The organism is Stenotrophomonas sp. a6 (assembly GCF_030913325.1).
GTDB classification, from domain to species: domain Bacteria; phylum Pseudomonadota; class Gammaproteobacteria; order Xanthomonadales; family Xanthomonadaceae; genus Stenotrophomonas; species Stenotrophomonas maltophilia.
Genome location: NZ_CP133161.1, coordinates 167,983 through 224,205, shown reverse-complemented (window position 1 = coordinate 224,205; position 56,223 = coordinate 167,983). Strand labels below are relative to the sequence as shown.

Annotated in this window: 48 protein-coding genes (2 of these 48 cut by a window edge); 22 read left to right on the top strand and 26 right to left on the bottom strand. The window is 67.1% G+C overall.

The annotated features are described in order from the left end of the window. The 3 genes from Q9Q79_RS01005 to Q9Q79_RS00995 form a co-directional block, all read right to left on the bottom strand. Positions 1–551: the 5' portion of an IS481-like element ISStma1 family transposase gene (locus tag Q9Q79_RS01005; RefSeq protein ID WP_012478995.1), read on the bottom strand. It extends 394 nt beyond the left edge of the window; only the first 551 of its 945 coding nucleotides appear in the window; it begins with the start codon at positions 549–551; its stop codon lies beyond the left edge, outside the window. Between the two features lie 242 nt (positions 552–793). Continuing rightward, positions 794–1,312: a c-type cytochrome gene (locus Q9Q79_RS01000; protein ID WP_005407662.1), complete on the bottom strand. Its 519-nt coding sequence runs from the start codon at positions 1,310–1,312 to the stop codon at positions 794–796. A 205-nt stretch (positions 1,313–1,517) separates the two neighbouring features. Further along, positions 1,518–2,126, bottom strand: a complete 609-nt coding sequence (locus Q9Q79_RS00995; protein ID WP_005407661.1) for a TetR/AcrR family transcriptional regulator — start codon at positions 2,124–2,126, stop codon at positions 1,518–1,520. Between the two features lie 161 nt (positions 2,127–2,287). Here Q9Q79_RS00995 and Q9Q79_RS00990 point away from each other — a divergent pair, with 161 nt between their 5' ends. Genes Q9Q79_RS00990 through Q9Q79_RS00980 form a run of 3 tightly spaced genes read left to right on the top strand, consistent with a single transcriptional unit; the run spans position 2,288 to position 7,096 of the window. Next, a complete protein-coding gene (locus Q9Q79_RS00990; protein ID WP_005407660.1) occupies positions 2,288–3,451 on the top strand; it encodes an isovaleryl-CoA dehydrogenase in 1,164 nt (387 codons plus the stop codon). A 10-nt stretch (positions 3,452–3,461) separates the two neighbouring features. Next, positions 3,462–5,072 (top strand): carboxyl transferase domain-containing protein, encoded by a 1,611-nt coding sequence (locus Q9Q79_RS00985; RefSeq protein ID WP_005407659.1) that lies wholly within the window; start codon positions 3,462–3,464, stop codon positions 5,070–5,072. 41 nt (positions 5,073–5,113) lie between these two features. After that, positions 5,114–7,096: an acetyl/propionyl/methylcrotonyl-CoA carboxylase subunit alpha gene (locus Q9Q79_RS00980; protein ID WP_076739085.1), complete on the top strand. Its 1,983-nt coding sequence runs from the start codon at positions 5,114–5,116 to the stop codon at positions 7,094–7,096. Between the two features lie 21 nt (positions 7,097–7,117). Here the strand turns inward: Q9Q79_RS00980 and Q9Q79_RS00975 are convergent, their stop codons facing one another. Then, on the bottom strand, positions 7,118–8,287 hold the full coding sequence (locus tag Q9Q79_RS00975; RefSeq protein WP_044569369.1) for a putative peptide maturation dehydrogenase: 1,170 nt from the start codon (positions 8,285–8,287) through the stop codon (positions 7,118–7,120). Between the two features lie 143 nt (positions 8,288–8,430). On the opposite strand from Q9Q79_RS00975, the gene Q9Q79_RS00970 reads away from it, so the two are divergent. Continuing rightward, positions 8,431–8,736, top strand: coding sequence for an NHLP-related RiPP peptide (locus tag Q9Q79_RS00970; protein WP_005407656.1), 306 nt, complete (start codon positions 8,431–8,433; stop codon positions 8,734–8,736). Here Q9Q79_RS00970 and Q9Q79_RS00965 read toward each other — a convergent pair. The 4 genes from Q9Q79_RS00965 to aceB form a co-directional block, all read right to left on the bottom strand. Next, positions 8,709–11,246 carry a putative peptide modification system cyclase gene (locus Q9Q79_RS00965; RefSeq protein WP_201862240.1) on the bottom strand — a complete coding sequence of 846 codons (2,538 nt, stop codon included), beginning with the start codon at positions 11,244–11,246 and terminating at the stop codon, positions 8,709–8,711. The two genes, Q9Q79_RS00970 and Q9Q79_RS00965, sit on opposite strands and share 28 nt — an antisense overlap. 17 nt (positions 11,247–11,263) lie before the next feature. After that, positions 11,264–12,304 carry a GGDEF domain-containing protein gene (locus Q9Q79_RS00960; RefSeq protein WP_024956231.1) on the bottom strand — a complete coding sequence of 347 codons (1,041 nt, stop codon included), beginning with the start codon at positions 12,302–12,304 and terminating at the stop codon, positions 11,264–11,266. A gap of 417 nt (positions 12,305–12,721) precedes the next feature. After that, positions 12,722–14,023, bottom strand: coding sequence for an isocitrate lyase (gene aceA / locus Q9Q79_RS00955; protein ID WP_005407653.1), 1,302 nt, complete (start codon positions 14,021–14,023; stop codon positions 12,722–12,724). A gap of 64 nt (positions 14,024–14,087) precedes the next feature. Beyond that, positions 14,088–15,710 (bottom strand): malate synthase A, encoded by a 1,623-nt coding sequence (gene aceB / locus Q9Q79_RS00950; RefSeq protein WP_033833256.1) that lies wholly within the window; start codon positions 15,708–15,710, stop codon positions 14,088–14,090. A gap of 110 nt (positions 15,711–15,820) precedes the next feature. On the opposite strand from aceB, the gene Q9Q79_RS00945 reads away from it, so the two are divergent. Both Q9Q79_RS00945 and Q9Q79_RS00940 read left to right on the top strand, forming a co-directional pair. Beyond that, positions 15,821–16,789 carry a LysR family transcriptional regulator gene (locus Q9Q79_RS00945; protein ID WP_005407651.1) on the top strand — a complete coding sequence of 323 codons (969 nt, stop codon included), beginning with the start codon at positions 15,821–15,823 and terminating at the stop codon, positions 16,787–16,789. A 329-nt stretch (positions 16,790–17,118) separates the two neighbouring features. Next, positions 17,119–18,036, top strand: a complete 918-nt coding sequence (locus Q9Q79_RS00940; protein WP_005411915.1) for a LysR family transcriptional regulator — start codon at positions 17,119–17,121, stop codon at positions 18,034–18,036. A 129-nt stretch (positions 18,037–18,165) separates the two neighbouring features. Here Q9Q79_RS00940 and Q9Q79_RS00935 read toward each other — a convergent pair whose 3' ends face one another. After that, complete coding sequence (locus tag Q9Q79_RS00935; protein WP_100438971.1) at positions 18,166–19,422, bottom strand: MFS transporter; 1,257 nt, start codon at positions 19,420–19,422, stop codon at positions 18,166–18,168. Between the two features lie 124 nt (positions 19,423–19,546). Next, a complete protein-coding gene (lepB, locus tag Q9Q79_RS00930) occupies positions 19,547–20,173 on the bottom strand; it encodes a signal peptidase I (RefSeq protein WP_005407648.1) in 627 nt (208 codons plus the stop codon). A gap of 175 nt (positions 20,174–20,348) precedes the next feature. Between lepB and Q9Q79_RS00925 the strand changes: the two genes are divergently transcribed. Both Q9Q79_RS00925 and Q9Q79_RS00920 read left to right on the top strand, forming a co-directional pair. Then, positions 20,349–20,750 (top strand): hypothetical protein, encoded by a 402-nt coding sequence (locus Q9Q79_RS00925; protein ID WP_005407647.1) that lies wholly within the window; start codon positions 20,349–20,351, stop codon positions 20,748–20,750. Positions 20,751–20,753: 3 nt separating this feature from the next. Further along, complete coding sequence (locus Q9Q79_RS00920; RefSeq protein ID WP_004153636.1) at positions 20,754–21,200, top strand: 3-dehydroquinate dehydratase; 447 nt, start codon at positions 20,754–20,756, stop codon at positions 21,198–21,200. 380 nt (positions 21,201–21,580) lie between these two features. Here the strand turns inward: Q9Q79_RS00920 and dcp are convergent, their stop codons facing one another. From dcp to arfB, 3 genes are all read right to left on the bottom strand, one after another. Beyond that, on the bottom strand, positions 21,581–23,737 hold the full coding sequence (gene dcp, locus Q9Q79_RS00915; RefSeq protein WP_012478784.1) for a peptidyl-dipeptidase Dcp: 2,157 nt from the start codon (positions 23,735–23,737) through the stop codon (positions 21,581–21,583). A 111-nt stretch (positions 23,738–23,848) separates the two neighbouring features. Beyond that, complete coding sequence (locus Q9Q79_RS00910; protein ID WP_005407645.1) at positions 23,849–24,451, bottom strand: lysophospholipid acyltransferase family protein; 603 nt, start codon at positions 24,449–24,451, stop codon at positions 23,849–23,851. Between the two features lie 4 nt (positions 24,452–24,455). Then, a complete protein-coding gene (gene arfB / locus Q9Q79_RS00905; RefSeq protein ID WP_005407644.1) occupies positions 24,456–24,887 on the bottom strand; it encodes an alternative ribosome rescue aminoacyl-tRNA hydrolase ArfB in 432 nt (143 codons plus the stop codon). A gap of 133 nt (positions 24,888–25,020) precedes the next feature. On the opposite strand from arfB, the gene Q9Q79_RS00900 reads away from it, so the two are divergent. Next, entirely contained in the window at positions 25,021–25,548 is a 528-nt protein-coding gene (locus tag Q9Q79_RS00900) for a DUF2059 domain-containing protein (RefSeq protein ID WP_005407643.1), read from the top strand. A 76-nt stretch (positions 25,549–25,624) separates the two neighbouring features. Here the strand turns inward: Q9Q79_RS00900 and Q9Q79_RS00895 are convergent, their stop codons facing one another. Together Q9Q79_RS00895 and Q9Q79_RS00890 are read right to left on the bottom strand one after the other, a co-directional pair. Then, a complete protein-coding gene (locus Q9Q79_RS00895; protein ID WP_012478780.1) occupies positions 25,625–26,365 on the bottom strand; it encodes a pseudouridine synthase in 741 nt (246 codons plus the stop codon). A gap of 179 nt (positions 26,366–26,544) precedes the next feature. Further along, on the bottom strand, positions 26,545–27,132 hold the full coding sequence (locus Q9Q79_RS00890; RefSeq protein ID WP_201862168.1) for an O-methyltransferase: 588 nt from the start codon (positions 27,130–27,132) through the stop codon (positions 26,545–26,547). Between the two features lie 166 nt (positions 27,133–27,298). Here Q9Q79_RS00890 and Q9Q79_RS00885 point away from each other — a divergent pair, with 166 nt between their 5' ends. Genes Q9Q79_RS00885 through Q9Q79_RS00870 form a run of 4 tightly spaced genes read left to right on the top strand, consistent with a single transcriptional unit; the run spans position 27,299 to position 30,431 of the window. Continuing rightward, positions 27,299–27,910: a PIG-L deacetylase family protein gene (locus tag Q9Q79_RS00885; protein WP_012478778.1), complete on the top strand. Its 612-nt coding sequence runs from the start codon at positions 27,299–27,301 to the stop codon at positions 27,908–27,910. Continuing rightward, the gene (locus tag Q9Q79_RS00880) at positions 27,910–29,049 is read left to right on the top strand and encodes a glycosyltransferase family 2 protein (protein ID WP_049460985.1); all 1,140 of its coding nucleotides are present in this window, start codon (positions 27,910–27,912) and stop codon (positions 29,047–29,049) included. Before Q9Q79_RS00885 ends, Q9Q79_RS00880 begins: the two co-directional genes overlap by 1 nt. Beyond that, positions 29,036–29,641 (top strand): acetyltransferase, encoded by a 606-nt coding sequence (locus Q9Q79_RS00875; RefSeq protein ID WP_044569363.1) that lies wholly within the window; start codon positions 29,036–29,038, stop codon positions 29,639–29,641. Before Q9Q79_RS00880 ends, Q9Q79_RS00875 begins: the two co-directional genes overlap by 14 nt. 4 nt (positions 29,642–29,645) lie before the next feature. Then, complete coding sequence (locus tag Q9Q79_RS00870; RefSeq protein ID WP_060380409.1) at positions 29,646–30,431, top strand: YaiO family outer membrane beta-barrel protein; 786 nt, start codon at positions 29,646–29,648, stop codon at positions 30,429–30,431. Positions 30,432–30,483: 52 nt separating this feature from the next. Here Q9Q79_RS00870 and ubiB read toward each other — a convergent pair whose 3' ends face one another. Together ubiB and Q9Q79_RS00860 are read right to left on the bottom strand one after the other, a co-directional pair. Further along, positions 30,484–32,139 carry a ubiquinone biosynthesis regulatory protein kinase UbiB gene (gene ubiB / locus Q9Q79_RS00865; RefSeq protein ID WP_059034153.1) on the bottom strand — a complete coding sequence of 552 codons (1,656 nt, stop codon included), beginning with the start codon at positions 32,137–32,139 and terminating at the stop codon, positions 30,484–30,486. Further along, positions 32,136–32,771 (bottom strand): SCP2 sterol-binding domain-containing protein, encoded by a 636-nt coding sequence (locus tag Q9Q79_RS00860; protein WP_076739809.1) that lies wholly within the window; start codon positions 32,769–32,771, stop codon positions 32,136–32,138. Before Q9Q79_RS00860 ends, ubiB begins: the two co-directional genes overlap by 4 nt. A 427-nt stretch (positions 32,772–33,198) precedes the next feature. On the opposite strand from Q9Q79_RS00860, the gene ddlA reads away from it, so the two are divergent. Then, positions 33,199–34,293, top strand: a complete 1,095-nt coding sequence (ddlA, locus tag Q9Q79_RS00855) for a D-alanine--D-alanine ligase (RefSeq protein WP_076739815.1) — start codon at positions 33,199–33,201, stop codon at positions 34,291–34,293. Between the two features lie 76 nt (positions 34,294–34,369). On the opposite strand, the gene Q9Q79_RS00850 is transcribed toward ddlA, so the two are convergent. The 3 genes from Q9Q79_RS00850 to oleC all read right to left on the bottom strand — a co-directional run bounded on the left by Q9Q79_RS00850 (position 34,370) and on the right by oleC (position 37,254). Next, on the bottom strand, positions 34,370–34,525 hold the full coding sequence (locus Q9Q79_RS00850) for a DUF1328 domain-containing protein (protein WP_005407633.1): 156 nt from the start codon (positions 34,523–34,525) through the stop codon (positions 34,370–34,372). Between the two features lie 81 nt (positions 34,526–34,606). After that, positions 34,607–35,599 (bottom strand): 2-alkyl-3-oxoalkanoate reductase, encoded by a 993-nt coding sequence (gene oleD / locus Q9Q79_RS00845; protein ID WP_012478771.1) that lies wholly within the window; start codon positions 35,597–35,599, stop codon positions 34,607–34,609. After that, on the bottom strand, positions 35,596–37,254 hold the full coding sequence (gene oleC / locus Q9Q79_RS00840; protein ID WP_024956304.1) for an olefin beta-lactone synthetase: 1,659 nt from the start codon (positions 37,252–37,254) through the stop codon (positions 35,596–35,598). The genes oleD and oleC overlap by 4 nt, the downstream gene beginning before the upstream one ends. Positions 37,255–37,358: 104 nt before the next feature. Between oleC and Q9Q79_RS00835 the strand changes: the two genes are divergently transcribed. Then, a complete protein-coding gene (locus tag Q9Q79_RS00835) occupies positions 37,359–37,790 on the top strand; it encodes a YkgJ family cysteine cluster protein (RefSeq protein ID WP_005407630.1) in 432 nt (143 codons plus the stop codon). A gap of 114 nt (positions 37,791–37,904) precedes the next feature. Here Q9Q79_RS00835 and Q9Q79_RS00830 read toward each other — a convergent pair whose 3' ends face one another. The 4 genes from Q9Q79_RS00830 to Q9Q79_RS00815 all read right to left on the bottom strand — a co-directional run bounded on the left by Q9Q79_RS00830 (position 37,905) and on the right by Q9Q79_RS00815 (position 43,390). Beyond that, positions 37,905–38,795: an alpha/beta fold hydrolase gene (locus Q9Q79_RS00830; RefSeq protein ID WP_043034983.1), complete on the bottom strand. Its 891-nt coding sequence runs from the start codon at positions 38,793–38,795 to the stop codon at positions 37,905–37,907. Between the two features lie 94 nt (positions 38,796–38,889). Continuing rightward, entirely contained in the window at positions 38,890–39,906 is a 1,017-nt protein-coding gene (locus tag Q9Q79_RS00825; RefSeq protein WP_004135358.1) for a 3-oxoacyl-ACP synthase III, read from the bottom strand. 103 nt (positions 39,907–40,009) lie between these two features. Beyond that, entirely contained in the window at positions 40,010–40,327 is a 318-nt protein-coding gene (locus tag Q9Q79_RS00820) for a DUF4156 domain-containing protein (protein ID WP_005407628.1), read from the bottom strand. A 213-nt stretch (positions 40,328–40,540) separates the two neighbouring features. Beyond that, positions 40,541–43,390: a pitrilysin family protein gene (locus Q9Q79_RS00815; RefSeq protein ID WP_032966333.1), complete on the bottom strand. Its 2,850-nt coding sequence runs from the start codon at positions 43,388–43,390 to the stop codon at positions 40,541–40,543. A 415-nt stretch (positions 43,391–43,805) separates the two neighbouring features. On the opposite strand from Q9Q79_RS00815, the gene Q9Q79_RS00810 reads away from it, so the two are divergent. Further along, positions 43,806–44,282 (top strand): hypothetical protein, encoded by a 477-nt coding sequence (locus Q9Q79_RS00810; protein ID WP_012478767.1) that lies wholly within the window; start codon positions 43,806–43,808, stop codon positions 44,280–44,282. Between the two features lie 69 nt (positions 44,283–44,351). After that, positions 44,352–44,831: a tRNA (cytidine(34)-2'-O)-methyltransferase gene (locus Q9Q79_RS00805; protein ID WP_005407625.1), complete on the top strand. Its 480-nt coding sequence runs from the start codon at positions 44,352–44,354 to the stop codon at positions 44,829–44,831. 407 nt (positions 44,832–45,238) lie between these two features. Here Q9Q79_RS00805 and Q9Q79_RS00800 read toward each other — a convergent pair whose 3' ends face one another. Next, positions 45,239–46,402, bottom strand: coding sequence for an acyl-CoA dehydrogenase family protein (locus Q9Q79_RS00800; RefSeq protein WP_032965492.1), 1,164 nt, complete (start codon positions 46,400–46,402; stop codon positions 45,239–45,241). Between the two features lie 257 nt (positions 46,403–46,659). Here Q9Q79_RS00800 and Q9Q79_RS00795 point away from each other — a divergent pair, with 257 nt between their 5' ends. Continuing rightward, a complete protein-coding gene (locus Q9Q79_RS00795) occupies positions 46,660–48,336 on the top strand; it encodes an electron transfer flavoprotein-ubiquinone oxidoreductase (protein WP_164170953.1) in 1,677 nt (558 codons plus the stop codon). Positions 48,337–48,401: 65 nt separating this feature from the next. Beyond that, positions 48,402–48,803 (top strand): c-type cytochrome, encoded by a 402-nt coding sequence (locus tag Q9Q79_RS00790; protein WP_062606358.1) that lies wholly within the window; start codon positions 48,402–48,404, stop codon positions 48,801–48,803. Here Q9Q79_RS00790 and Q9Q79_RS00785 read toward each other — a convergent pair. Then, positions 48,797–52,396, bottom strand: coding sequence for a transporter substrate-binding domain-containing protein (locus tag Q9Q79_RS00785; RefSeq protein WP_111198218.1), 3,600 nt, complete (start codon positions 52,394–52,396; stop codon positions 48,797–48,799). The two genes, Q9Q79_RS00790 and Q9Q79_RS00785, sit on opposite strands and share 7 nt — an antisense overlap. 75 nt (positions 52,397–52,471) lie before the next feature. On the opposite strand from Q9Q79_RS00785, the gene Q9Q79_RS00780 reads away from it, so the two are divergent. The 3 genes from Q9Q79_RS00780 to Q9Q79_RS00770 form a co-directional block, all read left to right on the top strand. Beyond that, complete coding sequence (locus tag Q9Q79_RS00780) at positions 52,472–53,110, top strand: response regulator transcription factor (protein ID WP_005407620.1); 639 nt, start codon at positions 52,472–52,474, stop codon at positions 53,108–53,110. A 378-nt stretch (positions 53,111–53,488) separates the two neighbouring features. Beyond that, positions 53,489–54,259 (top strand): hypothetical protein, encoded by a 771-nt coding sequence (locus tag Q9Q79_RS00775; protein ID WP_111198215.1) that lies wholly within the window; start codon positions 53,489–53,491, stop codon positions 54,257–54,259. Positions 54,260–54,371: 112 nt separating this feature from the next. After that, positions 54,372–56,223 carry the 5' portion of a peptidoglycan-binding protein gene (locus tag Q9Q79_RS00770; protein ID WP_201862202.1) on the top strand. It continues 140 nt past the right edge of the window, so 1,852 of the gene's 1,992 nt are visible here — the first part of the coding sequence; the start codon lies at positions 54,372–54,374; the stop codon falls past the right edge of the window.

Below are 56,223 nucleotides of genomic sequence, written 5' to 3'. Positions count from 1 at the left end.
ACGCTGCTGAAGGCGACCCGGGAGTGATCGTCGATGGCCACGTGGACGTAGCCCCAGCCACCGCCAGCGGCGTTTCCCCGACGTTTGGCATCGGTTCTGTGCCCTGGCCGCTGGAAGTTGCCCAGCTTCTTGATGTCCAGGTGCAGCAGCCCTCCGGGCTGATCGTATTCGTATCGGATGACCTCCTTGGGCGGTTCAAGCCGACACAGCCGATTGAGGCCGTGGGCACGCATCAGCCTTGAAATCGTACTGTGGCCGACCCCCAGCGCCTTGGAGATGGTCAGGTAGGTCTGCCGTTTACGGCGGTGCTCCTTGATTTGCTCGATTACCGGAGCAGGTGTGGCATGCGGCGTCTGGTGAGGCCGTGAGCTGCGGTTTTCCAGCCCCGGTGCCCCGAACTGGCGGAATCGGGCCAGCCATTTGTAGGCCGTACGCACACTTACGCCGCATGCTTGGGCTGCTTCCTCTGGGCGCAGGCCCTCGTGGAGGATGCGGCGAATAAGAAGTGCTCGACTATGGACGGTCAAACGGGCATTTTTATGGTGGTTCATCCGGGCTCTTTGGGGTCTGGAGAGGTGTGGTAACCACCATTTTCCAAAGATGTCCCGGATGAACAACGTACAGAGAGATCACAGTTAGTCGACTATCGCGCGCAGCGCGGGCTTTTTCGGTGGCGTTGGGAAGAGCAGTCGACCAACAGTCGACTCTACTCCCTTCCCGCGGTTCCGCCATCCCGTTTGGCCGTTCCATGTTCCGACGTTTCCGCCGTTTCGCGGTTTGGCCGTCCCGGCGCCTACTTCAGGTTGCCCAGCATCCAGTCCACGGTGGCGTGGATCTGTTCCTCGGTCAGCGCCGGGTTGCCACCCTTGGGCGGCATGATGCCGCCATCCGGGCCGGTGTAGCCCTCGATGGCGTGCTTGTAGAGGGTGTCCTTGCCCTGCGCGATGCGCTTGTCCCAGTGCGAATGGTCCAGCGTCGGCGCCATGCCCACGCCGGTGGTGTGGCAGGCGGTGCACAGATTGTCGAAGATGACCTTGCCATCCTTGGTGCCACCGTAGGCCACCTGCGAGGCGGCCTTGGCCAGCGCGGCGGCCTTGGCCGCTGCCTGCGCGGCGGCGCCGGTGCTGCCGGCATAGACCGCGCCGGTGGGCGAAATGCGCTGTTCGGTGCGCTTGGCCGCCGTCGGCGACACCTCGGGCGGAATCCGGGTGTGGATGTAGGCGGCAAGGAGGATGAGGCCGAGGGTGATGGTCGCCAGCAGCGCGATCACCATGGAGAAGCGTTTCAGGAACTCCAGATCGTAATTCCGCACTCTTCGTTACCCCTGGCTGATAGTCGTTGGACCACGGCTGAGCGACTGCGTGATGGAGCGAGTATAGAACGCGCTTTGCGTGCGACAACAGGCGTCACTGCTGGTGCGGCGCAACATGCCGGCCCGGTAGTGCCGGCCGCTGGCCGGCATCGCCATCCCGCCGGATGGATCGTGCAGAAGCCGGCCAGCGGCCGGCTCTACCACGTTACCGGGCGCCGATCGCGCGCAGGCAGAAGCTGCAGATCGCATCCACCAGCGCGTCTTCGTCGCGGTGCGCTTCGCGGCTGGGTGCGGTCGGGCCGACCATCGCCTCGGTGAAGGCGCCGACCAGGCAGGCGGCGGCCACATGCGCGTCCTGCGCCGGCAGCTCACCGGCGGCCACGCCCTCCTCCACCAGCCGCAGGAACACGTCGCCGAAGGCGCGACGACCACGCATGCGCTCAGCCTCCACGTCCGGATCGACCGGTTCGACGATGAAGGCATGCGCCAGCCCCGGCCCGGCCAGGGCGCGGCGAACGAAGGCGGTGATCGCCAGCCGCAGCCGCTCGCTGGCCACCTCCGGACCACTGGCGATGCGCTCCATGATCGCGACCTCGTGGGCCACCGCGGCGTTGAGCACCTCCACGAACAGCTCGGCCTTGGACGGGAAATGGCGATAGATCAGGCCAGTGGATACCCCCGCCTGGGTTGCCACGGCGGTCACCGGGGCGTTGCGCCAGCCGCCGGTGGCGACCAGCTCACGGGTGGCCAGCAGGATCCGTTCACGGGCCCCAGCCAGGCGTTCTTCCATCAGTGCAGAGCGTTTGTAGGCCATGTTTTGATTCTGGTTTCAATTTTTGAATTTGTATTCACTTCTTATCCGAACCCCGCTACGCTGGGGTCCAATCGCCCGTGCGGGCAGCGGTCCTGCAGACCGCCGCCCGCTCCCCCGCCGGGTGCGTCCATTTCCTGCCATCCCGTCGTGGAGCCACCACAATGCACGTGCCATCCCTGAACTTCGACCTTGGCGAAGACATCGACCTGCTGCGCCAGAGCGTGGCCCATTTTGCCGCCGCCGAGGTCGCACCGCTGGCCGCCGAGGCCGATGCCAGCAACCAGTTCCCGCTGGCCCTGTGGCCGAAGCTGGGCGAACAGGGCCTGCTCGGCCTCACCGTGGAAGAAGCATACGGCGGCACCGGCATGGGTTACCTGGCCCACGTGGTGGCGATGGAAGAAATCTCGCGTGCCTCCGGCGGCATTGGCCTGTCCTATGGCGCGCACTCCAACCTGTGCGTGAACCAGCTGCGCAAGAACGGCAACGAAGAACAGAAGCAGCGCTTCCTGCCGGGCCTGTGCGACGGCAGCCTGGTCGGCGCGCTGGCAATGAGCGAGCCGGGTGCCGGTTCGGACGTGGTGTCGATGAAGCTGCGCGCCGACAAGCGCGGCGACCGCTACGTGCTCAACGGCAACAAGATGTGGATCACCAACGGCCCGGATGCCGACGTGCTGGTGGTCTATGCCAAGACCGACATGGACGCCGGCGCCAAGGGCATCACCGCGTTCCTGGTCGAGAAGGGCATGAAGGGCTTTTCCACCGCGCAGAAGCTGGACAAGCTGGGCATGCGCTCCTCGCCCACCTGCGAGCTGGTGTTCCAGGACTGCGAAGTGCCGGAAGAAAACGTGCTGGGCCAGGTTGGCGGTGGCGTGCGCGTGCTGATGTCCGGCCTGGACTACGAGCGCGTGGTGCTGTCCGGCGGCCCGCTGGGCCTGATGGCCGCGGCGATGGACGTGGTGATGCCGTACGTGCACGAGCGCCACCAGTTCGGTGAGGCGATCGGCAGCTTCCAGCTGATCCAGGCCAAGATCGCCGACATGTACGTCGGCCTGGGCGCCTGCCGCGCCTATGTCTATGCCGTGGCGCGCGCCTGCGACCAGGGCCGCACCACCCGCCAGGACGCCGCCGGTGCCATCCTGTACGCCGCCGAGAAGGCCACCTGGCTGACCGGCCAGGCGATCCAGATTCTGGGCGGCAACGGCTACATCAACGAATACCCGACCGGCCGCTTGTGGCGCGACGCCAAGCTGTATGAAATCGGCGCCGGCACCTCGGAGATCCGCCGCATGCTGATCGGCCGCGAACTGTTCCAGCGCACCCTGTAAGGCCACCGCGATGACCGTCCTGAACAGCCAGCTGCAACCGGGCAGCGATACCTTTGAAGCCAACCGCGCGGCCATGCAGGCCGTGGTTGACGATCTGCATGCCACCCTGGCGCGCACCGCGCTGGGTGGCAGCGAGGCCGCGCGCGCCAAGCACACCGCACGCGGCAAGCTGCTGGTGCGCGACCGCATCGACGCCCTGCTCGACCCCGGCAGCGCCTTCCTCGAAATCGCGCCGCTGGCCGCGCATGGCATGTACGAAGACGCCGTGCCGGCCGCCGGCGTGGTGGCCGGCATCGGCCGGGTGAGCGGCGTGGAGTGCGTGATCGTGGCCAACGATGCCACGGTCAAGGGCGGCACCTACTACCCGATGACGGTGAAGAAGCACCTGCGCGCGCAGGAGATCGCAGAACAGAACCACCTGCCGTGCATCTACCTGGTCGATTCCGGCGGCGCGTTCCTGCCGCTGCAGGACGAAGTCTTCCCCGACCGCGACCATTTCGGCCGCATCTTCTACAACCAGGCCAACCTGTCGGCGCAGGGCATTCCGCAGATCGCCTGCGTGATGGGCAGCTGCACCGCTGGTGGCGCCTACGTGCCGGCGATGAGCGACGAGACGGTGATCGTGCGCGAGCAGGGCACGATCTTCCTCGGCGGCCCGCCGCTGGTGAAGGCGGCCACCGGTGAAGTAGTGACCGCCGAGGAACTGGGCGGCGCCGACGTGCACACCCGCATATCCGGCGTGGCCGACCACATGGCTGACAACGATCTGCAGGCACTGGCACGGGTGCGTGCGATCATCGCGCAGCTGAACTGGCGCAAGCCGGAACCGGCGATGGCGGTGCAGGCCAGCGAAGAACCGCTGCTGCCGGCACACGAACTGTACGGTGTGATCCCGGCCGATACGCGCAAGCCCTACGACGTGCGCGAAGTGATCGCGCGCCTGGTCGATGGCTCGCGCTTCGACGAGTTCAAGCCGCGCTATGGCGCAACGTTGGTCACCGGCTTCGCCCATCTGAACGGCTACCCGATCGGCATCATCGCCAACAACGGCATCCTGTTCTCCGAGTCGGCGCTGAAGGGCGCGCATTTCATCGAACTGTGCACCCAGCGCAACATTCCGCTGGTGTTCCTGCAGAACATCACCGGCTTCATGGTCGGCCGCAAGTACGAACAGGGCGGCATCGCCAAGGACGGGGCCAAGCTGGTGATGGCCGTGGCCTGCGCCAGGGTTCCCAAGTTCACCGTGGTGATCGGCGGTTCGTTCGGCGCCGGCAACTACGGCATGTGCGGCCGCGCGTACTCGCCGAACTTCCTGTGGATGTGGCCGAACGCACGCATCGGCGTGATGGGCGGCGAGCAGGCCGCCAGCGTGCTGGCCACGGTCAAGCGCGATGGCATCGAAGCCAAGGGCGGCCAGTGGCCGGCTGCGGAGGAAGACGCGTTCAAGGCGCCGATCCGCGACCAGTTCGAGCAGCAGGGCCACCCGTACTACGCCAGCGCGCGCCTGTGGGACGACGGCGTGATCGATCCGGCCGACACCCGCCGGGTGCTGGCCCTGGCGCTGTCGGCCAGCCTCAACGCCGCCCCGCAGCAGACGCGCTTCGGCGTGTTCCGCATGTAATCCATGCAATGACCGAGCACGCTCCCATGAAGCCCGTTGCCATGTTCACCAAAGTCCTGATCGCCAACCGTGGCGAAATCGCCTGTCGCGTCATCGCCACCTGCCGCCGCCTCGGCATCGCCACCGTGGCGGTGTATTCCGATGCCGACCGCAACGCGCGCCACGTGCGCCTGGCCGACGAAGCCATCCGCATTGGTTCGGCCGCCGCGCGTGAGAGCTACCTGCGTGGCGATGCGCTGCTCGACGCGGCACGCGCGACCGGCGCGCAGGCCATCCACCCCGGCTACGGCTTCCTGTCCGAGAATGCCGACTTCGCCGATGCCTGCGCCGCCGCCGGCATCACCTTCATCGGGCCGCCGGCCAGCGCCATCCGCGCGATGGGCGACAAGAGCGCGGCCAAGGCGCTGATGGCCAAGGCCGGTGTACCGCTGACCCCGGGCTACCACGGCGACCAGCAGGCACCGGACTTCCTGCGCACGCAGGCCGACGCCATCGGCTACCCGGTACTGATCAAGGCCAGCGCCGGTGGCGGTGGCAAGGGCATGCGCAAGGTCGAGCGCAGCGAGGACTTCGTCGATGCGCTGGCCAGCTGCCAGCGCGAGGCGGCCTCGGCGTTCGGCAACGACCACGTTCTGGTCGAGAAGTATGTCGAGCGCCCGCGCCATATCGAGATCCAGGTTTTTGGCGACAGCCACGGTGACGCGGTGTACCTGTTCGAGCGCGACTGCTCGGTGCAGCGCCGCCACCAGAAGGTGCTGGAAGAAGCGCCGGCCCCGGGCATGAGCGCGGAACGTCGTGCTGCGATGGGCAAGGCGGCGGTCGATGCCGCGCGCGCGGTGGGCTATGAAGGTGCGGGCACGGTGGAGTTCATCGCCGGCCCGGACGGCGATTTCTACTTCATGGAAATGAACACGCGCCTGCAGGTCGAGCACCCGGTCACCGAGTACATCACCGGTACCGACCTGGTGGAATGGCAGCTGCGCGTGGCCTCGGGCCAGCCGCTGCCGCTGCGCCAGGAGCAGCTGGCCATCCACGGCCACGCGATCGAAGCGCGCCTGTATGCCGAAGATGCCGACCGTGGCTTCCTGCCCTCCACCGGCACCCTGCGCCGCCTGCGCCTGCCAATCCCGTCGGCCCATGTGCGCGTGGATACCGGCGTGGAGGAAGGCGACAGCATCACCCCGTACTACGACCCGATGATCGCCAAGCTGATCGTCTGGGACGTGGACCGCGATGCCGCGCTGCGCCGCATGAGCCAGGCGCTGGCCGACTGCCAGGTGGTAGGCGTGACCACCAATGCCGGCTTCCTGCGCCGGCTGGTGAACACCGATTCGTTCGCGCACGCCAGGCTGGATACCGCGCTGATCGAACGCGAACAGGCGGCATTGAGTGCAGTGGGCGAAACGGATGATGCCCTGTGGCAGCTGGCCGCCGTGGCCGCGGTTGCTGGCACTGCCGGTGCCAGCACCGACGCGCGCGACCCGCATTCGCCATGGCAGGCCCAGGATGGCTGGCGCCTCGGCGCATCGGCACCGCGCGTGCTGCCGCTGCAGCAGGGCGAACGCAAGCACACGCTCAAAGTGTGGGCACAGGCCGATGGCTGGCGCGTGCAGCGCGATGACGCCGCGCCGGTTCAGGTGATCGGCACAGCCGATGCGCAGCATCTTACCGTGCAGCTGGGCGAACGCCGCTGGTCGCTGCAGCTGCTGCGCGACGGTGACCAGCTGTACCTGTTCGGCGCCGACGGCCAGCACCGCTTCACCCTGCACGATCCGGTGGGCGAATCGGACCACGCCGTGGCGGATGCCGGCAGCCTGCTGGCGCCGATGCCGGGCAGGATCGTCGCCACGCTGGTCGCCGCCGGTACCGAGGTCAAGCGCGGCACGCCGCTGGTGGTGCTGGAAGCGATGAAGATGGAGCACACCCTGCAGGCACCGGCGGATGGGACGGTGAAGGGCTATCGCGCCAAGGCCGGCGACCAGGTGGGTGATGGCGCGGTACTGGTGGACTTCGAAGCGGCGTGATGCAGCAGAGGCCGCGCGGGGTCAGCCCGCGCGGTCTTCAAGGTTCCAGATCGTGCCTGCAGGGTCCAGCTCGCTGGTCGTCATCCGTGATGCACGCCATCCGAAACCGCAGACCGCGAGTACCCCCTCATTGATCGTGTCCAGGCCCAGGGCACGTTCGATGGGCTTTTCGTTGATCGCTGCAGTAATGAATGCTCCCAGGCCGGCATCCGTGGCCGCCAGGTACAGCGTCTGGGATAGATGTCCCGCCTCCATCGCGACAACCCGATAGCTTTTCCCATGCTGGCGATACTTCCAGTACGTCCTGTTGAAACGCGGGGCCAGGACCACCAGCACGTGCGCATCCGCGAACCAGTGCTGCTGCCCGACCATGGACATCACGAAGTCGCGATCGATGGCCACGGGGCAATCAACCGGCATCAGTCCGTGGCCCTGCGCTCGATAGAGGTACATGCCCGCGGCAAGTCCATCGACATTGCGCACCAGCACGTAGGCTTCGACAGGATGCAGTCCACCGCCCGAAGGGACGTTCTTCTTCAGGAACACCAGATCATCGCCTTCGCGCTGGCAGCTGCTGCTGCCGAATGCCCGTTGCAGCATCTGGCTCAGCAGGGACAGCGGCAGTGATCGGGTGACATCGAAGTTCCGGCAGGTGACGCGCCGCGCCAGCAGTGCGTCGAAATCGTTGGACTGCTGAGGCGGCAGTGGTACCAACCCAGCGTCGGCAGCGGCAGCGTGCGGTGGCGGCGGTCCCAACGTCCTGCGCATCTGCGAGGCCGTTTCGATCTGTGATTCACGCATGTTGCGAACGGCGTCAACATCCTCCCAGCGTGAGAAGGCATGCATGACCGCAGCCAGGGGATGCCAATGCGTTGCACGCAGCCGCTCGTCACGAGCGGCAACATCGTCATCCTGCCCCCGGGTCAACACCAGGCCACTGGCGATCAGCAGGTCCATCGCGGGTGAACAGGCCTCCCCTGCCTCAAGCGTGGTCCATGCACTTGGGCTCAGGCTTCCCAGCAGTGCCTGTGCCGCAGCGTCCAGCACCACCGGTCCATCCAGGTGGGGGGCGAGTGCCTCCCAGGCAAGCGTGCGCACCAGCCCATCACCACCGCGCAGCAGGCCCTCAAACTCGAACCGGATCTGCTCGGTGGGCTGTACCACTACGATCGCGCAGCGCCTGACATCCATCGGATCAGCCCTTCCTTCATCGTGAATCCACGTTATCGAACCGCGACCCGATTCCTTTACATCTCCCGCTCTACCCTCTCAAGAACCGCTTTGCCAAGCCGACATCACCACTGCCCCTCGACACTCCATGGATGCAGGACACAATGCCCACGTTGACGCTCTCGCTGCCGGTCGCAAGGACGCTGGTTCAGCGCCTCGCCACCGATGACACCTTCCGCCAGCTCTTCGCCACCGACACGGCTGCCGCGATACTGCTGGCTGGACACGTTCCATCCAACCCGGCTGACCTTCAGCAGTTCGTCCAGGATTGCTGCAAGAACATCTGCCTGGCGGAGAAAGACGTCATCGCACAGGCCGAAGAGCAGATCATCGCCATGCTGACCAGTGGTACCGGCTACTCCGTGCCGATGCTTGAGGACGGTTACGGCTCGCCGCGCACGCTGCGCTGAGGCATCGAGGCCATGGTGTCGGCAGCCTCGATTGCCGGCGCCGCCATGAGCCTCCGCACATCCACTACGTTAAGCGCCTGCAGGCAGAAGCTGCATTGCGCTTCTGCATATGCAAATCCGGGGCGATCACGCAGCCAACGCGTCTGCTCCTGGGCAACATCCTTCAGGCCCGCCTCCAGCGCCAGGTCACGCACTGCCAGCCGCACCTGCAGGCGTGGCTGCTTCTTCAACAGCGGTACGAGCAGGTCCAGCCCGGCCTGGGGCCGGCCCTCATGCTGCATCATCCGCCCGGCCAACAGGGTGACGTACTGGCGCAACACGCTGCTGTCAGGGAGATCCTGAAGCGCGTTCATCCGGGCCTGGACCGCCTTGGCCGGTGCGGCATCGCCCAGTCTCAGTGCCAGCAAGGCTGCTGCGTGTGCTGCAACCAGGCGATCCACTACCTCCACCGCGGGTTCGCCGCTCAGCTCTGCGAACGGCGCGGTCGCGGCCACGCGCGCCACCATCAGCGCCTTCGACCTTCTGCCGGCCATCATGTAGGCGACGGCCAGGGGCATGTCGAAGTTGTACCGATCCATGCCCTGGCGCTGTCCGGCAAGCATCCTTCCCTGTTCGGCGAGCTTGATGGCGCCCTCGACATCGCCTTGGTCAAGCGCAATCGTGGTAGCGAAATTGCCAGCATGGAAGTTGCCTGGATCGATCCGCCCAAGCAGCGCATTGGCCTTCTCGAACTCGGAACGCGCTGCCGCCACCGTCGCCTGGCGCATCAATGCACCTTCCCAACCATTGCCGGCGGCACGGCTGAACGCGATGTCAGCCTCTGCATAGCGCTCGCTGGCCAGCAAGGCGCGGCCGTACTGGTCCTGCGCGATCTCAGGCAGCTCGACCCTGCTTTGTGCAACACGCCTGGAAAGCGCCAGGGCCTCGGCAAGGCGGTTCTCGTGGAAAAGATTCAGACCGGCGTTGTAGCTTGCAGGCATGTAATCCGGATACAGCTCCGCCATGCGCGCCCAGCCATCGGTGGCGCGATCCGGATCACTGATCTGCAGCGCCCAGTTCTGCACGTACAGGCGCTCGCGCGGCGTAAGGTGCCCTGATCGACGGTCGGCCTCTGCCAGCAGACGCCGGGCATCGCGGTAATTCATCATGGCGAAGCGACAGCGGGCTTGGCCCAGCCATGCCAGGGCGAACTCAGGATCGACCTCGATCGCCTGCCCGAAGAACGCCATCGCGCCGTTGAAATCTCCTCGGCTGTAGCGCTTCTGGCCCAAGGCAAACGCACGCAACGCATCCATGCTGCCCGTGGTCACCTCCGGCAGGGATTGGCTGTCGCGCTGGATCAATGCGGGCTCTTCGCCCAGGCGATCGCGCAGCTGGCGCGAAACATCGTCCACCGCCGCCAGTACCGCACCCGCCTTCGCATCGGCGGATACCACGGCCAGGGTGCGCAGCGTCGACGGCTCGACCACCTCCACGCTGAAGCGGGTTCGGCCGCCGACATCGGTCGCCGATGGCACGAACACCAGGCGGGCGCCCGTGCGCACCGCCACAGCGGCGGCATCGCGACGTTCACGGACACCGCGATCCGGCGGTTTCCGCATCATCTCAAGGGTGCGGCCGACGCGGTCGTCACTGACGACGTTGACGTAGCGGGACTGCTCGAGACTGATCCGGAACGCCTGGTCCAGGGCGTCATCGAGCAGTCGATTGCCGGTGAGGTTATGCAGCCCGCCGAGCACCACCCAGTCGCGTTCGGCGAACGCGATGGCCGGCTGTGGCCGGGTCAGCAACCAGACGCCAAGCACCACGGCCAGCAGCACGGCGGCCTGCGCCGCCATCGCCAGCGGACGGCGCCACAACGGAAGATCACGCCGGGCCTTGGCCGTGTGCCGCAGCCGCCCCGGCGTGGGCATGCCCGCCGCCTGCACGCCGTAGACTTCGGCTGGCTGGCTCACGCCCTTGAAGCGCCATCGCCCGAACGACCGCCATTGCAGGCCTTCAGCCATCGCGCCCAGCGACCCACTGGAGCGACGCACGATGGATTCGGCCACCGCCGAAAGCAGGATCTGGCCCGGGCGTGCCAACTGCATCAGGCGCGCCGCCGTCGGCTTGGCCAGGCCTTCGACTTCAATCGCCTTGGCGCCAGCCCGCACTGCCTCGGCGCTGTTCTCCCAGGTCAGCACATCGCCCACATGCAGACCAGCCCGCGCCTGCAGATGGATCTCGTGTCTCTGCCCCAGCGGCTGCAGCCCACGCTGGTAATCCAATGCAAAGCCAAGCGCGTCGATCGGGCGCTCGAACAGCATGAACAGCCCGTCGGAGCGATCGATCAGCTGGCCGTTCCAGCGCTGCTGCAGCGCCAGCACCAGCCGGTCGTGTTCCTGGAACAGTTCGGCGGCAGCGACATCGCCGATGCGTTCGACCAGCAGCAGCGAGTCACACAGGTCGGTGAACAGCAGGGCGCGCAGTTGCTGGTTGTGCGGCGCCGACGTTCCGTTGTCGCCATTCATCGCCTCTGTCTCCCGATCTAGGGTGAGTCCACTGCGTCTGCCCAACGCAGGCAGTTGCCACCATCACGCTTGGCCTGGTACAGCGCACGATCCGCGCTGGCGTACCACTCGCTCCATCCCGCATCCGGGTCCAGCAGGCTGGCGCCGATGCTGACCAGGCTGACGTGCGGCGTGCCGTGGCTGCGCTCGAGCAGGCCGTGTACCGCGCTGAGGATGAACTCTGCCGCGTGCTGCACGATCTCGTGGTTGCCACGACGCAGGATCAGGCAGAACTCGTCACCGCCGAGCCGGCAGGCCAGGTCCTGCTCACCGGCCATCGAGCGCAGGATGTTGCCCATGCTCTGCAGCACGCGATCGCCGGCCTGGTGGCCATGGCGGTCATTGATCTGCTTGAAGCGGTCGCAGTCGATGAGCAGCAGCGCCTGCGGCAGCCCACTGCCATCGGCGCGGCATTCCTGCAGGTAAAGGGTGAGGCCACGGCGGTTGTGCAGCCCGGTCAGTTCATCGGTACGCACCAGTTCACGGGTGTGGGTCAGCTGGTGGGTAGTGATGTACAGGTTGTCCAGCGCGGTTTCCAGATCATGGTTGCGCCGGCGCAGCTGGCTGATCAGCGCCTGTTCGTTGGTCAGCACGCGCATGATCGTGCGGCGCAGGAAGTAGGCGACCAGGCCCGGATCGGATTCCACCAGACGATGGAAGTCGGCGGGCCCCAGCTCAAGCACCTCGCAGTCCACCAGGGCGCGCGCACTGGCGCTGCGCGGGTGATCACCCACCAGCAGGCCCAGCTCACCGAAGAACTCCTGCTGCCCGAGGGTCTTGATCACCAGGTCCTCGCCGAAATCCAGTTCGATCTGGCCTTCCAGGATCACGTACATGCGCTCGCCACGGTGGCCACGCTGGAACAGCCACTGCCCGGCATGAAGCTTGCGTGGACGGGCAAATCTGGCGAACAATGCGACCTCGGCATCGGACAGCAGCGCATGCACGATCTCGGCCATCGCCACCCGGGCGATACCTGACGTCACATCACTGTTCTCGGCCGCACCCCTGCCGGTCATTCCCTGCACCCGCCGCCAGCGTCCCCTGGTGAGCCGCGGAGCATAGCACCGCTTTAAAATGTGCGCCCTATCTCATTTTGAGCCTTGTGGTCCGCTTTCCCGATGTGAAGGCGCACGGTGGCCGTTCTGCCCGCCACGGTCCAGGGAAAAGTCGTTCCGGATCAATCTGATGGCCACCTTCACAGGGTTTCGGCCAAGTTGCCGGACTGTGGGGTGCGCTGGATTGACGCTGCATGCGTTCATCGCGTTTCCGTCGATACAACAACGCCGGCAGGTCCCCCGACCGGCCGGCGTTGCCTGGCCCTTCCCTGGCCACCCTGATCGGATTCGCGACCCCGGTAGAGCCGGCCGCTGGCCGGCTTCTCCGTAGTGCCCGAAGGAGCACGTGGGTGCCGGCCAGCGGCCGGCACTACCGCATCACGCGGCGCGTTCGCTGCGCCCGCCGTGGAACTGCTCTTCTTCGGTCGAGCCGGTCAACGCGGTGGTCGAGGACTGGCCCTGCTGGATCGCCTGGGTCACGGCATCGAAGTAGCCGGTGCCAACCTCGCGCTGGTGCTTGACCGCGGTGAAGCCGCGCTCGGCGGCTTCGAACTCGGCTTCCTGCAGTTCCACGAACGCGCTCATCTGGCGGCGTGCGTAGCCGTGGGCCAGATTGAACATGCCGTAGTTCAGCGCGTGGAAGCCGGCCAGGGTGATGAACTGGAACTTGTAGCCATAGCTGCCCAGCTCACGCTGGAACTTGGCGATGGTGGCGTCGTCCAGGTTCTTCTTCCAGTTGAAGCTGGGCGAGCAGTTGTAGGCCAGCAGCTTGCCCGGGAACTTCGCATGGATCGCCTCGGCGAACCTGCGTGCGAATTCCAGGTCCGGCTTGCCGGTCTCGCACCACACCAGGTCGGCGTAGGGCGCGTAGGCCAGGCCACGGCTGATCGCCTGGTCCAGGCCATTGCGGGTCTTGTAGAAGCCCTCGACGGTGCGCTCGCCGGTGGTGAACGGGCGGTCGTTGCCGTCGATGTCACTGGTCAGCAGATCCGCGGCCTCGGCATCGGTGCGCGCGACCAGCAGGGTCGGCACGCCCAGCACGTCGGCGGCCAGGCGTGCGGCGTTGAGCTTCTCGATGGCCTCACGGGTCGGCACCAGCACCTTGCCGCCCATGTGGCCGCACTTCTTCACCGACGCCAGCTGGTCTTCGAAATGCACGCCGGCGGCGCCGGCCTCGATCATCGCCTTCATCAGTTCGAAGGCGTTGAGTACGCCGCCGAAACCGGCTTCGGCGTCAGCCACGATCGGCTGCAGGAAGTCGATGTCATCCTTGCCTTCGGCGTGGTGCAGCTGATCGGCACGCAGCAGCGTGTTGTTGATGCGCTTGACCACCGCCGGCACCGAATCGGCCGGGTACAGCGACTGGTCCGGATACATCTGACCGGCCAGGTTGGCGTCGGCCGCCACCTGCCAGCCGGACAGGTAGATCGCCTTCAGCCCGGCCTTGACCTGCTGCATGGCCTGGTTGCCGGTCAGTGCACCCAGCGCGTTGACGAACTCGCGCTCATGCAGCGATGCCCACAGCTTCTCCGCACCCAGGCGGGCCAGCGAATGCTCGATGTGGACGGTGCCGCGCAGGCGCACCACGTCGGCGGCGCTGTAGTTGCGCTGGATGCCTTCCCAACGCGGGTTGGTATCCCAGTCGTGCTGGATCTGTTCGGCAGTGGGCAGCTTGCTCATGTCTTTCTCCAGTTCGATTCGTGCGTGCAACGGGGAGGGAAACGGCGGGTTTGCGGGCAGTCGGTCAGTCGATGCGCGCGTAGGCGGGCAGGGTCAGGAAATCGGTCAGTTCGTCGCTACGGCTCAGTTCGCCGAGCAGGGCGATGGCCTCGCCGATGCGTGCGCCACCGGGCAGCGCGGCGGTATCGCCCAGCCGTGCCGGCAGCTGCGAGAGGGTGGAATCCAGCAGCGCGAGGTCGATCGCGGTGCCGTCGTCCAACTGCTGGCCCGGTGTGTGCAGCCACTGCCACAGCTGGCTGCGACTGATCTCGGCGGTGGCCGCATCCTCCATCAGGTGGTGGATCGGCACGCAGCCGTTGCCATCCAGCCAAGCGGCCAGGTAGCGCACGCAGACTTCCACGTTGCCTTCGAAACCGGCGCGGGTGATGGTGCCCGGCGGCCGTGCGATCAGTTCGTCGCGGCCGACGCGCACGTCCTGGCGCAGCACGCTGTGCTGGTTCGCACCGGGCATGTGTTCGTCGAAGATCGCCATCGCCACCGGAATCAGCGCCGGGTGCGCAACCCAGGTGCCGTCATGGCCGGCGGTGACTTCGCGCAGCTTGTCGGCGCGCACGCGGGCCATCGCCTGTTCGTTGGCGGCGGCATCGTTGTTGATCGGAATCTGCGCGGCCATGCCGCCCATCGCATGCGCACCGCGGCGGTGGCAGGTCTGGATCAGCAGTTCCGAATAGGCCTTCAGGAACGGCTGGGTCATGGTCACCTGGCCGCGTTCGGGCAGCACGCGGTCGGCGTGGCGGCGGAAGGTCTTCAGGTACGAGAAGATGTAGTCCCAGCGCCCGCAGTTCAGGCCGACGATGCGGTCACGCAGCGCGTGCAGGATCTCGTCCATCTCGAACACCGCCGGCAGCGTTTCGATCAGCACCGTCACCTTGATCTGGCCATGCGGCAGGCCGAGCATGCCTTCGATGTGCGACAGCGCGGTCTCCCACAGCGCCGCCTCTTCCATGCTCTGCAGCTTGGGCAGGTAGAAGTACGGGCCGCGGTCCTTCGCCTGCAGGGTGCGGGCGTTGTGGAAGGCGAACACCGCCGCGTCGAACAGGCCACCGGCCAGCGGCTGGCCGTCGATGGCCACGTGCTTTTCGTCCAGATGCCAGCCGCGCGGGCGCACGATCAGCACCGCCTGCTCGTCGTACGGGCGCAGGCTGTAGTGCTTGCCATTTGCAGCGGTGAATTGCAGATCACCGCGCACCGCCGCCGCCAGCGACTGCTGGCCGGCCAGCAGGTTGCGCCAGGTCGGCGAGGTCGAATCCTCGAAGTCGGCCATGAACACCTTGGCGCCGGAGTTCAGCGCGTTGATGACCATCTTCGGGTCGGTCGGGCCGGTGATCTCGACGCGGCGGTCCTGCAGCGCGGCCGGCAGCGGGGCAACGCGCCAGTCGCCGTTGCGGATCGCGGTGGTGTCTTCGCGGAAGTCCGGCAGGCCGCCCTGATCGAAGAACGCCTGACGCTCGCGGCGGGCCTGCAGCCGTGCCTGCCGGCCCGGTTCCACCGCGCGGTGCAGCGACACCAGCAGGGCCAGCAGCGGCGCCGGCAGCAGGGTGTCCTGGCCGGCCACGCGGGTCGCCAGGGCGATGCCGGGGGTAGCCTTGCTGGCAGGGGTGGGAACAGCGGAAGCGACGGCGGACATGAGGCGACTCCAGCGGTGGGGGAACGTCTCCACGGTGCCGCTGGGCCGGAGTATTTGGCAAAACAGTTTTTGCAATGTTCTACATAAGTTGTGCTAATACTCGTGACACGATGAGCACACGCACTCCGCCAAGTCCGCGTTTTTCCTACAAATCCGACCGGCTGAAGCCGCTGCGCGCGTTCTGCCAGACTGTGCGCCTGGGTTCAGTCTCACGGGCGGCTGAGGCACTTTTCGTCAGCCAGCCGGCGATCAGCCTTCAGTTGCAGGCGCTGGAGCGGGAGCTGGGGGTGCCGCTGTTCGAGCGCAGCGGGCGGCGCCTGGTGCCCAGCCGCGAGGGCCAGCTGCTGTATGAAATGGCGCAGCCACTGGTGGAAAACCTGGACGGGCTGGAGGCGCGCTTCCGCGACAAGGTGCGCGGACTGGATGCGGGCGAACTGAACATCGCCGCCAACAGTTCCACCATCCTCTACCTGCTGCCCAAGATCGTCGAACGCTTCCGCCTGCATCACCCGGACGTGCGCCTGACCCTGCACAACGCGATCAGCGCCGACGGCACCGACCTGCTGCGCGAGGATGCCGCCGACCTAGCGATCGGTTCGATGACCGATGTGCCGGCCGACCTGAGCTACGCCCCGGCCTACCGCTTCGAGCAGGTGCTGATCGCACCGCACGATCATCCGCTGGCCAGTGGCGGCGAGCTGGAGCTGGCCGACATCGCGCGCTATCCGCTGGTACTGCCGCCGAAGCGGCAGATCACCTATCGCCTGGTGGACCAGGTGTTCCAGCGCCACCGCATCGCCTACACCGTGGCACTGGAGGTCGGCGGCTGGGAGGTGATCAAGCAGTACGTGGCGATGGGCATGGGCATTTCGATCGTGCCGGCGCTGTGCCTGAACGAGGCCGACCGCGAGCGGTTGGCGGCGCGGTCGATGAAGCGCTGGTTCCCGGAACGCAGTTACGGGGTGATCGTGCGCCGGGGCAAGGCGCTGTCGGCGCAGGCGCGGGCGTTCATCGAGCTGATCCAGCCGGAGTTGTTCAGCCCGCGCGATTACGACCAGAGCGGGCATTCGGAGCGGTGAGGGGTGTTCTGGTTTGCAGGGCTGCCGCCCTGCACCTGCGGTAGTGCCGGCCGCTGGCCGGCAACCTCAAAAGCAACAGCGGGCATTCCGTGGGATGGCGGGGTGGGTCCGGTTGCGGGGGACGCCGTAAACCCGTCCATGAAGTGACCCCCGAGACTTGGTCGCGGCATCCGTGCCGCTCACACCCCCGCAACCGGACCCACCCCGCCTTCGACAGTTGGTTGCTGCTGTTGGTGCCAGCTGCTGTTGGTGGGTGCCGACCGTTGGTCGGCACGGGATCGGATCCCATCTCTGATTCATTTCCGGCTGACGATGAATAAACTGGCCCCATGTCCATCGAACTCCGCCACCTGCGCTACTTCCTCGCTGTCGCCGATACGCTGCACTTCGGCCAGGCGGCGGAGCGGCTGGGCATGTCGCAGCCGCCGCTCAGCCAGCAGATCCGCCAGCTGGAGGACCTGATCGGTGCGCGCCTGTTCGTGCGCAGCCACCGTCGTGTGCAGCTGACGCCTGCGGGCGAGCTGCTGCAGGAACGTGCACGCGCCATCGTGCAGCAGGTGGAAGCGGCGGTGGACGAGGTACAGCGCGCGCAGCGCGGCGAGCAGGGTGAACTGCACATCGGCCTGACCCGCGCCACGCCGCTGTCGCCGCAGATTCCGCGTTCGATCCTGCATTACCGCCAGCAGTATCCGCAGGTGCGGCTGCAGCTGAGCGAGATGAACACCCTGCAGCAGATCGACGCGCTGCTCGACGGGTCACTGGACGTGGGCATCATCCGCAAGCGTGCGCTGCCACCGGAACTGGTGGCGCACAGCCTGTTCGTCGATCCGCTGGCGTTGATCGTGCATGCCGACCATCCTGCCCTGCGCAGACTGTCGAAGCAGGGCACGCTGTCGCTGCGCGACTTCGCGCAGGAGCCATTCGTGGCGTTCCGCCGCAGTGCCGGTGCGGGCATCCACGACCACATGATCGCGTTGTGCGCGGCTGCCGGATTCACACCGCGCATCGTGCAGGAGGCGGGTGAAGCCTCGACGCTGATCAGCCTGGCCGCCGCAGGCCTGGGCGCCGCGATCCTGCCGTCTTCGTGCGATCACATCCGGGTGGAAGGATCGCGCTTCGTGGCGCTGGCCGATGCCGGTGCCCATTCGGAAGTGCAGCTGGCGTGGCATCGCGAACGGGTAACCCCGTTGATCCGCAATTTCGCCACGCTGCTGCGCGGGGCATTCGCCGGTAGAGTCGACTGTTAGTCGACTATCGCGCGCAGCGCGGGGTTTTCGCGATCTGATGGAAGAGCAGTCAACTAACAGTCGACTCTACCTCGGCAGACCCGCCACACCGTGGTTGCCGGCCAGCGGCCGGCACTACCGTGCGTTGGGTCACGCCGTGACCGGCTGCGGCGCGCGCTGCTGCAGCGCCCAGACGATGCCACCGCCGATCAGGGTCAGCACGGCGGCGAACGCACACACGCCAAGCCAGTCCCAGGCTGCATAGGCCAGGCCACCCACACCGCCCAGCACGCTGGACCCCAGGTAGTAGGCGAACAGGTACAGCGCCGAGGCTTCCGCACGCATCGCGCCGGCGCGGCTTCCAACCCAGCTGCTGGCCACGGAATGACCACCGAAGAAGCCGAAGGTCACCAGTGCGATACCCAGCGCCATCGTGCTCAGCCACGGCATCGCCAGCAGCGCGATGCCGGCGCCGATCAGCGCGAACGAGATCGACAGGATGCGGCCGCGTCCGTAGCGCGTGGCCTGCTGGCCCATCCACGCCGAACTGAAGGTACCCACCAGATAGACGCTGAAGATCAGCCCGACCACGGTCTGGCTGAGATGGTAGGGCGGCGCCAGCAGGTGATAGCCCAGGTAATTGTAGAGGGTGACGAACACGCCCATCAGTACGAACGAGGTGGCGAACAGCCACGGCAGGCCCGGGTCGGCGAACAGCGTGCGCCAGCGCGACGGCAATTGGCGCAGGCCGCCGCGACGTGCATGGAAGTGCCGCGACGGTGGCAGCTGCAGCCACAGCAGCACGGTGCTGGCCACGGCGATGATCGAGACCACGCCGATGCCCCAGCGCCAGCCCCAATGGTCGGCGATGATGCCGGCCAGCAGGCGCCCGCTCATGCCACCGATGGCGTTGCCGCCGATGTACAGGCCCATCGCCAGGCCCAGCGCGCGGCTGTCCATTTCCTCGACCAGGTAGGTCATCGCTACCGCCGGCACGCCGCTCAGCGCCAGGCCAAGCAGGGTGCGCAGCACCAGCAGCGTGGTCCAGTCGTCCACCAGCGCGGTGCACAGCGACAGCATGGCCGACGCCAACAGCGCAACGATCATCAACGGGCGACGGCCGACCGCGTCGGACAGCAGGCCGGCCAGCAGCATCGCCACCGCCAGCGTGCCAGTGGTCAACGACAGCGACATCGCGCTGCCGGCGGCGGACACGCCGAAGTGACGGCTGAACTCGGGCAGCAGCGGCTGCACCGTGTACAGCAGGCCGAAGGTGGAGAAGCCGGCCAGGAACAGCGCCAGCGCGGTGCGGCGGAAGGCCGGGGTGCCCTGCTGGATGCGGGTGTCGGTGCCGGTATCGAGAATGGAGGGACGGCCTTCAACGGCCGCCGCAGTTTCGCCAGTCATGGAATCGAAGGGCCGGTGGGGACGGCCGGGCGTGGGAGGGAACGGGCCTCAGACTAGGCCCGTCCATCCAGTCGATCCATAACCTGATAAGTCAGGATTGATACTCAAGAAGTATCAATTCAGCTTACAGGCGCTGCCACTCGAAACCGTCGCCGCGGCGGTAGTACACCGCCACCGCACGGCCGTAGACCTTGTCGGCATCTACGAAGCCGAAGAAGCGGCCATCGAAGCTGTTGCCACGGTGGTCACCCAGCACCAGCACCTTGCCGTCCGGCACCACCAGGTCGGCGATGTCCGGGCCGCCCCCCATGTCCAGATCGAGGCTGGCACGGCGTTCACCGAAGGCTTCCACATCCTGCAGGTCCGCAGTCTGCAGCGGCTGGCCGTTGATGGTCAGGTGCCCTTCGTGCAGCTGCACATGGTCACCGGCCACTGCGGCAACGCGCTTGATCAGGCGGGTGCCGTCGGCTGGCGAATCGAATACCGCCACTTCGCCGCGCTGCGGCGTGCCGGTGGACATCAGTTCCCTGCTGGTGAATGGCAGGCGCAGGCCGTAGGCGCGCATGTCCACCACCACCCGGTCGCCGGGCTGCAGGGTCGGCTGCATCGAACCGCTGGGCACCACGTAGTGGTTGGCGAGGGTATCGCGGGCGGCGGCGAGCAGGCCAAGCATCACCAGCAACGGCAGCGCCTCCTTCTTCAGCCAGGCCAGCGCGCGATCGGAAAAGGGAGGGCGGGCAACGGCGTCCATGGCAGGCTCCGGGTGGGTGGTAGCTGCATCAGACCACACACGGGGGGAGAGGTTCCCGGTAGTGCCGGGTTACGCAGGTTTTACGCGCGGGACCGGCCGCGGGCATCGCACCTTTACGGCCAGCGCGCGCATCGTGTGCCCACCGCGCCGCAGGGCGCATTCCGCAAGGTGTTGTATGACCCTCCTGGTGATCCGCCACGCATCTTCGTCCGCGCCGCGCCCGCAATTGCCGGCGCAGCTGAACGGCCATCGCGTGCTGTGCAGCGACTGCGCCAGCCTGTCCGAAGTGCGCCAGTGCCTGTGCCAGCCGCAGGCGCGTTCGGCCGACTGGGTGCTGCTGGATGTCGGCGTGGCCGACGAGGCGCAATGGCAGGCCGAGGGCGGTGCGCTGCAGGCGGCGCTGGAACGGCTGCCGGCGCAGTACATCGAGTTGCAGGCACCCAGCGAGCCCGGCCTGGAGGCGCGCCTGCGACTGCAGCATGGCCCGGCGGCGGTGGTCATCGACCAGCGCAGCCAGCAGGCCGGTTATCCGTTGTCGCTGGCCATCGTCGGCCGCCGCCTGGCGCAGGAGGGCTGAGCCATGTCGATCTTCATCATCCGTGGCCCGGAAGCCGCCGGTGCGCTGATCCGTACCGCCATGCCGCTGCCGGCACCGGTACTGAAGTCGTTGGTGCACCGGGCGATCGACGCCGGCACCAGCGTGGCGATACGCGCCTGCGGCTCGGAACAGGAACTGCTGGACGCCCTGCGCGTGGCCGACCACAGCCGTGGCGAGGTGACGCTGCTGGACCCGGGTGCGTGTGCCAACAGCCTGCGTCTTCAGCGCCTGCTGCCCTACCTGCACAACGCCTACGTGGAAGTACATGACGACGGCGCGGTGGCCGAGCCGTGCCTGCCGGCCGGTGTCGGCCAGCGCCTGGGCATTGCCGCCGGGTACGGTGCGCAGAGCTATGTGCTGGCGCTGGACATCGCGCTGGATCACCTGGGCCTGGCCGAACAGGCCAACCGGGTACACGTGGGGACGTGATGGCCGGGCTGTGCCCGGCACCCGGTAGTGCCGGCCGCTGGCCGGCAACCTCAACAGCAACAGCAACAGCCAAAGCCGGTTTCCTGGGGGATGGCGGGGTGGGTCCGGTTGCGGGGACGCTGCAAGTACGTCCCTGTAAGCTTGGCCGCGGCATCCATGCCGCGGACACCCCCGCAACCGGACCCACCCCGCCTTCGACAGATCTCCGCGAACTGTCGGAACAGCATGGCCTGCTTCTGGTGGGTGTCGACCTTGGTCGATACATGGATCCACGCCATGCGTGGATGAGCGGCAAACTGCGGAATCTGTCGATGGTATCGATTCAACGAAAAACGGCGGGGTTTCCCCCGCCGTTATTTCTTTCGTACTTCAGGTCGCGCTTATTTCAGCCCGCGGAACTTCAGCAGCGGTTCCACCGACGGGTCCTTGCCGCGGAAATCGCGGTACAGGGTCGACAGCTCCACGCTGTTGCCGCGCGAGAGGATCTTGTCGCGGAATTCCTGGCCATTGGCGGCGGTCAGGCCACCGTGTTCGGTGAACCACTGGTAGGCGTCATGATCCAGCACTTCGGCCCAGAAGTAGGCGTAGTAGCCGGCCGAGTAACCGCCACCCCAGATGTGGTCGAAGTAGGTGGTGCGGTAACGCGGCGGCACCTGCGGCAGGTCGACCTTGAACTTCTTCAGCGCGCTGGCTTCAAAGGCGCCGACGTCCTGCAGCGGCGCGTCGGCCTTCTGCGTGTGCCAGGCCAGGTCCAGCAGTGCGGCCGACAGGTACTCGGTGGTCGCATAGCCCTGGTTGAAGCTGCGTGCCTTGAGGATCTTGTCGACCAGCTCCTGCGGCATCGCCTCGCCGGTCTTGTAGTGCTTGGCGTAGTTGGCGAACACCTTCGGGTCCAGCGCCCAGTGCTCGTTGAACTGCGACGGGAACTCGACGAAGTCGCGCGAGGTGGCGGTGCCGGCAATCGACGGATACTTCACGTTCGAGAACATGCCATGCAGTGCATGGCCGAACTCATGGAACATGGTGGTGACGTCGTCGAAGCTGATCAGCGCAGGCTGGCCGGCGGCCGGCTTGGTGAAGTTGCAGACGTTGTAGACCACCGGCTTGGCGCCGGTCAGGCCGTCCTGCTCGACGAACACGTCCATCCAGGCGCCGCCAGACTTGCTGTCACGCTTGAAGTAGTCGGTGTAGAACAGGGCCAGCGAGGTGCCGTCCTTGTCGAACACTTCGTACACCTTCATGTCCGGGTTGTAGGTCGGAATGTCGGTACGCGGCTTGAAGGTGATGCCGTACAGCTGGGTGGCGGCGTAGAAGACGCCGTTCTGCAGCACGTTGTCCAGTTCGAAGTACGGCTTGATCTGCGACTCGTCCAGATCGTACTTGGCCTTGCGCACCTGCTCGGCGTAGAAATCCCAGTCCGAGGCGGCGACCTGGAAGCCGCCCTTCTGCGCGTCGATCACCTTCTGGATCTCGCCGGCTTCGGCGCGGGCCTTGGCGGTGGCGGCCGGCACGGTGTCGGTCAGCAGCTTCAGCGCGGCGGCCGGGGTCTTGGCCATCTGGTCGCCCAGCTGGTAGTCGGCGAAGGTGTCGAAGCCGAGCAGCTTGGCCTTCTGCGCGCGCAGCTGGGCCAGGCGCTGCACGGTCTGCCGGGTGTCATTGGCATCGCCACGCTCGGCACGGGTTTCCGAAGCCTTCAGCACGGCGGCACGCTGGTCACGATCACTCAGCGAGCCGAGCACCGGCTGCTGGGTGGTGTTCTGCAGCGGCAGCAGGAACTTGCCATCCAGCTTGCGCTCCTTCGCTGCGTTGGCGGCGTTGTTGATCGCATCCTCGTCCAGGCCGGCCAGCTTGGCCTTGTCGTCAACGACAACGGCCGCAGCGGCGGTAGCGGCCACCAGGCGGGTGTGGAACTGGGTGGAAAGGGTGGTTTCTTCCACGTTGAGCTTGCGCAGCGATGCCTTGTCGGCGTCGGACAGCTGTGCGCCGGCGCGCACCAGGCCATCGTAGTAGTGCTCGACCAGGCGCTTCTGCACCGGATCCAGTTCAAGCGTGTCGCGCTGGTCATAGATCGACTTCACGCGCGCGAACAGCTTCGGGTCGAGGTTGATCTCGTCCTGGTGCGCGGCCAGCTTCGGCGCCACTTCTTCCTGGATCTTCTGGCGTGCATCGTTGGTATCGGCCTGGACCAGGCCGAAGAAGATGCGCGACACGCGGGTCAGGGTCTCGCCGCTGCGCTCCATCGCCACGATGGTGTTGTCGAAGGTGGCCGGCTCGCTGCTGTCGGCGATCTTGCGAACGTCGGCCAGGTGCTGGCGCATGCCTTCTTCGAAGGCCGGCAGGTAGTCGCTGTCCTTGATCTTGTCGAACTGCGGCGCCTGGAACGGCAGCGTGCTGGCGCTCAGCAGCGGATTGGTGGAGGCTTCGGCCGGCTGCTGGGCCGGGGCTTTCTGGGCATCGGACACGGGGGTGGACTCCTTGCCGGAACAGGCCGCCAGCGCCAGGCTGATGGCGGCGGCCAGGACTACGGTACGCGACATGTAAAACGCTCCTTGGGCAGACGGTATGGAATACCAGCCCTCCACCCTACTCCTGTCGCGCTCGCCCGGCATGTGCCGGACGTGGCGTCTATGCGACGGCCTGCGGCCGGCTCAGACCGTGCCGCGGGTCTTGCCGATCCACGGCCGGTAGAACTCGCGGATGGCGGCCATGTCGGCAGCATCGTCGCCGGTCGGCTGGAACAGCGGGCCGATGCCGATGGTCTTTTCCGGGTAATGGAAATAGGCGGCCAGGATCGGCACGTCGGCCATCCGGGCGATCTTCAGGAAGCCGGCCTTCCACTCCTTCACCGCCTTTCGGGTGCCCTCGGGGGTGATGGCGAACCACATCTTCTCGTTGTTGCGCAGCAGGTCCACCGCCTGGCCCACCGTGCCCTGCGGCGAGCTGCGGTCCAGCGGGATCACGCCCAGCTTGTGCAGCAGCGGCCCCAGCGGCCACCAGAACAGCGAGGCCTTGCCCAGCACCTTCACCTTCATGCCCAGCGCGATCTTGGCCGCCATGCCCCACAGGCCGTCCCAGTTGGACGAATGCGGCGCGATGATGAACACCAGGCGCGGGATGTCAGGCAGGGTGCCGGTCACCTTCCAGCCACCCATGCGCAGGGTGCAGCGCGCCAGCCAGCGCAGGAAGGCGTTGGGTTTGACCTGTGGCATCTGCGGCGGCACGGCCGGCAGCAGCGGAGTCGGGTTGTTCAAGCAATCACTCCCAGTCACGTGATGAGCGCCCGCGCTTGATCTGCGCGCGCCCGCGTTTGGCGTCCAGACGACGCAGTTTCGACCCGAGGGTCGGCTTGGTGGCCTTGCGCGGTTTGGGCACGCTCAGCCCGGCCTGGATGAAGGCCGCCAGCCGCTCGCGCGCATCCTCGCGATTGCGATCCTGGGTACGGAAACGTTGCGCGTCGATGACCAGCACGCCTTCGCCGGTCATGCGCCGGTCACGCCGCGCCAGCAGGCGCGTGCGCAACGGTTCGGGCAACGAGGGCGAGTTGGCCACGTCGAAACGCAGTTCCACCGCAGTGGAGACCTTGTTGACGTTCTGGCCACCGGCACCGCTGGCACGCACGAACCGCTCGACGATCTCGCCGTCGGGGATTTCAAGCTGCGCGTTGATGGTGACCGGTCCACTGCCCATCCGCGCATTGTAGCGGCAGCCACGTGTCGGAGTGCGCATCGCGCGCCGTATGCCGCCGATCAGGTACCGAACACGCCGCCTTCGCCTTGGCTGCGGGTATGCTGGCCGTCCCATGTACCGCAGGAAGCTTCGCATGACCCGCTCCGCACCCGCCCTGCCGTCCCTGCTGCGCCGCGCCGCCCTGCTGCTGGCGCTGGCCGTGGCCAGTGTCCCCGCCCTGGCCGCGCCGCCGACCGATGGCGACATCAACCGTCTGCTGTCCGCGTCACGTGCGCAGAGCATGATCGACACCATGCTGCCGCAGATCGAGGCGATGCAGCAGCAGCAGTTCCAGCAGGTGGCCGCACAGCGCCAGCTCAATGCCCAGCAGCAGGAGCAGCTGAAGCGGATCCAGGCACGGACCAGCCAGACCCTGCGCCAGGCACTGTCCTGGCAGCAGCTGCGGCCGATGTACGTGGACCTGTACAAGAAGACTTTCAGCAAGGAAGACGTGCTGGCGATGGCCGAGTTCTACGAGAGCGCGGCCGGCCAGAGCCTGCTGGACAAGACCCCGGCCCTGATGCAGAACGTGATGGTGGCGATCCAGGCGCGCATGCAGCCGCTGTTCGCGGACCTGCAGAAGGACCTGGAAGCGATCGTCAACGAGCCGGAAAAGAAGTGAGGTCGTGCCGGCCGCTGGCCGGCAACCTCGTACGGTTGGGATCAGGCAGATGCCGGCCAGCGGCCGGCACTACCGTCTATAGGTCCACCTGCCAGCCGAACAGGTCCAGCGCCTTCTGGAACTCACGATCCAGCGGCGCACTGACATCCACGTTGCCGCCCTCAGGATGCGGGAACCGCAGGCGCTCGGCGTGCAGCAGCATGCGGTGCACGCCCTGCATGCGGAAGATGCGGTTGTGGCGGCCATCACCGTGGCTGGTGTCGCCGATCATGTGATGCGACAGGTGCTTGAGGTGCCGGCGGATCTGCCGGAAGCGCCCGGTCTGTGGCTGGCAGCGCAGCAACGCATAACGCGAGCGGGTGAATTCACCGACCGGCACCGACAACTCTCCGGTGGCCAGGCGCTGGAAGTCGGTGACCGCCGGCTTTTTCACCGGTTTGCCCGGGCCGCCGTCCAGATCATGATCGACCTGCCAGGCGAGTTCGGCCGGCCAGCCCCGGCAGACGGTCAGGTAGTCCTTCAGCACCTCGCCACCCATCAGCGCCTTGCCCAGCGCACTGGCGGTCTCGCGGTCAAAGGCCAGCAGCAGGCAGCCACTGGTGGCCCGGTCCAGGCGATGCACGAGGAAGATCGGGCGGCCCAGCTGCTCGCGCAGGCGGTCGGCCAGGAAGTCGTCTTCGCCACGGGCCAGCTTGCTGTCGTGGACCATCAGCCCGGCAGGCTTGTTGACCACAGCCAGGCGCTCATCCAGGTGCAGCAGCTGCAGGGGCGCGGTTTCAGTCTCGACCGCGGCGAGGGTATCGGGTTCGGTGCTCACGGCGGGATTATCGAGGCTGGGTACTGAATGCGGTAGAGCCGGCCGCTGGCCGGCTGCCTGCGGATCGTCTGGCTGCTGGGCTTGCCGGCCAGCGGCCGGCACTACCAGATCAGGCGCGGCCAGCACTACCGGATCATGCGCGGCCAGCACTACCGGATCAGGCGCGGGCAGCACGGCGGTCAGGCGTTGCGTACGGCCAGCAGCTCGCCGTTGCCCACCGGCACCAGGCTGGTGCTGAAGTCAGGATCAGCGTCCAGCAGCACGCGCAGCGGTTCCATCTCTCCCGCATGCGAGGTGGCGTTGTCCACCACCAGCAGGCCACCCGGACGCAGCACGCGGCGCAGCTGCGGCCACCAGCCGGCGTATTGCCCGCGGTCCGAATCGAGGAACAGCAGGTCAATGCTGGCATCGGCGGCCTCTACAAGCCACGGCCCGGCATCGTCGTGGACCAGCGTGATGCGATCGGCCAGGCCACTGCGCGCGAAGGTGTCACGCGCCATCGCCGCCTTGTCCTCGGCGTATTCCAGCGTAGTCACGTGGCCGTCGATGGCGGCGGCGGCCTCGGCCAGCCACAGCGTGGAATAGCCGTTGGAGGTGCCGATCTCCAGCACCCGGCGCGCAGTGCCGAAGCGCACCAGCACCGCGAGGAATTCGCCCGTGTCTGGCGTGATGTTGAGCATGCGGCGGCCGCGTTCGACTTCACGGGCGTCGTTTTCGGCACCGAAGTGGGCCAGTTCGTTCTTCAGTTCCGACAGATGCAAGGCCATATCCCCGTGAATTCGCTACGAATCAGCGCCCATTGTGGCCTATGCAGGAACAGTTCCAATAATTCCTAGCTCCGCAGCAACTTCCACGTTGCGATAGTTCCCGCCTCCTTCGCGCGGGGACAGCATGCCTGGCCGCCGCGCACCCGGCTTCCGCTAGGACACGGCCATGACATTGAACATTCTGGCAATCGGTGCCCATCCAGATGACATCGAACTCGGTTGCGGTGGCAGCCTGGCAAAGCTCGCCCGCGCCGGCTCACGCATCCATGCACTGGTACTCAGCCGTGGCGGCCGGGGCTGCCACGCCGGCATCGACCGCAGCGATGAATCGCATCGCGCCCTGCACCGGCTCGGGGTGGCCGAGGTGATCCAGCAGGATTTCCCGGACACACGATTCCCCACCTGCCGCAACGACATCATTGCGTCGATCGAACAGGTCTGCACGCTGATCGAACCAGACCGCATCTACACGATGTGTGGTGAGGATCATCACCAGGACCATCGCACCGTTCACGAAGCGTCGATCATCGCCTGCCGCCACATTCCGCAGATCCTCTGTTATGAGAGCCCCAGCACCCTGCCGCAGTTCGCGCCGCAGGTGTTCGAGGACATCAGCGCGCAGCTGGAGCTGAAGATCCACGCGCTGCGCGAGCATGCCAGCCAGGGCGATCGCCACTACATGCAGGAAAGCCATCTCCGCTGCCATGCGCAGTTCCGTGGCCAGCAGATCGGCATCGGTCCCAGCGAGGGCTTCCTGCCCTACCGTCTGGTGCTTTGATGAAGACGCTGTTGTTCCTGGCCATGTGCGCTTTCATCCTGGTACGAATCTGCGTGCAGGCCTCGCGCCGGCCCAGCACCCGCCTGTACAGCATCGACGCGATCGTGCCGGCCTACAACGAAGCCCCCTGCCTGGAGCGCTCGCTGGCCAGCCTGCTGGAAAACCCGTACGTGGCGCGGGTGATCTGTGTCAACGATGGTTCCACCGACAACACGGCTCAGGTGCTTGATGCACTGCAGGCGCGCTGGCCCGGGCGCCTGGTGGCCGTGCACCAGGCCAACACCGGCAAGGGCGGTGCGCTGATGCACGGGCTGCAGCACGCAACCGCCGAGCAGGTGTTCCTGACCGACGCAGATACCCATATCGATTCGCGCAGCCATGGCCTGGGCTATCTGCTGGCCGAGATCGAGCGCGGCGCCGATGCGGTTGGCGGGGTCCCCTCGTCCAGCCTGCAGGGCGCCGGCTTCCTCCCCCATGTGCGCGCCAGCCTGAAACTGCCGATGATCGTGATCAAGCGCAGCTTCCAGCAATGGCTGGGCGGCGCACCGTTCATCGTTTCCGGCTCGTGTGGCCTGTTCCGTACTTCGGTGCTGCGCAAGGTCGGATTTTCCGATCGCACCCGCGTGGAAGACCTCGACATGTCCTGGTCGCTGGTTGCGCAGGGCTATCGGGTTCGCCAGAGCATCCGCTGCGTGGTCTACCCGCAGGAATGCAACACGCTGGTGGAGGAATGGCGGCGCTGGCGACGCTGGATCGTCGGCTATGCGGTATGCATGCGCCTGCATCGCCGCCTGCTGCTGACACGCTTCGGCATTTTCAGCATCCTGCCGATGATGCTGCTCGCCCTGGCCGGCATCATGCTGTCGCTGCAGGTATGGTTCGGCGCGGCCCGGCTGCACGGACCGGGTGGCCTTGCCCTGTCGGTGATGCCGCTGTTCTGGACCGGCATCGTCATGCTGCTGGCAGTGATCAGTGCCATCCACCACCGACGCGCGTGGCTGGTGCCGGCGGCGGCCTTCTCGATGCTGTATGTACTGCTCGCCTATGCGATCTGGCTGTTTCATGGCCTGGCGGGGCTGTTCACCGGCCGCGAACCCGTGCGCGACAAGCCGACGAGGTACCCGCATGTGGTGGAATGACCTCGCCGCGATGGCCGAGGCACTGTCGACACTTGCGCCCCACACTGATCCCGACGCGGAGGTCTCGCCACGGGCCACCCTGCACGGCGCCGTACGGATCGGTGCCGGCAGTCGCATCTGCGACGGCGCCCATGTCCAGGGTCCGGTGTCGATCGGCCGCGACTGCCTGATCGGCAACAACGCACTGCTGCGCGGCCCGCTGTGCATCGGTGACGGCACGCGTATCGGCTTTGCCAGCGAACTGAAGAACGCACGGTTGGGCAACCAGGTCAGCATCGGCCCGCAGTGCTTCATCGCCGACAGCCGCATCGATGACCGGGTCTATCTCGGCGCCCTGGTGCGTACCAGCAACCATCGCCTGGATGGGGCAACGGTCACCGTCCACATCGGCGACACCGTCATCGACAGCCAGCGCGACAAGCTCGGCGCCTGGATCGGCGAAGGTGCCGCGCTGGGCGTCGGCGTGATCATCCTGCCCGGCCGCATCGTCGCGCCGGGAAGCCAGTTCGGGCCGCGCATCACCGTGGAACGAAACCTGCCGCCCGGCCGCTACCGGCTGCTGCAGTCATTGCATTCCCAACCCCTGGAGTAACCCCATGCGATTGATCATCCGTGGCGCACTGCCATGCGCCCTGCTGCTGGCTGTCTGCAGCGCCCACGCCGGCGTCGACCGTGTCACGGTGCAGCTGGACCATGCCGACTACAGCGATGGCTTCGGCAAGCGCGACGTACAGACAGTGGACGTGGCCGGACGCAGTGGCGGCAGCCGCTGGCACCTGGGGTTGGCCCATGGCGAGCGTGACTACGGCAGCAGGCGATTCAGCGGCAACCGCATGCAGGGCTCGCTGCACCATCGCTGGAGCCCGCGCCTGTCCACCCGCACCGCTGTCACGGCATCCAACGATGATCCGGTGTTCGTCAACCGCCAGGTCAACCAGGACATCCAGTGGAACGTGACACCGCAGACCGTACTGAGCGTGGGCGGCAAATACGCCCAGTACCATGCCGGCGCCCATGTGAGCGGCTGGTCGGTGGGTGCCTCGCATTACTTCCCGCGCGTGACTGCCTCACTGCGCCACGAGCGGCACCGCCAGTCCAATGGACCGGATGGGCATGGCACCACACTGTCGCTGCGGCTGAAGGATGGGCAAGGCCGTGGTTCGACCCAGCTGTGGCTGGGCAGCGGCACGTCCGGCTATACCGCCGAGTCCGATCCGCTGCTGCTGCGCGAGCACGATGCACGGCGTGCCTTCCTGCGCCGCAGCCAGCCATTGGGTGAGCATCTGGTGCTGGACGTGGGTATCGGCAAGACCTGGCACAGGACGCGCCTGGACAGCTTCCAGAGTGTGCAGTCGCACCTGGGCCTGGGCTACCACTGGTGAGCCTGTAATTGATCGGCGGCGTACCGTGCCGCCGATCTTCAATCTGCCGGGGTCAGCGCCACCACGCGCGCGCCAGCGCCACCACGCCGACCGCACCGGACAGCCAGCTCCACGCCGGCACGTCGCCCCAGTACCAGCCCGGCGGCTGCAGCACATACATCAGTGCAGCGATGGCGAGCAGGCCCACACCGGTGATCGCGCCCACGGCGCGCTTCTGCAGGCGCTGCAGGCTGGCGTCGAGCGCGACCAGATCGCGCGAACGCATCGCCAGTTCGTGGCGGCCTTCCACCTGCTGGGTCAGCCAGGCGTGCACCAGCCGCGGCATGTCCGGCGCATGGGTCATGATTTCCGGCAGGCGCTTGCCCAGCTCGCGCACCACCCGGCGCGGGCTGTAGCGCTCGCGCAGGATCTTCGCCAGCACCGGCTTGGCCACCGCCCAGATGTCGATCTGCGGGTCCAGCTGGCGGCCGACGCCCTCGATGTTCAGCAGGGTCTTCTGCAGCAGGATCAGCTGCGGCTGCAGCGTCAGCTGGTAGCGCTGCGCCACCCGGAACAGCTTCATCAGCACTTCGGCCAGCGAGATCTGCGACAGCGGACGTGTGAAGTACGGCTCGCATACCGAACGCACGGCCGCTTCCAGATCGTCGATGCGTACGTGGTCGGGCATCCAGCGTGCCTGCACGTGCAGTTCGGCGATGCGGCGGTAATCGCGGTTGAAGATGGCCATGAAGTTCTCGGCCAGGTAGTACTGATCTTCCTGCGAGAGCTGGCCCATGATGCCGAAGTCCAGCGCGATGAAGCGCGGATTGGCACGGCGCGCCGGATCGGTGTCGACCCAGATGTTGCCGGCGTGCGCATCGGCGTGGAAGAAGTTGTCGCGGAACACCTGAGTATAGAACACCCGCACGCCCTTGGCGGCCAGCGCCTTGCGGTCGATGCCGGCCTTGTCCAGTGCAGCGATGTCATCGGACGGAATGCCCCACACCCGCTCCAGGGTCAGCGCGCGCTCGGCGGTGTGGCTCCAGATCACTTCCGGCACGTACAGGTCGTCGCTGTTTTCCCAGAAGCGGCGCAGCACGCTGGCGTTGGCGCCTTCGCGCTGCAGGTCCAGCTCGGCGGCCAGGGTGTTCTCGACCTCGGCCACCACTTCGCGCGGCCGGATCTTGTCGGCGCGCGGGTGGGTGCGCTCGACCAGCGCGGCCAGCGAATTGAGCAGGGCAATATCCGCGTCGATCTGCTTCTCGATGCCCGGTCGAAGTACCTTGACCACCACCTGGCGACCATCAGCCAGCGTGGCCGCGTGCACCTGCGCGATCGAGGCCGAGGCCAGCGGTTCGGTGTCGAAGCTGGCGAAGGCCTCGCTGACCGGCAGGCCGAGCGCGTCCTCGACGATGCGGCGCGCGGTCTCGCCATCGAACGGCTTGACCCGGTCCTGCAGCAGGGTCAGTTCGTTGGCCACGTCCGGCGGCACCAGGTCGCGGCGGGTGGACAGGATCTGGCCGAACTTGACGAAGATCGGGCCGAGATCCTGCAGCGCCAGGCGCAGGCGCGCACCGCGCGACTGCGAAGCGATGCTGGCCGAGGCGCGCGGCACGAACGGCTTGGCCAGGCGCAGCCAGCGCTCGGCCGGCGTGTCCTGCAGCAGGTCGTCGAGGCGGTAACGCAGGATCACCCGGCCAATGCGGCTGGCCCGCAGCACGGCCTTCATGCGGCACCCCGCAGGCGCTGCACGCGTGCACCAAGGCGCTCCACGTCATCGCGCAGCACATCCACGTCGTCGTGGAAGGCATCCAGCTCGGCGCGCGGCACCACATCGCGCGACTCCTCGGTGATGAACTCAGCGGCGCTGTGGGCCAGATCGATCGCCCCCTGGCGCGCGTGCTGCAGGGCGCTGCGCAGGGTGTTGGCGACCTGCACGCCCAGTACTTCGCCGAATACGCTGACGAAAGGCTGCTGCCAGTCCGGATCGAAGCCCTTGGCCAGCTGCTGCATGCGGCGCGCCAGCTCGGCATCGCCGGCCACGCGCACACGGCCCTTGCCGTTGTTGTCGCCGCGCCGCGCGTTGGCCAGCAGCGGCAGCTGCGCCAGCACGCCGGCCAGGCTGCTGCGCACGGCCAGGTCGGCTTCCTGTGCGTCCACCGGGCCGACCCGCAGCTGGTCGCCGTCGACGCTGATGCGCATGGCCAGCGACGGCGCTTCCAGGGTCAGGTCGATATGCCGGCCGTCGAGGCTGGCCAATGCATGGCGGGTATCCGGATCCAGCGCCAGCGCGCGGTTCAGGGCGATCTGCAGGGCGCGGCCAGCGACCGGCTTGAGGGACTTGAGCAGGGAGAGAGCCATGTGCGCATTCTACCTGCGTGGGTGGGGGGCTTGGGCCGGGCTGCCGGGCTGCCGGGCTGCCGCCCGGCACCCGTGGTAGTGCCGGCCGCTGGCCGGCAAGATCAACATCAAAAGCTGGCTATCCGTGGGATGGCGGGGTGGGTCCGGTTGCGGGGGACGCTGCAAGTACGTCCATGTAAGCTCGGTCGCCGCATCCATGCGGCTCACGCCCCCACAACCGGACCCACCCCGCCTTCGACAGTTTCCTGTCGTCCGTGGGGTCGGATCCCGTTGTAGCGCAACGGGCTCCGACCCCTGTTGATGGACCATGAGGACGGTAGATCCACGCCATGCGTGGATGGATTTCTGGTTCATCTGTGCCTCACGCGGTGGGCCGATGAAGGTTCATGCTATGGGGCCACGCAACGCACAGGACATCGCACTCCCCATGGCACGGACCCGGGTTGGCATTATTTTCGGCGGCAAGTCTTCCGAGCACGAAGTTTCGCTGCAGTCGGCGAAGAACATCCTCGATGCGCTTGATCGCGAGCGCTTCGAGCCGGTGCTGGTCGGCATCGACAAGCAGGGCCAGTGGCATCTGAGCCAGCCGGATACCTTCCTGATCAATGCCGATGATCCGTCGCGCATCGCGCTGCATCGCTCGGGCCAGTCGCTGGCGGTGCGCCCGGGCGCCGAGCAGGCGCAGCTGCAGCCGTCCGATGCGGCCAGTGCGCTGGGCCAGATCGATGTGGTGTTGCCGATCGTGCATGGGCCACTCGGCGAAGACGGTGCGCTGCAGGGGCTGCTGCGCATGATCAACCTGCCCTTCGTCGGTTCGCCGGTACTGGGCTCGGCGGTGGCGATGGACAAGGACGTGACCAAGCGCCTGCTGCGCGACGCGGGGCTGCAGGTGGCGCCGTGGCTGTGCATCCGCCGCCATGAGGCCGCGGAGGTGGATGCCGATGCGGTGATCGCCCAGCTCGGCCTGCCGCTGTTCGTGAAGCCGGCCAACCAGGGTTCGTCGGTGGGTGTGAGCAAGGTCAAGGATGCGGCGGGCTTTGCCGAGGCACTGGCATTGGCGCTGCGCTACGACCACAAGGTGCTGGTGGAATCGGCGGTGGTCGGCCGCGAGATCGAATGCGCGGTGCTGGGCAACGAGCACCCGCAGGCCAGCGTATGCGGCGAGGTGGTGGTGCACGACGAGTTCTACGCCTACGACACCAAGTACATCAATGCCAATGGCGCTGACGTGGTGGTGCCGGCCGACATCGACGCCGCCACCCAGGCGCGTATCCGGCAGATCGCGCGGCAGGCCTACCAGACGCTGGAGTGTGCGGGCATGGCGCGCGTGGATGTGTTCCTCACCGCAGACGGCGAGATCGTCATCAACGAGGTCAACACGCTGCCGGGCTTCACCCGCATCAGCATGTACCCGAAGTTGTGGGGCGCCAGCGGTGTTGACTACACCACGCTGATCACGCGCCTGATCGAACTGGCGTTGGAACGCCATGAGGCCGATCGCGGGCTGCAGAGCGCTGTGTAACGTGGTGATCGCCCGCAGAGTCGAGCATGGCTCGACTCTGCGGAAAGCGATGCCGGCCAGCGGCCGGCACTACCGGCTAGCCTCGCTTGCGGAACATCGAGATCACCGCAAGGATCAGGAACACCACGAACAGGATCCAGGCGATGTTCGTTGCGGCGCCGGCGATACCGGAGAAACCCAGAACGGCGGCGATGATGGCGATGACAAAGAAAATGATGGCGTAATGCAGCATGGCGCTCCTCGCGGGTGGTCGAGCCTTGGATGGCGTGGATCCATCCTCCCGATCCTGCGGTGTGCAACCAGTGACGGCGATCTAAGCAGCAGATGAAGCCTTCAGCCTGCGCAGCCCTTCTTCGATGCTGACCTGCGGCACATAGCCGAAGTCACGGCGGGCGGGCTCCATGCTGTACCAGTGCGGCGTGCACAGCTGCTCGGCCAGGAACCGGGTCAACGGCGGCTCGCCACGCAGGCGCAGCAGCGGCCACAGCCGCTCGCAGATGGCGCCGATACGGTACGCGGTCTTGAAGCTGATCGCCTTGTCCACCCTCGGTGCACCCACGGCGGCCAGCAGCTGGTTGACCAGCTCGCGCATCGGCAGCGGTTCGCCGTTGGAAATGAAGTAGGCCTTGCCTGCACATGCGGCACCGGGCGCCAGTGCCTCGAAGGCGAGGAAGTGGGCAAGCGCGGCGTTGTCGATGTAGGTGGTATCGACCTTGTTGCTGCCATCGCCCACGAGGCGCAGGCGGCCCTGTCGTGCACGTTCGGCCAGGCGCGGTACCAGCTGCTGGTCGCCAGGGCCCCAGATCAGGCGCGGACGCAGCGCCACCGTCGCCAGCGAGGCGTCATTGGCTGCAAGCACGCGCTGTTCGGCAATCGCCTTGGTGGCCGCATAGGGCGCTTGGAAATCTTCGCCGTACGGCACTTCGTCGGCGCCGAGGCCTTCTACCGGGTGGGTGGCCCGGTGCGTCACGCTGGGCGTGGAGGTGTACACCAGCCGGCCGATACCGTGCGCGCGACAGGCGGCGATGACGTTGTCGGTGCCGATCACATTGGCCTGGTGGTAGCTGTCATAGCTGCCCCACGCACCGGCCTTGGCACCGTTGTGGAATACCGCATCGACGCCGGCCACCGCATGCAGGACCGCCTGCGGGTCGGCCAGGTCGCCACGGATCTGGCCGACGCCCATCACCTGCAGCTCCGGGTAATGGCTGCGGTTGAACGCCAGTACCTGGTGGCCACGTTCGACCAGCCCGCGGCACAGCGCCTGGCCAAGGAACCCACCACCACCGGTGACCAGGATCTTCATGCGCGCTTCTCCAGTTCGGCGCTGGCCCAGACGGCGAGCTTCTCGCGGCCGATCTTGGCGTTGTGACGGATATCGACGGGGAACGCCGGATGCACCAGGAAGTGCTGCAGGCCGGCCTCAGGCGTGCGCGCTGCGGCGTGCGCACGCAGCGCTTCCTGCAGCGCCGGGCTGTCGGACTGGCCGCGCAGCAGTTCCACGCACAGCACCGGCACCTGCGCACCGGCGGCGCCGACACCGACCAGCGCGGTGCGCGCCACGCCTGCGACGGTGTTGAACACCGGCTCGACCTGTTCGGTGTACAGCGGTCCGCGCGCGGTTTCCACGCGCTGCGTCTTGCGCCCGCAGAACCACAGGCGACCCTGCGCATCGAAGTAACCGACGTCGCCCATGCGATGCACCACGCGGGTGCTGCCATCGGCCAGCGTCTCGCGGATCTTCGCTGCGGCCGTGGCCTGCGGGCGGTTGAAGTAGCTGTCGGTGGCGGTCGGGCCAGCCACCGTGATTTCACCCACTTCGCCGACCGCCAGCACGCGCGCCTGCGACCAGTCGGCCAGCGGCGCGTCATCGATGGCGATGATGCGCACTTCGTTCGGCGCCACCACGCTGCCCACGCAGGTGCCGGCGCCGGCCTCGGTGGCGGCGCGCGTGCGTTCCAGCTCGCGGCCTTCGACCACCGCTACCGGCAGGCACTCGGTAGCGCCATACGGCGTCCAGAACTGCGCGTCGGCCGGCAGCAGGCTGCGGATGGTGGCGACCACGTCCGGCGGCACCGGCGCACCCGCCGAGGTCACCCGGGTCACCGTCGGCAGCGGCCGGCCATGCTTCGCCAGCACCCGCATCAGCGCCGGCGAGCCGAACAGCTGGGTCACGCCGAAGCGCTGGATGGCGTCATGCAGGCGGGCCGGGTCGGCCTGTGCCGGCCGGGTCGGGTCCATGTCCGGGATGACCGAGGTCAGGCCCAGCGCAGGATCGAACAGGGCAAACGGCGGGAAGGTCGGCAGGTCCACCCCGCCCGCTTCCATGCCGAAGGCGCTGCCCAGCAGCTGGATCTGGCCGACGAAGTGGCGATGGCGGTAGACCACGCCCTTGGGCACGCCGGTGGAGCCGCTGGTGAACAGGATCGCGGCCATGTCCTCGCCGTCGGTGGCGGCCAGCATCGGCCCACCCTTGGCGCCGGCGCGCTCCAGCGCGGCCAGCGTGGTCCCGCCCCAGCCGAGGCGGCGGCCCACGGTCACCAGGCGCGCCGCCGAGGGGGCCCAGCGCAGCACCAGCCGCGCCACATGCGCCAGCGGAATGCCGATGAAGGCCTCCGGCTGCGCCTCGTCCAGGCACTGCTTCAGCGCGCGCCTGTCGATGCCCGGGTCGACCAGCACCGGCACCGCGCCCAGCTTGAACAGGGCAAACATCAGCAGGAAGAACTCCGGCGACGGCCGCACCATCACCACCGTGCGCACTCCACGGCCGATCCCGTAGCCGGCCAGGCCGGCCGCCATGGCGTCGCTGCGGGCGTCCAGCTGGCGGTAATCCAGGGTCACGTCGTAGGCGGCCATGCCGTTGCCGGCGCCACGGCGGCCAGGGCAGCGGATGGCGATCTGATCAGGCCGTTCACGCGCCAGTTCAGGCAAGCGGGCGGCAATATTGCAGGGTCGGTTCATCCGTTCATTGTCGCCGCTTACGGAATTTCTTGCGCGGCGGCCCACTTCGTGGAAAATCCGCACCCTCGTTCCTGATTCCGACTGCCGCCCGAGGCGGCTTGCCCATGCAACATCCCTGCATGACCTGCGGCGCCTGCTGCACCCAGTACCGCGTGGCCTTCCACTGGATGGAATCAGACGAGGTCACCCCCGGCGGCGTGCCGCACCAGCTCACCGAGGTGCTGGACCCGCACCGCCTGTGCATGCGCGGCACCCATTCCAAGCCGGTGCGCTGCGTGGCGCTGGATGCGCAGATCGGCGTGTATTCACGCTGCACCATCCATCCCAACCGGCCCAGCGTGTGCCGCGAGGTGGATGCATCGTGGGAGTACGGCAAGGCCAGCCCGCAGTGCGACAAGGCGCGCATCGCCTATGGCCTGGATCCGTTGACGCCGGCCGACTGGCGCTGGCGCGATGACGCCGACAACGACGACGACCATCCGGACGACAACGGCAACAGCCCTTCCTCGCCGCCGCAGGCGCCGGTCGCCGCGTAATGGTAGTGCCGGCCGCTGGCCGGCAACCTCATCAACCGTTCGGGTGTGCCGACCAACGGTCGGCACCCACCGGAAGAGGAAGGGGTGGGTGCCGACCGTTGGTCGGCACACCGATCAGATCGGGTTCTTGTCCAGAAAGGCGCGGATCTCCGGCACCAGCACCTCGTGCTTGTCTTCCAGCACGTAATGCCCGGCATCCTCGAACGCATGTACCTGGGCCCGCGGCAGCGCGGCCTGGAAGCCCTTCAGGAAGTGGTGGTCGAACACGAAGTCGCGCAGGCCCCAGCCGAGGAAGGCCGGCCGGTCGGCGAACGACGGCAGCGCCTTGCCGGCACGCTCCAGCAGCGACCACGCCTTGTCGGCCGGCGACAGCGGGATGTCCTGCATGAAGCGGATGGTGCTGATGCGGTTGGCCCAGCTGTTGTACGGCGACACGTAGGCGCGGCGCACGTCGGCCGGCATCTTCCGCTCCACGCCCAGCCACGAGGCACCGGAGGAGAACGCGTTGAAGGTCCGGATGATCCACTCGCCGATCTTCCAGTGGCGGCCCAGCGCGATCTGCCACGGCATCTTCTTCGCCGCCGGCATCGGGAATGCAGCGGTATTGAGCACCACCAGGCGCTTGACCTGGTCGTGGTGCGACAGCGCCCAGCCGAAACCGATCATGCCGCCCCAGTCGTGCACCGCCAGGGTCACCGGACCGGTGATGCCCAGGTGCTTGAGCAGCGCATCGAGGTCGTCCACGCGCGACTGCAGCGTGTACTCGTAGCGGCTGTCATCGGGCTTGTCCGACAGGCCCATGCCGATGTGGTCCGGCACGATGCAGCGGTACGTGTCCGACAGGCCGGCGACCAGCGTGCGCCAGTAATAGCTCCACGACGGGTTGCCATGCACCATCACCACCACCTCGCCGTCGCGCGGGCCTTCGTCGAGATAGTTCATCGACAGGCCGGGGCGTACCTCGAAGCGCTGCGGGTGGGCGGGGTAACCGGGAAGCTGGGACATCGGATCGCACCTGTAGAAAGGGCCGGTAAACCGGCCCTTGAACACTTGGAAAAATCATCGCTGCCCGTCGTGCAGCAGGTCAGCGGTGACTCTTTTACCAGACCACTTCAGCCATCGAGCAGTTCAGGCCCGAGCCGATACCCAGAAGCGCGATGCGATCGCCCTTCTTCAGCTTGCCCAGCTGCTTGAGCTTGCTCAGCACGATCGGCACCGAGGCCGGGCCGATGTTGCCGTGCTCGCCGAAGATGGTCATCACCTTCTTCGGGTCGATGCCGAAGTTCTTGATGAACGCGGCGGTGTGCGGCTGGCTGACCTGGTGGATCACGAACTGGTCCAGCTCTTCCACGGCCCAGCCCAAGGCGATCTTGGCAGCGGTGAAGGTCTTCTGTGCCAGCTTGATGCCTTCGATCAGCAGCAGGCGGGTGTCGGTGACCATGCGGTCCAGGTTGCCCAGGCACAGCTGGTTCCACTCGGTGGCCGAGCGCGTCACGCCGCCCTTGTAGCGCGGCGCGTCCGGCACCAGCTCCGAGCGCGCCATCACCATCGCCGCGGCACCCGAACCGGTGGTCAGGGCGGCCAGCTCGTTGCGGAAATCGTCAGCGGTGACGTCCGGGGCGGTCATGCGCTCCAGGGTCTTCTCGTACACCAGGTTGGCGGTCTCGCCGTCCACCACCAGCGCGTAGTCGATGTCGCCGCGCTCGATCATGCGCGCGGCGATATCCATGCCGTTGATGAAGGCCAGGCAGGCATTGGCGACGTCGAAGGTCATGCACTCGTCGCTGACGCCGAGGTTGCCCGAGACGATGGAAGCCGTGGACGGCTCCAGGTAGTCGCGACTGACCGAGGTGTTGACCAGCAGGCCAACCTGCGTCGCATTGATGCCTGCGTCTTCCAGTGCCTTGCGGCCTGCCATGGTGGCAGCGTCGGACGCCAGCACGCCGTTGTCCCACAGGCGGCGCGCGTGGATGCCGGCGATGTCGCCGAGCACGTCGGTGCGGATACCCAGGCGATCCAACGTCGGCTGCAGGCGTTCGTTGATTTCCTTGGTGGTCAGCGTATGCGGCGCGTCGACGTGTGCCAGGCCGGCGATCGAGACATTCTTGAAGAGCATCGAGGTTAGCGCCAAGGCTCAGGCAAAAGGGGGCGCTATTCTATAACCCCCGGGGCCTTCACCGCATCTTTACGAATTCAGCCTTGGCCGTATGGTGAAGCGTTCAGCGCGGCGGGCACTGGAATGCGGCGAAGCGCTGGCTGCCATCGGCCGGGGCCGCGGCGGCCTGCACGGCATTGGCGCCGGCGCTCGGGGCCTCGTTGCGGGCCAGGGTTTCCAGCTCTTCCTGCACGCGCAGCGGGTTGCGGTTGTAGAAGCCGACCTTGCTCTTCACGGTCACCACCACCTCGCCCTTGGCAATGCAGCCAGCGGGAACCGGGCCTGCCGGCAGCACGCGGGTCGCCTTGCCGGCCGGTTCGATCGGCACCCAGGTACAGGCGGTGACGGTGAGCAGCAGGGAGGAAAGCAGCAGAACGCGCATGGGCAGATCCTGGAAGGGTATGGAGGGATTCTGCCTGAACAGCCTGAATCGGGGGTAGCCGGTGAGGGGGACGGATCCCCCGCAGGGGGTTGTGACCCCGCCTTCGGGTCACGGCATTGCCGGCCAGCGGCCGGCACTACCACGGCAAGGTTGCCGGCCAGCGGCCGGCACTACCTGGGGAGGCCTGCCCGCGGGGGCGGGCAGGCGCATCCCTTATTTCTTGACCGGGTTGCCTTCGGCGTCGATCACCGTCACCTCGCCCAGGTTCAGCGCACGCACGGCCGCTTCGGTCTGCTTGAGATCACCCACCACCACCCAGGTCAGCGCCTGCGGCTTGATCTCGGCGGCGGCCTGCTGCACCTGCGCCGGGGTCATCGCCTCGATCTCGGCCTTGCGACGCAGCACGTAGTCGTCCGGACGCTTGAACTGCACGATCGAACCGATGGTCGAGGCGACCGCGCTGGCGGTCTCGTAGGCACCGGGCAGGCTCAGGGTCTGGATGTTGCGGATGCGGTTGACCTCGGCGGCGGTGGCCGGCTTGCTGCCATCGGCGAACGCGGCGATTTCCTTGCGCATTTCCGCCATCGCCGGGCCGGTCTTGTCGATCTGCACCGGCGCGCTGGCCATCCACGGGCGCTGGCCCACCGAGTTGATCGCGCTGCTGCGCGCACCGTACGACCAGTGCTTGTCCTCACGCAGGTTCATGTTCAGGCGCGAGGTGAAGTCGCCGCCGATCACGCCGTTGGCGATATCGAAGCGGGTCGAACTGGCGGCGCTGGACGGCGCCACCACCTGGCCGGCGAACAGGTTGGCCTGCACCGCACCCGGCTGGTCGATCAGGAACACGCGCGGGCCCTTCGGCAATGCCACGTCGGTGGCGGCCTTCACCTGCGGGGCGTCGCCCGCAGCCTTCCAGTCGCCCAGCTGCTTGTCCAGCAGCGGCACGATCTCGGCCAGGGTGGTGTCACCGACCACGATCAGGGTTCCGTTCTGCGGGCGCAGCCAGTCGCGGTGGAAGTCGACCAGGTCTTCGCGGGTCAGGCCGTTGATCGCTGCTTCGTCACCGCTGCCGGTGAACGGAATGGCATACGGGTGGCCCTTGCCGTACAGCAGCGGCGGCAGCACGCGCATCGCCACCGCACCCGGGTTGACCTTCTCCTGCTGGATGCCGGCAATCCAGCTCGCCTTGACCCGGTCGATCTCACCCTGCTCGAAGCGCGGTTCGCGCAGCAGGTCCCGATACAGCGCCAGCGACGGTGCCAGGTTTTCCTTCAGCGCCGACAGGTCCACGCTCATGGAGTCCAGGCCGGCCGAGGCATCCAGGCTGGCGCCCAGTGCGTCAGCAGCATCGGCGAAGGCCAGCGAGCCGAGCTTGCCGGCGCCTTCGGTCATCAGGCTCATGGTGAAGTTGGCGGTGCCCGGCTTGCGGCCCTGGTCGGCGCTGAAGCCACCCGGGAACTGGTAGCTGAACTGCACCACCGGAATCTCGTGGCGCTCGGCCAGGATCACCTGGGTGCCGTTCTTCAGCGTGGCGCGCTGCAGCGCCGGGAACTTCAGCTGCGGGAACTCGCGGGTCTGCGGTACGCCGGCCTTGCGGTCGACCTGCTCGGGCAGCGTGCTGTACTTGGGATCCACCGCCGGCACGCTGAACGGCTTCGGCGCCTGGCTCGGGTCTTCCTTCAGCGCCACGCGCTCACCCGGTGCAATCACCAGGGTGTGGCTGCCCTTGTCCAGCCACTGCGCGCCCAGACGGCTCAGATCAGCAGCACTGGCCTTCTCGATGTTGGCCAGCGAGGTGCGGAAGCAGCCCGGGTCGCCGGTGAACACCGCGCACTCGGCCAGTGCGTCGGCCTTGCCGCCGAAGCCGCCGATGCGTTCGATGCCGCGGATGAAACCGGCGCGGGCACCGGTCTTGGCGCGTTCCAGCTCGGCCGCGGTCGGGCCCTGCTTGATCAGCCGGTCCAGTTCCTCGTCGATGATCTTCTCGACCTTGGCAGGGTCCTGGCCCTGCTTGACCGTCGCCATGATCACGAAGTTCGAACCCAGCTGCGACGTCGACAGGCCTGCCGCGATGCTGTCCACCAGCTTGTCCTGGTGCTGCAGGCGCTGGCTCAGCCGCGAGGACTTGGCACCGCCCAGTACCTGCGCGAACAACTGCAGCTGATCGACCTCGGTGGTACCGACCTGCGGCACGTTCCAGGCGCGGTAGATACGCGCCTGCGGCACCTTGTCGGTCATCGTCTCGCGCGTGTCGGCGCTGCGCTTGGCCACGTTCACCGCCGGCTGCGCCATGGTCGGGCCGGCCGGGATGCTGCCGAAGTACTTGCCAACCTTTTCCTTGGCGGTGGCCAGGTCGATGTCGCCAGCCAGCACCAGCACGGCGTTGTTCGGGCCGTACCAGGTGCGGAACCAGGTCTTCACGTCATCCAGCGACGCCGCGTTCAGATCGTTCATCGAACCGATCACGCCGTGGTGGTACGGGTGGCCAACTGGATACAGCGCCTTGTTGAGCTGGTCCCAGGCCTGGCCGTAGGGCTGGTTCTCGCCCTGGCGCTTCTCGTTCTGCACCACGCCACGCTGCTCGTCCAGCGCCGCCTGGTCGATCGCACCGACCAGATGGCCCATGCGGTCCGATTCCATCCACAGCGCCATGTCCAGCGCAGTGGTGGGCACGTTCTCGAAGTAGTTGGTGCGGTCGGTATTGGTGGTGCCGTTCTGGTTGGTGGCGCCGACCTGCTTGAACGGCTCGAAGAACTCGCCGTCGTGGTTTTCGCTGCCCTGGAACATCAGGTGTTCGAACAGGTGCGCGAAGCCGGTGCGGCCGGCCGGTTCGTCCTTGCTGCCGACGTGATACCAGACGTTGACCGCGACGATCGGCGCCTTGCGATCGGTGTGCACGATCACGCGCAGGCCGTTGGGCAGGGTGAACTGCTCATACGGGATATCGACCTTGGCCGGTGCGGCCGGCTTTGCCGCCAACGCATGGGAAGGCACAAGCGTGCCCAGGGCGGTGCTGAGGGCAACGGCCAGCAGCGCAGTGCGCGGGCGAAGGGCGAGAGACATATCCGGATCCTTGGTCACATAGGTGAACCCCGATCCTAGCGTGCGCGCGCAACGGCAGGAATCGGTCGCCAGTCACTGGGGGTGTTTGCCCCTGTGCGCCATCCGCAGCGCCGATCTGCCCTGTCCGAGCCGTCACAAGCACCCGCCAGCAACGTCCGGACAGTGTCCGCAGCACATCGAATGGACAGGTGTCCGCCCGCCGGACACTTTTCGATGACCATAAAACCCTTGCAAATCAATGATTAAAAGTTGGCACGGGGATTGCTTGGTAGTTCCTGCACCAGGAAGGGCTTCAGACAAAAGCTGACTGAAGACTGAACAAACGCAGGAAATCGAAAATTTTCCTTGCAAGCCCAGAATTGGTGTACTACCTTACTACCACACCACTGATCACCAACACTAAACAGGCCCCGTCATGAACGCCAAGACCATTGCCATCGCCATCGCCCTGATCGCCGGCACCGCGGTTGTTTCGTCGGTGCAGGCCTCCGAATCCATCAAGACCCTGTCCACCGTGCAGGTTCGCCCGGCCGCCGACCAGTTGGCCCAGCGGGCCTGGGAACAGGCCAGTGGCATCCCGACCCTGGCCACCGTGGAAGTGCGCCCAAGTGCCGACCAGCTGGCCGAGCGCAGCGGCTACGTCGCCGCCCCGGTCGCCGCCGCGATGCCGATCACCACCCTGGCCTCGGTGGAAGTGCGCCCGAGCCTGGAACAGCGCGTCGCCCTGGCCGCCGAGCTGGAAGCCCAGCGCTACGCCGCCACCCTGGCCGCAGCCGCCACCAGCGTCGCCAACCAGGTGATCGTCAACCTGCCGGCCCTGCAGGTGCGTCCGAGCGCCGCCGACCTGCAGGCCCTGGCCACCGAAACCGCCCAGATCCTGCTGCGCCCGTAAGCGGTGCCGCCCTGCCTCGCGCAGGGCGTGCGCCGTAAAGGCGGCGGTCGTCGCAGGTACACTGCGCCGATGAATGCCGCGCCCCAGTTCCACGTGATCCTGTTCCAACCGGAAATCCCGCCCAACACGGGCAATGTGATCCGGCTCTGCGCCAACACCGGCGCGCAGCTGCACCTGGTCGAGCCGCTCGGCTTCGCACTGGAAGACAAGCAGCTCAAGCGCGCCGGCCTGGACTACCACGAGTATTCGCGCCTGCAGGTGCACCCCGACCTGGACACCGCGCTGGCGCGGATCGCACCGAAGCGGTTGTTCGCCCTCAGTACGCGTGCCAGCGTCCGCTATGACAGCGTGGCGTTCGAAGACGGTGATGCCTTCCTGTTCGGCCCGGAAAGCCGCGGCCTGCCGCAGGACGTGCTCGATGCCTTGCCCGATGGCCGCCGCCTGCGCCTGCCAATGCGGCCGGACAACCGCAGCCTCAATCTTTCCAACACCGTTGCCGTGGTGATGTACGAGGCGTGGCGGCAGCACGGGTTTGCCGGCGGGGCGTAACGCCACGCGTCTCTCTTCTGCCTGGTCGTTGCTGTGGCGGGCGCATGCGTTCATGGGCGTTACTTTTCTTTCCGCGCGGAAAGAAAAGTAACCAAAAGAAACGCGCCGCCATCCGCGAGCCGGTGCTGCGCACCGGTGCCCTGCGCTCCTCGGCCCGCCGGGGGACGGCGCGGAACTCGCTGCGCTCAGACACCCGCGCCTCTTCGCCCCCGCCGGACCTGCGGTGCTCGGCTCGCTTCAAGGCGGACCCAACAGCCGCGCGGTACAGGCTGTCCTTGAACCCATCTCGGTACAGTGCGCGGTTCGATACACCGATCGCTCGCCTGCGAGTACGCTACTGGGCAATGCCGGCCAGCGGCCGGCACTACCAACTCAATGCCGGCCAGCGGCCGGCACTACCGGTGCACTCAGAACGCGTTGATGCCGGTCAGTTCGCGGCCGATCACCAGCTGGTGCACGGTCTCGGTGCCTTCATAGGTGATCACCGATTCGAGGTTCAGCGCGTGCCGGATCGCCACGTGTTCGGTGGTGATGCCGGCGCCACCCAGCAGGTCACGGCATTCGCGGGCGATGTCGATCGCCATGCGGCAGTTGTTCCACTTGGCCAGGCTGACCTGCTGCGGCTGCAGCTGGCCGGCCTCCTTCAGGCGGCCCAGCTGCAGGGCCAGCAGCTGCGCGGTGGTGATGCGGCGGGCCATCTCGGCCAGCTTGATCTGCGCGCTCTGCGTGGCCGCCAGCGGGCGACCGAACAGCACGCGCTCCTTGGCATAACCCAGTGCTTCATCCAGGCAGGCAATCGCCGCACCGATCGGGCCCCAGCTGATGCCATAGCGGGCCTGGGTCAGGCAGCCCAGCGGCCCCTTCAGGCCCTTCACGTTCGGCAGCCGGTGGCTGTCAGGCACGCGCACGTCATCGAAGAACAGCGCCCCGGTCAGCGATGCGCGCAGGCTCATCTTGTGCTTGATCTCCTGCGTGGTGAAGCCGGCCATGCCCTTTTCCAGCACGAAACCCTGGATGCCGTCCTCGGTCTGCGCCCAGACGATGGCCAGGTCGGCCACCGGGCCGCTGGTGATCCACATCTTGCTGCCGCTGATGCGCCAGTCGCTGCCGTCGCGCACCGCGCGGGTCTTCATGCTGGCCGGATCGGAACCCCCATGCGCCTCGGTCAGGCCGAAGCAGCCGATCAGCTCGCCGCGCGCCATCGCCGGCAGCCACTGCCGGCGCTGTTCCTCGCTGCCATAGGCGTAGATCGGGTACATGCACAGCGAGCTCTGCACCGAGACGAAGCTGCGCAGGCCCGAATCGCCGCGCTCCAGCTCCTGGCAGATCAGGCCGTAGCTGACCGCGCCGAGGCCACCACCGCCGTACTCGGTCGGCAGGGTCGCACCGAGCAGGCCCAGTGACGCGATCTCCGGCACCAGTTCATCGGGGAAGCGGGCCTGGTCGAAGGCATCGCCGATGATCGGCAGCACGCGCTCGTTGGTGAAACGGGCGACGCTCTCCTGCACCGCGCGCTCTTCCTCGTTGAGCAGGGAACGGACATCGAACAGATCGTACGGATGCAAAGCCATGGCACTCACGCGCAGTCAGGACCGGGCCATTGTCGGTCATCCGGGCAGAGCGTGCCGACCAAGGTCGGCACCCACCAGAGCTGCGGCCCTACGCTGCATTGCAGCAATCCGGGTGTGAACATCGGCGATCTAGCTCGATCACGCGCGTCCCGGTACCCTGACACATTCAAACAACCGTTTCGCCCGTGGCCGCACGCGCGATTCCCAGGCACCGCCGGTGGCCCCGATGCCGGCCCTACCCACGAGTCATGCAATCGATGAGCGCTGAAGCCAACGCCCTGCCCCCGCGTGAAGTAATGGAATTCGACGTGGTGATCGTCGGCGCCGGCCCCGCCGGCCTGGCCACCGCGATCCGCCTGCGCCAGCGCGCGATCGAAGCCGGCCGCGAGTTGTCGGTGTGCGTGCTGGAGAAGGGGTCCGAACCAGGCGCGCACGTGCTGTCCGGCGCGGTGATGGATCCGCGCGCGCTGACCGAACTGTTCCCGGACTGGGCCGAGCGTGGCGCACCGCTGAAGCAGAAGGTCACCCGCGACGAATTCCTGTTCCTCAGCGAAACCGGCGCACGCAGCACGCCCAACGCGCTGCTGCCGGAGTGCTTCCACAACGAAGGCAACTACATCATCAGCCTGGGCGAAGTGACCCGCTGGCTGGCGCAGCAGGCCGAGGCGCTGGAAGTGGCGATCTTCCCGGGCTTTGCCGCCGCCGAAGTGCTGTATGGCGACAACGGTGAAGTGATCGGCGTGGCGACCGGCGACATGGGCATCGAGAAGGACGGCAGCATCGGCCCGGCCTTCGAGCGCGGCATGGCGCTGCACGCCAGGTACACGATCTTCGCTGAAGGCGCACGCGGCCACCTCGGCCGCCAGCTGATCGCCCGCTACAAACTTGACGAAGGCAAGGACCCGCAGGCCTACGGCATCGGCATCAAGGAACTGTGGCAGATCGACCCGGCCAAGCATGAGCCGGGCCTGGTGGTGCATGCCGCTGGCTGGCCGCTGGACAGCGACACCTACGGCGGCGCGTTCCTGTACCACGCCGACGGCGGCAAGGTCGCCATCGGCTACGTGGTCGGCCTGGACTACAGGAACCCGTGGCTGAGCCCGTTTGAAGAGTTCCAGCGTTTCAAGACCCATCCGTCCATCCGCAAGCACCTGGAAGGCGGCACCCGCATCGGCTACGGCGCGCGCGCGATCACTGCCGGCGGCCTGCTGTCGCTGCCGAAGACCGTGTTCCCCGGTGGCGCACTGGTCGGCTGCGAGGCCGGCTACCTCAACGCCAGCCGCATCAAGGGCAGCCACGCCGCGATCAAGACCGGCATGCTGTGCGCCGACGCCGCGTTCGATGCACTGGCCGCCGACCGCCAGCACGATGAACTGAGTGCCTACCCGACGGCGTTCGAAGCCAGCTGGCTGTTCACCGAACTGCAGCAGGCCAAGAACTTCAAGCAGTGGTTCAAGAAGGGCCAGACCGTGGCCACGCTGATGACCGGCGTGGAGCAGTGGCTGCTTCCCAAGCTGGGCGTGCGCAACCCGCCGTGGACCCTGCACCGCACCCAGCCCGACCACGCCTGCCTGGAACCGGCCGCCAAGCACACCCGCATCGCCTACCCGAAGCCGGATGGCGTGCTGACTTTCGACCGGCTCAGCTCGGTGTTCCTGAGCAGCACCAACCACGACGAGAACCAGCCCAGCCATCTGACGCTGAAGGACCGGAGCATTCCGGTGAAGGTGAACCTGGCTGAGTACGCAGGCCCGGAAGCGCGCTACTGCCCGGCCGGCGTGTACGAGTTCGTCGGCGAAGCCGACAGCGCGCGCCTGCAGATCAACGCGCAGAACTGCGTGCACTGCAAGACCTGCGACATCAAGGACCCCACCCAGAACATCGTGTGGGTGACCCCGCAGGGCGGCGGCGGCCCGAACTACTCGGGCATGTGAACGCCACGGGCTGCGACCGAGCGTCGCAGCCCGTCGCTTGCCACACACCGCTATCCTGCCCGCCCATGCGTGCATCATTCCTGCTCATCGCTGTTGCCGTGGCCCTGGCCGCCACGGCCTGCCGGCGCCCGCCTGCAGCGCCCGCCACGCCGGAACAGGCGCAGCAGCAGGCCATGCAACGCGCGTTCGAGTTGTGTGCCGGCTGCCACACCGTGCAGCCTGGCGGCATCCACCGCTTCGGCCCGAACCTGCACGGCGTGATCGGCCGTCGCGCCGGCAGCCTGCCCGACTACGGCTATTCCGACGGCATGCGCCGCGCCGACATCACCTGGTCCGCGCAGACCCTGGATGCGTTCCTGCAGTCACCCACCCATGTTGTACCGGGCACACGCATGTACAACGCCTTCCCCAGCGCCGAACGCCGTGCGCTGGTGATCGCCTACCTGCAGCAGCAGTCGGCTCAGTGAGCCAGGCGCTGCAACTGCTGTTGCAGCCGCGCCACGAATGCCGCCACCGCGGTGAACAACGGCACCGGATCGGTCTCGGCCGCATCCTGCAGGCGCTCGACCAGTGCATTGGCCTGCGCGGCCAGCACCGTCGCTCCCACCGCGCCCAAGCCACCGGCCTGGCGATGCAGGTGCAGCGCGGCAGCCTCACGGTCGCCGGCCTCCAGCGCGCGCTGCACAGCGGCCAGGTCACCTGCACTGGCCTGCAGCAGGCTGTCGCGCAACTGCTCGGCCACCGCACGTGAGCCGAAGCGCCGCTGCAGGCTGTCCAGATCGGGCAGCGTCCTGTCATCGACGGCAGCGGACTCGGCCAGCGGCTCCTCGAACCGTTGCCCCTGCGCCTGCGGCAACCAGCGCAGCAGTGCCGCGCGCAGTGTCGCCAATGACAATGGCTTGGCCAGCACCTCATCCATCCCGGCTTCACGGCAACGACGTGCATCGTCGTCCAGCACGCTGGCGGTCAGCGCCAGTACGGTCAGCCGCGGCTGGCCGTTGCGGCCTTCGCGTTCGCGCAGCAGGCGGGTGAAGGCGAAACCATCCAGTACCGGCATCCGGCAATCGGTAATGACCAGATCAAAGTGCTCCGATGCCAGGCGATCCAGCCCCTGCTGGCCATCGCCGACCAGCACATGCGGTACACCCAGTTGCTGCAGCCGCCAGGCCATCATCGCCTGGTTGGTCGGATGATCTTCGATCACCAGCACGCGTGCCTGGCGCAGCGCCGGCGGCAGCAGCGCCGCCTGTTCCTGCTCGGCGACCAGCGCTTCAACATCACTGCTGCCGGCTTCCACCAGCGACAGCCGCACCTCGGCGCGGGTGCCCTCGCCCAGCGTGCTGTGCAGTTCCAGCTCGCCGTCCATCATCTGCACCAAGCGCTGGCAGATGCTCAGGCCCAGGCCGGTTCCACCATGGTCGCGCTGGATGTACGCACCGGCCTGGGTGAACGGCGCAAACAGGTGCTGCAGCTGTTCCGGTGCGATGCCGATGCCGGTATCGGTGACGCTCAGGCACAGCGGCTGGCTGCCGTCTTCGGCGGTCGGCCCCAGCACTTCCAGCTGCAGCCGCACTTCGCCGCGCACGGTGAACTTGATGGCGTTGCTGAGCAGGTTGAACACGATCTGGCGCAGGCGCACGCCATCCACTTCGTGCGCGGCTGCCAGCTGCGGATCGATCTGCACGTGCAGGTCCAGCCCACGTGCACTGGCCTGCGCCGACAACAACCGGCACACGCTTTCCAGCAACGGCCGCAGCGGCTGCGGTACCGGCTCCAGCCGCAATGCGTTGGCCTCCAGCCGCGAGTAGTCAAGGATGTCGTCAAGGATCTGCCGGAGCATCTGCGCCGAATCCTCGATCACGCCAAGGATGCGTTTCTGCTCTGCATCCAGCGGTGAGTGCGCCAGCACTTCCAGCATCCCCAGCACGCCACTCATCGGCGTGCGGATCTCATGGCTCATGGTGGCCAGGAAGCGGGATTTCGCTTCGGCCGCCTGCTCGGCCTCGGCCTTGGCTGCGGTCAGGGCATCCGCTTGTGCACGAGCTTCGCTGGCATCCACCCAGTAGCCACTCCAGGTCACCACACCGGCTTCGGCGGCATAGGGTTGCGCCTGGGTGCGCACCCAACGCGGGCCTGCTCCATTGCCCCGCAGGCGGAATTCCAGCATGAGCGGTGCGAACTGGTGCGCGGCCTGTTCGACCGCCTGCAGGATGCGCGCGCGATCGTCCTCTTCGACGCGTTCCAGCAACATCGTGGCGTCCTGCTCAGCCTGCTGCCGGGTGATCCCGAACAGCGCCTGGAGGTCACCGGCAATGAACGGGAAGCGGAGCGTGCCATCGACCTCGCGACGGGCCTGGTAGACCACGGCAGGCAGGTTGTCGGTCACTTCGGCCAGGCGCTGCTCCAGCTGGCGGCGCCCGGCCACCTCGCGGCGCAGGCGCCAGTAGCCGATGCCATGCACCAGCAGCGCGGTCAGCAGCACCAGCAGCAGCGGTACACCCCAGCGCAGCGTGCTTCGCCAGTCGATGCCGTTGTGGTACTCCACCGCCAGCCAGTCGCCGCGCAGCGCTTCGCGCTCGCGTGGCGTCATCTGCAGCAGCAAGCGATCGAAGGTCGTGGCGAGCGCCGCATGCCGGCGCTCCACGGCCAGTGCCAGCTGGTCGTTGAAGCCCGCGGGCGCGGCAACCTGCAGGCGCCCCGGGAAACGCGTGCGCAGCAGGTGGTCGACCAGGGCCAGATTGCCCACGTAGGCGTCGGCCTCACCATCGATCAGGCGTTGCATGGCCTGTTCGGCGCTGCGCGCGGCGACGATCCTGGCCTGCGGCGCCTGCCGCAGCACGTAACCGCGTACGCGCTCCGGATCCGACAGCAGTACGCGCTTGTCCTGGAGGTCGGACAGGCCCAGCAGCGCCGGGCTGTCGTGGCGGCTGACGATCACGTTCGGCACGCTGATGAAGGGTTGGCTGTACACCCAGTCCGGGCCCAGATAGTGCGAATCGACCGGAATGCCCATCACCGCCTGCAACTCGCCGCGGCGCGCCTTCTCGCGCACCTCGTACCAGTCATGGCTGTTCTGCGCCTGCAGGTTGGCACCGGCCTGCATCAGCCGCGCCAGGTACTCGCTGGCCAGGCCGCTGGGCCTGCCATCCTCGTCGGCGAACGACAATGGGGCGGCGTTCGGCGCGAAGCCGATCTTCAACGGCTGTTGCAGAACCCGCTTCTCGGCCTGGCTGAGCGCCAGCTGCGCCGATGCCGACCACTGCGGCAGGGGCAGCCAGCGTTGTGCCAGTGCATCGCGCTGGGCCTGGCTGGTCGCGGCCAGCGCCAGGTCCAGCGCTTCGGCCAGCGGTTGCTTGCTGTTGGGAACGCCGAAGTGCATCCGTTCGGGAGGCAGGTCGCTCGGACGCAGCAGGACGACACCCTGCAGGTGCTGGCGTGCGATCAGTTCGGTGGCAACGTAGGCATTGCCTATGTAGACATCAGCTTTGTCGTCTCTGACCATCTGCAGCGCAGCCAATGAGCTGTTTGCGACAAGCTGCACCGCACGCGGGAAACGTGCCCGCACCTGCGGTCCGGTCAGGAAATCCTGCTCGATGACCACCCGCAATCCGTCCAGGTCGGGCATGTTCGAAGCACGCAGATCGCCCGGCCTCCCCACCAGCGCCAACGGCGCCTCGCCATAGGCAGCGGTATAGACCATGCACCGGGTGCGGTCGGCACTGAGACCGACATTCATTACCACGTCGATCTCGCCACGACAGGCCGCATCCAGCACGGATGTCCAGTCGGAATAACGCCTCGCCTCGACCTTCACACCCAGCTGACGGGCGAGAAGCGACAGATAATCCGGCCCCAGGCCAACCTGCTGGCCATCACGGAGGGACTCGAACGGCGGCCAGCCGCTGTCATACTGGCCCACGACGATGCTTGGATGGGCGGCGAGGTACTCGCGCTGCAGGGGACTGAGCGGCAACAGCCCGGGCACAGCCTGTGCCAGCGCCACGGGCAGCACCAGCACGGCCAGCAGCAGGACCAGCCCGCGAACAGCCCAGCTACGCATCGGCGTCGATCTCCTAGAATCCTGACAGGGCCGCGATGGTCGCGGCCCGGCTTGCCCGGTGGCCATACTAGAGCAATGAGCTTGCGCATCATCATCGCAGACGACCACCCTGTGGTCCGTATCGGTACCCGCGCCGTCATCGAATCGAGCGGGGTCGGCCGCGTGGTCGGCGAGGCTGACAGCGCGCAGGCGCTGATGGCCCTGCTCGGCAGCCAACCCTGCGACCTGCTGGTGACCGACTATTCCATGCCGGGCAGCCCACAGGCCGACGGCTTCGCCATGATCGGCATGATCCGCCGCCGCTTCCCCGACCTGCCGGTGCTGATGCTCAGCGTCTCCAACAACCTGGCGATCCTGCGCATGGTGCTCGACAGCGGCGTGCTCGGCCTGGTCGACAAGAGCTCGTCGATGGACGAACTGCCGCAGGCCATCCAGGCGGTCTATCGGGGCCAGCCCTACATCAGCCGGAGCCTGCGTGAGCGGGTCGAGGCTGCGGGCAGCTGGCGCATGCGCGAGGGCGACGGCAAGCCGTTGTCGCCACGCGAGGTGGAAGTGCTGCGGCTGCTCGGCACCGGCATGACGGTGAAGGAGATCTCGCTGCAGCTGCACAAGAGCGTCAGCACCATCAGCCGGCAGAAAGGCGACGCCATGCTCAAACTGGGCCTGAAGGGCGACGCCGAACTGTTCGACTACCTGCGCGACGGCAAGATCTGAGAACCAGATCACACTGTAAGGGCATCTGTCACCGCCCTCTTTGACCGGCCGCCGTTCTGTGCCAAGATGACCCGGCATGGGTTTTCAATGCGAGGTCGAAGGAATCGACCGGCTCATGTCCTCGCTCCCGTCCCAGGTGGATGGGGTGCGGTTTCCTGCCGGCCGTCTGGCCCGGCAACGCTGACCATGGAGAGGCGCATGCATCACCCCCCCGAGCCATGTTGGACCCTGCCGTTGCGGCCCCTGCGCGCATTCGCGGCGTGCCTGCTCGTCTCTCTTTCCGCTGCGGCCTGCAGCGCCGCCGATCCGGCCCCCTCGTCCTCCCAGCCTGGCGCTCCCGTGCAGGCTGCCGATGCGCCCCGACAGGATGTTGCCCCGATGCAGAACACCTCTCCCGACACCGCCGTCACCCCGCCCGACGCGCCGACCGTCATGTATTTCACCTACCAGGTGGACGGTGATGGCGCGACCTCCTACGAGGTCCAGAACGGCAGCGTGGCGACCTTCTGGTTCGGCCACACCTTCACCCTCGATGGCACCACGTATTACGCGGGTTTCTCCTGGGATACCCGCGAGCACTACGGCAAGCCGGGCGAGCAGTCGCCGGCTGGCCCGGATGATCGCGCCAACCTCGCCGAGGCCACTTTCGTGCTGGCCGGCGCCGACGCGAAGAAGCCATGGAAGTTCCGTGGCCAGGAATGGACCATCGGCGCGCTGGGCGCGTACGACAAGGCCGACGATGTCGATACCCGGCGCAAGCCGCTTGAACATCGCACCGCCGACGGTCGCCTGCTGCTGGCGGTGCCGACCAGCAGCTTCGACCGCGGCATCAGCAGCACCGGCTATGCACTGCTGCTGTTCAACCCCAAGCGCAGCGAAGACGACGTGGACAGCAAGGTCTGGCGCTATGTCGGCTCGGTGCGTACGGGCGAGGACAACAGCGCTGCCTGCGACGAAGGCAACGTGATGCCCTGCACCGACAGCGATGGCGAACTGGCCTTCGCTGCCGACGGCAACGGCCTGCCGCGACTGACCGTGACCTTCAAGGGCACCACCATCGAAGGCCCCGGCAAGACCCGTGCGCTGGGCGCCGGCGACGCCGTGCACTACACCTTCGACAGCGCGACCCAGCAGTACGTCGCGCCCTGATAGCACCCGCCCACGCGCGGGTTTCCTGTTGACCGACATGTTCTTGACTCACGGATGAGTCCGGTTGGCGATTCGCGGCATGCGCCGCTCCATCAACCCCGAGGAAAACGTCATGGCACAGCATGACTACAGCAGAAAGGAAGTCCTGGACATCGTCGAGCAGGTCGCCCGGCAGAAAGGCCTTCCGGTCGATGACTTCATGCGCTTCGCGCACATCGAGACCGGCGGCACCTTCAACGAGCGCGCCCACAACACCTCGTCCGGCGCCAAGGGCCTGTTCCAGTTCGTGCCCGGCTCCGCGCGCCAGTACCACCTGACCGGCCACGAGTTCGACCCGACCCGCAACACCGAAGCGGCCGCACAGATGTACCAGGACAACCTGGACTCGATGGCACGCCGCAACGAGCGCACCGGCCACCCGTACCTGTCCGGAGGCAGTACGCCGACCGGCCTGGACCTGTACCTGGCCCACCAGCAGGGCAGCGCCGGCTATGGCTCGGTGCAGACCGCGATTGCCACCGGCACCTTCGGCGTGGTCCGCAACGGCCACGGCGAAGAGATCAACATGCGCCGCAACGTGCTCAACCAGATCGGTTCCGATGCCAAAGCGCTGACCGGCCACACCCTGGCCGAGATGCGCGGCATGAACGATGGCGACCTGGCGCGGACGTTCTCCAGCTACTACATCCACAAGTACGCGGCGATCAGCATTCCGGAAAAGAACATCGCCCCGCAGACAGTGGCGCCGGGCCAAAGCCAGGCCCCGGCAGCGCCTGCACAGGCCAGCGCAGCCGTGGCGGCGGGTGCAGCCACGCTGGCGGCAACCGCAGCGGCGGCCACCGCGCCGAAGCCGGGCATCGAACTGCACGCCGCCTACGAGGCCGGCGTGAAGTACGACCACGTGAAGTACGCCATCAACATTCCGGGTCACGCGCTGTACGTACCGGGCAAGACCGGCAAGAACGTGGAGCAGGGTTACATCGACTGCTCCGGCTGGGTCGGCACGCTGCAGAACCGCACCATGGACGAGATCAACCAGAAGGCCGGGCATGCGGTCTTCAGCAAGGCCGATCGCATCGACCTGGGCAACCTGGGTTCCGGCGGCATCGTGCGCAAGGCATTCGACCAGTCCGGCGTGCTGCTTGACCGCGACGCGATCCTCAAGCCCGGTGCGCTGAAGGAAGGCATGATCATCGGTCTGGATACGGCCAGGACCCGCCACGAGCACTGGAACGGCATCGACCACATCGTGATGGTGGTGCGCGACCCCAACACCGACAAGCTGCTGATCAGCCAGTCAACCGGCAGCAAGGGCGTGCACACCATGCCGGTCGAGGACTACCTCAAGCAGGTGAAGGACCACCCGAACTGGAAGCTGTACGCCTCCGATCCACTGTCCAAGGCGCGCGACCTGCTGGAAAACCGCACCCCGTCGCATGAGCAGGCCCAGGGCAAGCCTGCCGCCGAGCACAAGGCCGCTGCCACGCCGCACGCCGAACTGTACAAGCAGGGCGCGCACAGCGAAGGCGTGCGCAAGGTGCAGGAACAGCTGGGCCACCTGGGCTACGTCGGTGCCGACGGCAAGCCGCTGGTCGAGGATGGCCGCTTCGGCCGCAACACCGACGCGGCGGTGCGCCAGCTGCAGAAGGACAACGGCCTGGTGGCCGACGGCATTGTCGGGGCGAAGACGCTGGAGGCCATCAAGGAAGCCCGCGAGCGCCCGCTGCTGAACGACGAACGGCACCCGCGCAATCCGCTCTTCATCCAGGCCAGCAAGGGTCTGGAACTGATGCCGGCCGGCACCTTCAAGGATCGCCACGCGCTGGAAAGCGCCGCCGCGGCCCTGACCAAGGAGGCGCATGCCGCCGGCCTGCAGCGCATCGACACGGTGGTGCCCAGCCCGAACGGTGAACGCCTGTTTGCCGTGCAGGGCACGATCGGTGACCCGGCAGCCAGCCGCGTGG

What these genes read in the sequence shown, in the direction of transcription:
- Q9Q79_RS00995 (WP_005407661.1), bottom strand. Translation starts at nt 2,126, where the DNA reads ATGGCCTACAAACGCTCTGCACTGATGGAAGAACGCCTGGCTGGGGCC.
- Q9Q79_RS00990 (WP_005407660.1), top strand. Translation starts at nt 2,288, where the DNA reads ATGCACGTGCCATCCCTGAACTTCGACCTTGGCGAAGACATCGACCTG.
- Q9Q79_RS00985 (WP_005407659.1), top strand. Translation starts at nt 3,462, where the DNA reads ATGACCGTCCTGAACAGCCAGCTGCAACCGGGCAGCGATACCTTTGAA.
- Q9Q79_RS00980 (WP_076739085.1), top strand. Translation starts at nt 5,114, where the DNA reads ATGTTCACCAAAGTCCTGATCGCCAACCGTGGCGAAATCGCCTGTCGC.
- Q9Q79_RS00975 (WP_044569369.1), bottom strand. Translation starts at nt 8,287, where the DNA reads ATGGATGTCAGGCGCTGCGCGATCGTAGTGGTACAGCCCACCGAGCAG.
- Q9Q79_RS00970 (WP_005407656.1), top strand. Translation starts at nt 8,431, where the DNA reads ATGCCCACGTTGACGCTCTCGCTGCCGGTCGCAAGGACGCTGGTTCAG.
- Q9Q79_RS00965 (WP_201862240.1), bottom strand. Translation starts at nt 11,246, where the DNA reads ATGAATGGCGACAACGGAACGTCGGCGCCGCACAACCAGCAACTGCGC.
- Q9Q79_RS00960 (WP_024956231.1), bottom strand. Translation starts at nt 12,304, where the DNA reads ATGACCGGCAGGGGTGCGGCCGAGAACAGTGATGTGACGTCAGGTATC.
- aceA (WP_005407653.1), bottom strand. Translation starts at nt 14,023, where the DNA reads ATGAGCAAGCTGCCCACTGCCGAACAGATCCAGCACGACTGGGATACC.
- aceB (WP_033833256.1), bottom strand. Translation starts at nt 15,710, where the DNA reads ATGTCCGCCGTCGCTTCCGCTGTTCCCACCCCTGCCAGCAAGGCTACC.
- Q9Q79_RS00945 (WP_005407651.1), top strand. Translation starts at nt 15,821, where the DNA reads ATGAGCACACGCACTCCGCCAAGTCCGCGTTTTTCCTACAAATCCGAC.
- Q9Q79_RS00940 (WP_005411915.1), top strand. Translation starts at nt 17,119, where the DNA reads ATGTCCATCGAACTCCGCCACCTGCGCTACTTCCTCGCTGTCGCCGAT.
- Q9Q79_RS00935 (WP_100438971.1), bottom strand. Translation starts at nt 19,422, where the DNA reads ATGACTGGCGAAACTGCGGCGGCCGTTGAAGGCCGTCCCTCCATTCTC.
- lepB (WP_005407648.1), bottom strand. Translation starts at nt 20,173, where the DNA reads ATGGACGCCGTTGCCCGCCCTCCCTTTTCCGATCGCGCGCTGGCCTGG.
- Q9Q79_RS00925 (WP_005407647.1), top strand. Translation starts at nt 20,349, where the DNA reads ATGACCCTCCTGGTGATCCGCCACGCATCTTCGTCCGCGCCGCGCCCG.
- Q9Q79_RS00920 (WP_004153636.1), top strand. Translation starts at nt 20,754, where the DNA reads ATGTCGATCTTCATCATCCGTGGCCCGGAAGCCGCCGGTGCGCTGATC.
- dcp (WP_012478784.1), bottom strand. Translation starts at nt 23,737, where the DNA reads ATGTCGCGTACCGTAGTCCTGGCCGCCGCCATCAGCCTGGCGCTGGCG.
- arfB (WP_005407644.1), bottom strand. Translation starts at nt 24,887, where the DNA reads ATGGGCAGTGGACCGGTCACCATCAACGCGCAGCTTGAAATCCCCGAC.
- Q9Q79_RS00900 (WP_005407643.1), top strand. Translation starts at nt 25,021, where the DNA reads ATGACCCGCTCCGCACCCGCCCTGCCGTCCCTGCTGCGCCGCGCCGCC.
- Q9Q79_RS00890 (WP_201862168.1), bottom strand. Translation starts at nt 27,132, where the DNA reads ATGGCCTTGCATCTGTCGGAACTGAAGAACGAACTGGCCCACTTCGGT.
- Q9Q79_RS00885 (WP_012478778.1), top strand. Translation starts at nt 27,299, where the DNA reads ATGACATTGAACATTCTGGCAATCGGTGCCCATCCAGATGACATCGAA.
- Q9Q79_RS00880 (WP_049460985.1), top strand. Translation starts at nt 27,910, where the DNA reads ATGAAGACGCTGTTGTTCCTGGCCATGTGCGCTTTCATCCTGGTACGA.
- Q9Q79_RS00875 (WP_044569363.1), top strand. Translation starts at nt 29,036, where the DNA reads ATGTGGTGGAATGACCTCGCCGCGATGGCCGAGGCACTGTCGACACTT.
- Q9Q79_RS00870 (WP_060380409.1), top strand. Translation starts at nt 29,646, where the DNA reads ATGCGATTGATCATCCGTGGCGCACTGCCATGCGCCCTGCTGCTGGCT.
- ubiB (WP_059034153.1), bottom strand. Translation starts at nt 32,139, where the DNA reads ATGAAGGCCGTGCTGCGGGCCAGCCGCATTGGCCGGGTGATCCTGCGT.
- Q9Q79_RS00860 (WP_076739809.1), bottom strand. Translation starts at nt 32,771, where the DNA reads ATGGCTCTCTCCCTGCTCAAGTCCCTCAAGCCGGTCGCTGGCCGCGCC.
- ddlA (WP_076739815.1), top strand. Translation starts at nt 33,199, where the DNA reads ATGGCACGGACCCGGGTTGGCATTATTTTCGGCGGCAAGTCTTCCGAG.
- Q9Q79_RS00850 (WP_005407633.1), bottom strand. Translation starts at nt 34,525, where the DNA reads ATGCTGCATTACGCCATCATTTTCTTTGTCATCGCCATCATCGCCGCC.
- oleD (WP_012478771.1), bottom strand. Translation starts at nt 35,599, where the DNA reads ATGAAGATCCTGGTCACCGGTGGTGGTGGGTTCCTTGGCCAGGCGCTG.
- oleC (WP_024956304.1), bottom strand. Translation starts at nt 37,254, where the DNA reads ATGAACCGACCCTGCAATATTGCCGCCCGCTTGCCTGAACTGGCGCGT.
- Q9Q79_RS00835 (WP_005407630.1), top strand. Translation starts at nt 37,359, where the DNA reads ATGCAACATCCCTGCATGACCTGCGGCGCCTGCTGCACCCAGTACCGC.
- Q9Q79_RS00830 (WP_043034983.1), bottom strand. Translation starts at nt 38,795, where the DNA reads ATGTCCCAGCTTCCCGGTTACCCCGCCCACCCGCAGCGCTTCGAGGTA.
- Q9Q79_RS00825 (WP_004135358.1), bottom strand. Translation starts at nt 39,906, where the DNA reads ATGCTCTTCAAGAATGTCTCGATCGCCGGCCTGGCACACGTCGACGCG.
- Q9Q79_RS00820 (WP_005407628.1), bottom strand. Translation starts at nt 40,327, where the DNA reads ATGCGCGTTCTGCTGCTTTCCTCCCTGCTGCTCACCGTCACCGCCTGT.
- Q9Q79_RS00815 (WP_032966333.1), bottom strand. Translation starts at nt 43,390, where the DNA reads ATGTCTCTCGCCCTTCGCCCGCGCACTGCGCTGCTGGCCGTTGCCCTC.
- Q9Q79_RS00810 (WP_012478767.1), top strand. Translation starts at nt 43,806, where the DNA reads ATGAACGCCAAGACCATTGCCATCGCCATCGCCCTGATCGCCGGCACC.
- Q9Q79_RS00805 (WP_005407625.1), top strand. Translation starts at nt 44,352, where the DNA reads ATGAATGCCGCGCCCCAGTTCCACGTGATCCTGTTCCAACCGGAAATC.
- Q9Q79_RS00800 (WP_032965492.1), bottom strand. Translation starts at nt 46,402, where the DNA reads ATGGCTTTGCATCCGTACGATCTGTTCGATGTCCGTTCCCTGCTCAAC.
- Q9Q79_RS00795 (WP_164170953.1), top strand. Translation starts at nt 46,660, where the DNA reads ATGAGCGCTGAAGCCAACGCCCTGCCCCCGCGTGAAGTAATGGAATTC.
- Q9Q79_RS00790 (WP_062606358.1), top strand. Translation starts at nt 48,402, where the DNA reads ATGCGTGCATCATTCCTGCTCATCGCTGTTGCCGTGGCCCTGGCCGCC.
- Q9Q79_RS00785 (WP_111198218.1), bottom strand. Translation starts at nt 52,396, where the DNA reads ATGCGTAGCTGGGCTGTTCGCGGGCTGGTCCTGCTGCTGGCCGTGCTG.
- Q9Q79_RS00780 (WP_005407620.1), top strand. Translation starts at nt 52,472, where the DNA reads ATGAGCTTGCGCATCATCATCGCAGACGACCACCCTGTGGTCCGTATC.
- Q9Q79_RS00775 (WP_111198215.1), top strand. Translation starts at nt 53,489, where the DNA reads ATGCAGAACACCTCTCCCGACACCGCCGTCACCCCGCCCGACGCGCCG.